This is a genomic window from Actinomadura sp. 1N219, assembly GCF_044326405.1.
Taxonomy (GTDB): Bacteria; Actinomycetota; Actinomycetes; order Streptosporangiales; family Streptosporangiaceae; genus Spirillospora.
The window spans coordinates 451,996-509,666 of record NZ_JBIRAY010000004.1 but is presented as its reverse complement, the minus strand read 5'-3'; the positions used below and the strand labels follow the sequence as shown (position 1 = coordinate 509,666).

The 57,671-nt window shown below is 68.3% G+C and carries 44 protein-coding genes and 1 tRNA gene (2 of these 45 only partly in view); 22 read left to right on the top strand and 23 right to left on the bottom strand.

Annotated elements, in window-relative coordinates:
• The 8 genes from dpdD to dpdE form a co-directional block, all read right to left on the bottom strand.
• Nucleotides 1-511: the 5' end (the start) of a protein DpdD gene (gene dpdD, locus ACH35V_RS17150; RefSeq protein WP_395973366.1), read on the bottom strand. The gene continues 1,532 nt to the left of window position 1, outside the view; 511 of the gene's 2,043 nt are visible here — the first part of the coding sequence; it begins with the start codon at nucleotides 509-511; its stop codon lies off the left edge, out of view.
• On the bottom strand, nucleotides 501-1,028 hold the full coding sequence (gene dpdK, locus ACH35V_RS17145; protein ID WP_395973364.1) for a phospholipase D-like domain-containing protein DpdK: 528 nt from the start codon (nucleotides 1,026-1,028) through the stop codon (nucleotides 501-503). Before dpdK ends, dpdD begins: the two co-directional genes overlap by 11 nt.
• Nucleotides 1,025-5,434 carry a protein DpdJ gene (gene dpdJ / locus ACH35V_RS17140; RefSeq protein ID WP_395973362.1) on the bottom strand — a complete coding sequence of 1,470 codons (4,410 nt, stop codon included), beginning with the start codon at nucleotides 5,432-5,434 and terminating at the stop codon, nucleotides 1,025-1,027. The genes dpdK and dpdJ overlap by 4 nt, the downstream gene beginning before the upstream one ends.
• Before the next feature lie 72 nt (nucleotides 5,435-5,506).
• Nucleotides 5,507-6,190 (bottom strand): hypothetical protein, encoded by a 684-nt coding sequence (locus ACH35V_RS17135; RefSeq protein WP_395973361.1) that lies wholly within the window; start codon nucleotides 6,188-6,190, stop codon nucleotides 5,507-5,509.
• Entirely contained in the window at nucleotides 6,187-9,246 is a 3,060-nt protein-coding gene (gene dpdH, locus ACH35V_RS17130) for a protein DpdH (RefSeq protein ID WP_395973360.1), read from the bottom strand. The genes ACH35V_RS17135 and dpdH overlap by 4 nt, the downstream gene beginning before the upstream one ends.
• On the bottom strand, nucleotides 9,239-10,102 hold the full coding sequence (dpdG, locus tag ACH35V_RS17125) for a protein DpdG (protein WP_395973359.1): 864 nt from the start codon (nucleotides 10,100-10,102) through the stop codon (nucleotides 9,239-9,241). The genes dpdH and dpdG overlap by 8 nt, the downstream gene beginning before the upstream one ends.
• Entirely contained in the window at nucleotides 10,102-12,696 is a 2,595-nt protein-coding gene (gene dpdF, locus ACH35V_RS17120; RefSeq protein ID WP_395973358.1) for a protein DpdF, read from the bottom strand. The genes dpdG and dpdF overlap by 1 nt, the downstream gene beginning before the upstream one ends.
• Complete coding sequence (gene dpdE, locus ACH35V_RS17115; protein ID WP_395973356.1) at nucleotides 12,696-16,031, bottom strand: protein DpdE; 3,336 nt, start codon at nucleotides 16,029-16,031, stop codon at nucleotides 12,696-12,698. Before dpdE ends, dpdF begins: the two co-directional genes overlap by 1 nt.
• 2,546 nt (nucleotides 16,032-18,577) lie before the next feature.
• Here dpdE and ACH35V_RS17110 point away from each other — a divergent pair.
• On the top strand, nucleotides 18,578-19,831 hold the full coding sequence (locus ACH35V_RS17110; RefSeq protein WP_395973355.1) for a hypothetical protein: 1,254 nt from the start codon (nucleotides 18,578-18,580) through the stop codon (nucleotides 19,829-19,831).
• Between the two features lie 54 nt (nucleotides 19,832-19,885).
• Nucleotides 19,886-20,380: a hypothetical protein gene (locus ACH35V_RS17105; protein ID WP_395973353.1), complete on the top strand. Its 495-nt coding sequence runs from the start codon at nucleotides 19,886-19,888 to the stop codon at nucleotides 20,378-20,380.
• Nucleotides 20,381-21,271: 891 nt separating this feature from the next.
• Here ACH35V_RS17105 and ACH35V_RS17100 read toward each other — a convergent pair.
• The gene (locus tag ACH35V_RS17100) at nucleotides 21,272-22,138 is read right to left on the bottom strand and encodes an alpha/beta hydrolase (protein ID WP_395973443.1); all 867 of its coding nucleotides are present in this window, start codon (nucleotides 22,136-22,138) and stop codon (nucleotides 21,272-21,274) included.
• A gap of 67 nt (nucleotides 22,139-22,205) precedes the next feature.
• Here ACH35V_RS17100 and ACH35V_RS17095 point away from each other — a divergent pair, with 67 nt between their 5' ends.
• From ACH35V_RS17095 to ACH35V_RS17065, 7 genes are all read left to right on the top strand, one after another.
• On the top strand, nucleotides 22,206-24,155 hold the full coding sequence (locus ACH35V_RS17095) for a BTAD domain-containing putative transcriptional regulator (RefSeq protein ID WP_395973351.1): 1,950 nt from the start codon (nucleotides 22,206-22,208) through the stop codon (nucleotides 24,153-24,155).
• 710 nt (nucleotides 24,156-24,865) lie between these two features.
• Complete coding sequence (locus ACH35V_RS17090) at nucleotides 24,866-25,138, top strand: hypothetical protein (protein ID WP_395973349.1); 273 nt, start codon at nucleotides 24,866-24,868, stop codon at nucleotides 25,136-25,138.
• 33 nt (nucleotides 25,139-25,171) lie between these two features.
• A complete protein-coding gene (locus tag ACH35V_RS17085; RefSeq protein ID WP_395973348.1) occupies nucleotides 25,172-25,315 on the top strand; it encodes a hypothetical protein in 144 nt (47 codons plus the stop codon).
• A gap of 93 nt (nucleotides 25,316-25,408) precedes the next feature.
• Complete coding sequence (locus tag ACH35V_RS17080) at nucleotides 25,409-25,726, top strand: DUF6191 domain-containing protein (protein WP_395973347.1); 318 nt, start codon at nucleotides 25,409-25,411, stop codon at nucleotides 25,724-25,726.
• A 93-nt stretch (nucleotides 25,727-25,819) separates the two neighbouring features.
• Nucleotides 25,820-26,560: a MerR family transcriptional regulator gene (locus tag ACH35V_RS17075; protein WP_395973441.1), complete on the top strand. Its 741-nt coding sequence runs from the start codon at nucleotides 25,820-25,822 to the stop codon at nucleotides 26,558-26,560.
• 45 nt (nucleotides 26,561-26,605) lie between these two features.
• Entirely contained in the window at nucleotides 26,606-28,384 is a 1,779-nt protein-coding gene (locus ACH35V_RS17070; protein WP_395973346.1) for a prolyl oligopeptidase family serine peptidase, read from the top strand.
• Nucleotides 28,385-28,547: 163 nt separating this feature from the next.
• Nucleotides 28,548-29,345, top strand: coding sequence for a hypothetical protein (locus ACH35V_RS17065; RefSeq protein WP_395973344.1), 798 nt, complete (start codon nucleotides 28,548-28,550; stop codon nucleotides 29,343-29,345).
• A gap of 64 nt (nucleotides 29,346-29,409) precedes the next feature.
• On the opposite strand, the gene ACH35V_RS17060 is transcribed toward ACH35V_RS17065, so the two are convergent.
• The 4 genes from ACH35V_RS17060 to ACH35V_RS17045 all read right to left on the bottom strand — a co-directional run bounded on the left by ACH35V_RS17060 (nucleotide 29,410) and on the right by ACH35V_RS17045 (nucleotide 34,433).
• On the bottom strand, nucleotides 29,410-30,078 hold the full coding sequence (locus ACH35V_RS17060; RefSeq protein ID WP_395973342.1) for a TetR/AcrR family transcriptional regulator: 669 nt from the start codon (nucleotides 30,076-30,078) through the stop codon (nucleotides 29,410-29,412).
• Nucleotides 30,079-30,228: 150 nt separating this feature from the next.
• Nucleotides 30,229-31,293: an aspartate-semialdehyde dehydrogenase gene (locus ACH35V_RS17055; protein WP_395973340.1), complete on the bottom strand. Its 1,065-nt coding sequence runs from the start codon at nucleotides 31,291-31,293 to the stop codon at nucleotides 30,229-30,231.
• Nucleotides 31,294-31,525: 232 nt separating this feature from the next.
• A complete protein-coding gene (locus ACH35V_RS17050) occupies nucleotides 31,526-32,800 on the bottom strand; it encodes an aspartate kinase (RefSeq protein WP_395973338.1) in 1,275 nt (424 codons plus the stop codon).
• A 157-nt stretch (nucleotides 32,801-32,957) separates the two neighbouring features.
• Nucleotides 32,958-34,433 carry an MFS transporter gene (locus tag ACH35V_RS17045; RefSeq protein WP_395973336.1) on the bottom strand — a complete coding sequence of 492 codons (1,476 nt, stop codon included), beginning with the start codon at nucleotides 34,431-34,433 and terminating at the stop codon, nucleotides 32,958-32,960.
• A gap of 93 nt (nucleotides 34,434-34,526) precedes the next feature.
• On the opposite strand from ACH35V_RS17045, the gene ACH35V_RS17040 reads away from it, so the two are divergent.
• A complete protein-coding gene (locus tag ACH35V_RS17040) occupies nucleotides 34,527-35,021 on the top strand; it encodes a winged helix-turn-helix transcriptional regulator (protein ID WP_395973335.1) in 495 nt (164 codons plus the stop codon).
• Nucleotides 35,022-35,248: 227 nt separating this feature from the next.
• Entirely contained in the window at nucleotides 35,249-37,093 is a 1,845-nt protein-coding gene (locus tag ACH35V_RS17035) for a HEAT repeat domain-containing protein (protein WP_395973333.1), read from the top strand.
• Between the two features lie 12 nt (nucleotides 37,094-37,105).
• Here the strand turns inward: ACH35V_RS17035 and ACH35V_RS17030 are convergent, their stop codons facing one another.
• Entirely contained in the window at nucleotides 37,106-37,894 is a 789-nt protein-coding gene (locus tag ACH35V_RS17030) for a helix-turn-helix domain-containing protein (RefSeq protein ID WP_395973331.1), read from the bottom strand.
• 86 nt (nucleotides 37,895-37,980) lie between these two features.
• Here ACH35V_RS17030 and ACH35V_RS17025 point away from each other — a divergent pair, with 86 nt between their 5' ends.
• Complete coding sequence (locus ACH35V_RS17025) at nucleotides 37,981-38,415, top strand: hypothetical protein (protein WP_395973330.1); 435 nt, start codon at nucleotides 37,981-37,983, stop codon at nucleotides 38,413-38,415.
• Nucleotides 38,416-38,518: 103 nt separating this feature from the next.
• Here the strand turns inward: ACH35V_RS17025 and ACH35V_RS17020 are convergent, their stop codons facing one another.
• From ACH35V_RS17020 to ACH35V_RS17010, 3 genes are all read right to left on the bottom strand, one after another.
• The gene (locus ACH35V_RS17020; RefSeq protein ID WP_395973440.1) at nucleotides 38,519-39,541 is read right to left on the bottom strand and encodes a S1 family peptidase; all 1,023 of its coding nucleotides are present in this window, start codon (nucleotides 39,539-39,541) and stop codon (nucleotides 38,519-38,521) included.
• Between the two features lie 341 nt (nucleotides 39,542-39,882).
• The gene (locus ACH35V_RS17015) at nucleotides 39,883-40,458 is read right to left on the bottom strand and encodes a hypothetical protein (protein WP_395973328.1); all 576 of its coding nucleotides are present in this window, start codon (nucleotides 40,456-40,458) and stop codon (nucleotides 39,883-39,885) included.
• A 184-nt stretch (nucleotides 40,459-40,642) separates the two neighbouring features.
• Nucleotides 40,643-41,341: a hypothetical protein gene (locus tag ACH35V_RS17010; protein WP_395973327.1), complete on the bottom strand. Its 699-nt coding sequence runs from the start codon at nucleotides 41,339-41,341 to the stop codon at nucleotides 40,643-40,645.
• Between the two features lie 200 nt (nucleotides 41,342-41,541).
• Between ACH35V_RS17010 and ACH35V_RS17005 the strand changes: the two genes are divergently transcribed.
• On the top strand, nucleotides 41,542-43,665 hold the full coding sequence (locus ACH35V_RS17005) for a sensor histidine kinase (RefSeq protein WP_395973325.1): 2,124 nt from the start codon (nucleotides 41,542-41,544) through the stop codon (nucleotides 43,663-43,665).
• Nucleotides 43,662-44,309: a response regulator gene (locus ACH35V_RS17000; RefSeq protein WP_395973324.1), complete on the top strand. Its 648-nt coding sequence runs from the start codon at nucleotides 43,662-43,664 to the stop codon at nucleotides 44,307-44,309. The genes ACH35V_RS17005 and ACH35V_RS17000 overlap by 4 nt, the downstream gene beginning before the upstream one ends.
• A 53-nt stretch (nucleotides 44,310-44,362) precedes the next feature.
• Here the strand turns inward: ACH35V_RS17000 and ACH35V_RS16995 are convergent, their stop codons facing one another.
• Nucleotides 44,363-44,695: a hypothetical protein gene (locus ACH35V_RS16995; protein WP_395973323.1), complete on the bottom strand. Its 333-nt coding sequence runs from the start codon at nucleotides 44,693-44,695 to the stop codon at nucleotides 44,363-44,365.
• Nucleotides 44,696-44,709: 14 nt separating this feature from the next.
• Nucleotides 44,710-45,639, bottom strand: a complete 930-nt coding sequence (locus ACH35V_RS16990) for an NAD-dependent epimerase/dehydratase family protein (protein WP_395973322.1) — start codon at nucleotides 45,637-45,639, stop codon at nucleotides 44,710-44,712.
• A 143-nt stretch (nucleotides 45,640-45,782) separates the two neighbouring features.
• Here ACH35V_RS16990 and ACH35V_RS16985 point away from each other — a divergent pair, with 143 nt between their 5' ends.
• Both ACH35V_RS16985 and ACH35V_RS16980 read left to right on the top strand, forming a co-directional pair.
• The gene (locus ACH35V_RS16985) at nucleotides 45,783-46,544 is read left to right on the top strand and encodes an ATP-grasp domain-containing protein (RefSeq protein ID WP_395973321.1); all 762 of its coding nucleotides are present in this window, start codon (nucleotides 45,783-45,785) and stop codon (nucleotides 46,542-46,544) included.
• A gap of 90 nt (nucleotides 46,545-46,634) precedes the next feature.
• Nucleotides 46,635-47,177: a hypothetical protein gene (locus ACH35V_RS16980; RefSeq protein WP_395973320.1), complete on the top strand. Its 543-nt coding sequence runs from the start codon at nucleotides 46,635-46,637 to the stop codon at nucleotides 47,175-47,177.
• A gap of 18 nt (nucleotides 47,178-47,195) precedes the next feature.
• On the opposite strand, the gene ACH35V_RS16975 is transcribed toward ACH35V_RS16980, so the two are convergent.
• The 3 genes from ACH35V_RS16975 to ACH35V_RS16965 form a co-directional block, all read right to left on the bottom strand.
• The gene (locus ACH35V_RS16975) at nucleotides 47,196-48,431 is read right to left on the bottom strand and encodes an FAD-binding oxidoreductase (RefSeq protein WP_395973319.1); all 1,236 of its coding nucleotides are present in this window, start codon (nucleotides 48,429-48,431) and stop codon (nucleotides 47,196-47,198) included.
• 227 nt (nucleotides 48,432-48,658) lie between these two features.
• Nucleotides 48,659-49,465 (bottom strand): SDR family NAD(P)-dependent oxidoreductase, encoded by an 807-nt coding sequence (locus ACH35V_RS16970; protein WP_395973318.1) that lies wholly within the window; start codon nucleotides 49,463-49,465, stop codon nucleotides 48,659-48,661.
• Nucleotides 49,466-49,566: 101 nt separating this feature from the next.
• Nucleotides 49,567-50,097, bottom strand: coding sequence for a cupin domain-containing protein (locus ACH35V_RS16965; protein WP_395973316.1), 531 nt, complete (start codon nucleotides 50,095-50,097; stop codon nucleotides 49,567-49,569).
• Nucleotides 50,098-50,192: 95 nt separating this feature from the next.
• Here ACH35V_RS16965 and ACH35V_RS16960 point away from each other — a divergent pair, with 95 nt between their 5' ends.
• The gene (locus tag ACH35V_RS16960) at nucleotides 50,193-51,446 is read left to right on the top strand and encodes an APC family permease (RefSeq protein WP_395973315.1); all 1,254 of its coding nucleotides are present in this window, start codon (nucleotides 50,193-50,195) and stop codon (nucleotides 51,444-51,446) included.
• Between the two features lie 307 nt (nucleotides 51,447-51,753).
• On the opposite strand, the gene ACH35V_RS16955 is transcribed toward ACH35V_RS16960, so the two are convergent.
• Nucleotides 51,754-51,836, bottom strand: a tRNA-Leu gene (locus tag ACH35V_RS16955).
• 128 nt (nucleotides 51,837-51,964) lie between these two features.
• Here ACH35V_RS16955 and ACH35V_RS16950 point away from each other — a divergent pair.
• The 5 genes in view from ACH35V_RS16950 to ACH35V_RS16930 are tightly spaced (at most 11 nt apart) and all read left to right on the top strand, a layout consistent with a single transcriptional unit that may run on beyond the window.
• The gene (locus ACH35V_RS16950; protein WP_328360038.1) at nucleotides 51,965-52,720 is read left to right on the top strand and encodes a DUF3662 and FHA domain-containing protein; all 756 of its coding nucleotides are present in this window, start codon (nucleotides 51,965-51,967) and stop codon (nucleotides 52,718-52,720) included.
• Between the two features lie 11 nt (nucleotides 52,721-52,731).
• Nucleotides 52,732-53,235 (top strand): FHA domain-containing protein, encoded by a 504-nt coding sequence (locus tag ACH35V_RS16945; protein WP_131967072.1) that lies wholly within the window; start codon nucleotides 52,732-52,734, stop codon nucleotides 53,233-53,235.
• Nucleotides 53,232-54,812: a Stp1/IreP family PP2C-type Ser/Thr phosphatase gene (locus ACH35V_RS16940; RefSeq protein ID WP_395973314.1), complete on the top strand. Its 1,581-nt coding sequence runs from the start codon at nucleotides 53,232-53,234 to the stop codon at nucleotides 54,810-54,812. Before ACH35V_RS16945 ends, ACH35V_RS16940 begins: the two co-directional genes overlap by 4 nt.
• Nucleotides 54,813-56,399, top strand: a complete 1,587-nt coding sequence (locus ACH35V_RS16935; protein ID WP_395973313.1) for an FtsW/RodA/SpoVE family cell cycle protein — start codon at nucleotides 54,813-54,815, stop codon at nucleotides 56,397-56,399.
• 10 nt (nucleotides 56,400-56,409) lie between these two features.
• Nucleotides 56,410-57,671, top strand: partial view of a peptidoglycan D,D-transpeptidase FtsI family protein gene (locus ACH35V_RS16930; RefSeq protein ID WP_395973312.1) — the 5' portion only. It continues 226 nt past the right edge of the window; 1,262 of the gene's 1,488 nt are visible here — the first part of the coding sequence; the start codon lies at nucleotides 56,410-56,412; its stop codon lies beyond the right edge, outside the window.

Sequence of the window (57,671 nt, the reverse complement as noted above, 5' to 3'; positions counted from 1 at the left end):
TGAGGAGCGCTGCCTCGAAATCCGCCAGAAGACGCCCCAAGGGCTTGGGGAGGGACCACGACCGCGCGGGACTCCGCTCCACCATCTTCACCATGCGTTCCAGCGCAGTCCTCAGGCGCTTCCTCTCAACAGTGTCGGTGGTCGCCTGGACGACGAAGGTGCTTCCTGTCCCATAGCGCTCAAGGATCGCAGTCTCATGCGGCCTGTCGAGCGCGGCAGGTGTGTCGTAGCCGTACTTCGCAAAGGAGGGGCCAACAAACGCAACTAGAAGGTCACGTACAGAACTCGAGTGTTCGCGCTGGCGGGGAATCACATAGTAGGCCATGCGCTGAGTCTTCTCATTCAGCCAAGGCAGTACCATCGGCGACTTACGGTAATTGATGGCGGCATCCCGAAGCAGCGTGATGCCGCTCGGGTACTTACCAGCGTCGTTGTGATCCGTGTGAAGAAAGTGGTCCACGAACTCCTGTGTACCGTCCGCCCGTTCCGCTACTTCTTCCTCAGACGCCACGTGCCGTCCATTCATGCCGATAGTCCACTATTGCCTGCGCCGCAGTTGTCTCGTCCAACGAATAGGTGATCTTTTCTTTGTTTCGGGCAAGGCCGTTGCGCGTGAAGTTCATGGAGCCCTCGAACATCCACCCCGGGCCTACCAGACTTTTTTCGTGAACCACCTGATCCAGAAACACGCCCAAGTTGGTACTCCCGTCCCGGCCCAAGGTGAGGCGTTCGAGGAAGGGTGCGTTCGCAGGAGTGTCCTGTGTCACCACGCGAACGGCGGTGCCACTGTTCGCCAGCATTAGCAGCAACTCGGACAGTCGGCACTGCAGTGGAGGATCTTCGCCCAGAAGGTAGTCGAAGGCGCCGTCAGCGTTGTCGAGCAGGTCCACATCACTGACCCATGCAGACACCAGCCAGACTTCACCGCCGGGCACCGACAGTTGAGCCAGCAGTGCCGTCCGAATTAGTGAGTCCGCACGCAGGGCGCTGCGCGCATTGGTGCGGAGTGTACGAGCCGGGACAGTCACTGCTCGGCCTCCCTGATAATGGCCTTCACGACGACATCACGACTGTCCCTGTACACCTGGGTCACCTCGCCGAACAATGTGAGATTTCCGCGGTCCACACGCATGGCGGGGATGTTCAGCAGCACACGGCGCAGCAGATCAGGCTGGTCCAGGGGAACGACCACTTCAGCTGCAGGATGCGACGACAGTGCCCGGGCATACCTGGTTTGCCATTCCGACGATGTGGCATCCAGGCGCGGCCATGCCGGCGTGTGCACGGCGGCTGCCAGAAGCCGATCCAAGATCTGCGGGCTATCTATCGCACGGTATGGCTGGTAGGAGTCCAGATGGTAGTTCCGTGCCTGGTCCCCCCGAGGCCACAGGATGCTGAAGGCCTGGTCCGGGCTGATCTTGCGAGGCAATTGGATCTTGGACGCGCCCACGGCGTAAGCAATGACCCGGGAGTCGACCTCGATCCCGGTTGTTTCTTCCAGCTGATCCCAAGCCTGCACCAGGGCGAGGGCCGTCGCATCGGTCAGGCTGTCGGAGCCGCGGCGAAGCAAGCGCATCGCGAGGGAGGCGACATCACCGCGCCGCGGCGCACCATCCAGTTCGTTCCAGGCGGAACGTATGCGCTGCAGTGCAGCCTGGCTGTCCTGAGCCGACGTAGCAGCCCGCATGCCACTCATCGCCTGGGCCAACTCGCCGTTCGGTGCCGCCTCCACCACATGACGGAGCAGATTCGTGAGCCGTATGTCGGTCTGCTCGAAGCTGTTGGGACGCAGAGCCGCGCTCACCAAGCTCCAGAAGCGGGCAGGATCGCGCCCGTAGGTCTCCGCCAACTTCTCGACCACGCCGAGCCCGCCCTCGGACGTCTCGCTGATCCATATGTGATCTGGCGTCGAGCCGGAACCCGGTACTACGTCGAGCATCAGGTCCTGGTCGCGTGCGTCGGGACAGGCTCGGGTCACCGCCTCTAGGATCGCGGCGGCCAAGGTGTCCCGGTAGGCCCGACGGGCGAGGCCAGCCGTGCGGTCCTGGAGGTTCTCGCCGAACAGCAGTGAGCCAGCGTCGTCCAGTGCGGCTACGACATCGGGGTTTGTGCTGAGTTCCTGCAGATTGCTGATGACGCGGTCGGTAGGACTGCCGGCGTCCGTAGGCGAGGCAGAGGGATCCTGCCTGTACAGCAGCGGGATGACCTCCGTGATGCTAGCCCGCCATGCGCCCTGCGACAGCCGCGCGTGAATCGTCTCAGGCTTGGTGCCCTCCAATCCCCTGAGCGCGAATGCGGAGAGGTAAACCAAGGACAACCATCCGCGCTGGAATGAGTTAGTTGCCTCAGCGATCCGCTGGTCCTCCAAAACGGTGTTCATAAAGGCTTTCGAACGCCATGGGGGAGAGTTCAGATGCTCCACCACGCTCGGCGCAGAGGTATCCAGGGCCTTGACCTGAAGCCGGACAGCGTCGACGGATGACGTGAAGCCCATGGCTGCCCTCGCGCCTTCGAAGGCGTAACCGACTTGCACTTTGTGCCGCTTACCCGGCTTGCCCCTTATCACTTCAGCTACAGCGCCATAGGTCATCCGGCGCACCTCGATGGGGTTGCCTGAAGCGTGAGCGGCGAACCCGACGGACAGCACCCGATCACGCCACTCGGGCACCTTGGGTACGTCCGCTGCAACCGGAGGACCCGCAGGGTTGTCCACGAATTGGGTTGCCCACAAGGGGATGCCTTGCGAGGAAGTCGCGATCTCCGGGCCTGGCTGAGCGAGGTTGATGCGTCGCGGGCGAGTGACCTCGACCGTCCTCACGTCCGCGCGGCCGGTGTCCCAACGGCCCTGCCGCTCCGCCGCGTCGAGAATCTTCCCCAAATCGATCACTGCATCATCGACCCCGATGGGAACCTCCAGCCATGTCCGGTGGCGATCATCGCGATACCCGAAGCGGCGGCTGACACGGCCAGGCACAGCTTCACGCAGTGCGCGACCGACGGGAAGCTTCTCCTCGTCATCGGACGTAGCGAAGGGAAGGACAAAGCTCACCTCCGGAAGATTCAGCGGAGCAAAGAGCGAGGTCGTGACGAACTCAGGCAGAAAAGCCCGTCGGTCGTCCGTGCCGGGATCCTGATGGATTGGCGATGCGCCGACGCTCAGACGTCGCAAGAGGGTCGGAGCGACTGCCAACAGCAAAGACCGGGGTTGCTCCCACAGCAGGGCCTGCACTTCGTCGGGGCTCAGGCGCAGCGCCCCTCGTAGATGTTCGGCAAGAGAACGCAGGAGGGTGTCGTCACCGTCAAGCAACTTCTCCAGATCCTCGATGATCGCGCGCCGGGCGGTGGGCAGTTGCTCACCGCCATAGTCGGGGCAGGTGTTTCCTGTCGCCAGTGCTCGGGCGCTGACCCAAAGGCGCCGGTAACGCAGACGGCTGCCGAGCCAATCAATGAAGGCTTGGGCGCCCTGGATCTTGATGATGTGGCGGTTGTGCACAGGCAGCGTGCGGGGAGTTACCTCGGGAGCGAAGAGGCTTACGTAGCCCTGGTAGGCCAGCCGGTCTCGCCCGAAGTCGGACAGTGCAACGATCGTGAGCGGGCGGGTGCCCCTCTCACGTCCGGCCCGGCCCCGGCGCTGCAGGAAGGAAGCTGGATCACGAGGCGCCTTGTGCTGGACTACCAGCCCGACGTCGGGGTCGTTGAAACCGACTTCGAGAGAGGCCGTCGCGACGACGAGGTCGGCGTCTGCGTCGACGCCTGCATCCTGGGAGGAGGTCCGGCCGATCGTCAAGGGGTGCTGGCTCAGGTCGGGACTGAGGTTGTGCCCGATCAACTCCGGGAGGTTCCAGGACTGGCCCGCGAGGTAACGCTCCTCTTCCGCCGGTAGGTCCATGGAACGCAGTGCCGCCAGCACCGCGGCACCCCGCTTTCTACGGTTCTTTCCGTACTGCCCACCCTCCGCGTCTCGCAGGTCGTCATACAGGCGGTTGGTGACGTCCAGGTCGTCGGTGAAGAGGAATCCCTTGGTGCCGTGCAGCGTCGTTCCCGCCGGCCGGTTCCTATCGAGCAGGCGTCCGTGGAGCATCGCCGTCTGGATTGTGGTGGACAAAAGGCTCGTGCCCGACAAAGGATCACCGCGCAACGCGAGGTGATACTCGCGTCCCTCCGATTCCACGTCCCTGCTGTGCGGCTCGATGAGGGTGACGCTTTCCGCGGGAAGTCCGACGAGTTCCGCCATGAAGCGGTCGGCCTGACGCAGGGTGGCGCTGAGCCCGACGAAGGCGACGGGGTCACGGCGTGCGTGACGCCAGCGGCGCAGAAGCAGGGCTGTTTGGGCACCTGTGGAATCGGAGTACGTGTGCACCTCGTCGAGCAGGACGACGCGGGGCCCGTAGCCCGTCCAGCCGAGAGTCCTGCTCAACTTCGACCCAGTGCTGTTGCGGTTGAGCATCTCCGTTGTAGTGAAAAGCAACTTGGGCGGATGCGTATTGATCGACTCTCGAGTGAGAGCCATGACATCCTCAGGTATCTTCACCTGACACACAGTGCACAGCAGCGTCTCAACGTTGCGAGCCCTGTCGCTCTCCAACCAGAGCATGGCACCGCCATCCCCAGTCGGACAGGTCAGATAGGGGCAGACACGGGCCCCTTCCTGTACAGCCCACTCATAGAGTCCGTGCGTTACATCATCGCCTCGGTGCGGTGTCCGCCCGTAGAGCACGCCGATCCGGAGACTGGGCAGGCCTCGCCGCCGTAGTTCAAGGGCGTTCTTGATCGCTTCACGCAACTGGTCGCGCAGCAGTTCGATGCGCGGATACAGCGCGAGAGTATGCACCCCCGAGCCCTTGTGGTTGGCCATCGCGGCGAAAGCCGGAAGGTAAAACGCGAGGGTCTTGCCGCTACCCGTGCCGGCACCGACCACGACGCCACGCGAATCCCGGTTAGCCAAGGAACTGGTGACTGCCTTGGTGGCGTCGACCTGGAAGCGTGAGAGTGCGTATGAACCGATCAGCACCCCGGCCACCGTGGAATGTTTCTCAGTCCATCCCGGTGTCGCTTCTATCTCGGCAATCGCCTGTGCAGCTGAGATGCTACGCGTCGGATAGCGGCGCTCGGACACATGCAGGCGGTAGTCGGCGACCAGAGGTCTGCCTTTCTCCCACCAGTCGGCCTGCAGTGCCATCCCAGGCCAAGGGGCGAAGATCTGCCGCAGGGAGGCAGTCAGACGAACCCCCTCGGCGAACCTCGTCCGGTATCGTCCGGCTCCACCGAAGGGAACGTAGAAGAGAAGTTGCTGGTTGAGCAGCACCGCCTTCAACTGGTCGGCGTCAGAGAACAAAGAGGCCGCGTCCTCATCATCGAGGACCGGCCACAGAGCGTCAGCAACTTCTTCTTCGGAGAGTGCACCGTCGGTGACGCCCCACTCAAGAAGGGGCAACTCCCGCTCCTCCAGGGCAGTAAGTGCCTTACCCAAAATAGCGCGGTGCGGTGTTGTTGGTGCCACAGGTAGTCAGTTCGCCTTCCGAGTGACGGTGTACCAATTGTCCTGGTCGTACGCTCGCAGCGACGCGATGTCCGCGTCCGTGAGTTCTCGGAGAGTGACTCCGCCTGCATCAAGCCGGTTGATGAGTTCGAGGAGACCTTCCGGTGTATCGGTCGGCACATGCTGAAGGAGTGCCAAAAGCGTATCGCGATCGCTGCAAAACGCCAGGATGCTGGCACTGTCGACCTTGGGGCGGTTCGCCTTGGCCTTCATCGACTCATAGAGTCCACTCGCCTCCCGCCGCTCATCGGGGTTGAGGGTGGCGAAGCGAGCAGGAGAGACCTCCTGAATCCGTGCGGTGGCCCACGTCTTCCAAAGCTGCCTGAGGGAGGAGCTCAACTCGCTGGTGAACGCCTCCAAGGCGCGCCTGGCATCAACGAAAGCCCGGTCTCCCGGCAGACCACCGCGCGACTTCGATGCGAGTTTGGCCCGTGCAGTGTCGAACCCGGACACATCCAGAGCCTGGCCGGTGCGCTCGTGCAGCAGCACCGCGGTCCGCAGCTGCACCATCGCTGCCTGCACCGCAGTCCGCACCTCATCGATACGGCGCAGCACCCGTTCCTGGTCGTCTCGCTCCTTTTGGCTTTCAGCAATGCTGCGGGCCGTGTTCTGCAACTCCTGGGACTTCTCCAGAACCGTCACGTTGCTCATATGCCTGCCTCCGCCTGGGGTGTGGCGTCATCTACGGCCTGTTGCCACTCCACGAGCAGTCCTGCCAACTGGTCCGCGGCATCGCTGACCGCGTTCTGGATCTGCATCCGCGCTGCCGCGAGGGCCGTGTCAAGCAGGGCGTCGGCAGTCTTCAGATAGTTGTGTATCTCCCGCAGATGCGTTGACCGTGGTGCGGCAGCCACAGCCAGAAGGCTCTCGGTCGACTGATCTTGGAGGTTGTCGGTGACGCGGGACAGTTCTTTCTCAAGCACGGACACCGAATTCCAGTCGGCTTCTTCGACGGCTGCAGCCCGCAACTCCAACTCAGGCCCCTGTGGTCCTGTGAGGCCTTGAGCGTTGGCCATCTGCAGAGCCGTGGACACCTGTAGGACGAGACGGTCACCTGGACCACTCGACTTGGGGAAGTGTTCTCGGATCTCGTGGATGATAGTGGTCAACTCCTGCAATTGACCGCGTACCACAGAATCCAATCCGGAGCGAAACGGAAGTGCGGCCTCCTTGGCCCAAATCGGCAGGTCGACGCTCGACAGGTCCCACTCCTGCGCGGCCTTCCTCACGAGGGCAACGGCACGTGCCGCGTCAAGGACGTGGACGGCACCCGCGCCCTGGCCCAGCCCCAGAGAACTCAGCAGAGCCTCCACAAGCCCAGCGCGATGCTGCAAGTGCGCCTCAAGCCGCTTCACCCATGTCTCGGTGCGCGACGAGTTATCCGGACGCGCCCACGCCTGCCCCTTGTCGAAGGCGGCGATGTAGAGGGCATCGATCGGCATACCTGGGACAACCTGCCCGGCAAAGGCAGCCCCGAGGAGAGATAGGCGCAGTCCAACTACCAGGTCCTCATCGGAATGTTCAGCGTTGAGTGCGACCCGTTCACGCAAGGCTGCCCGGTGCGTCTCGGCCGTGCTGGCGAGTCTGACCACGTCTTGGGGTCGCATCCCGTCGGCATCCTGGGCGTTAACCCGGATCAGGCTCTTGAAGAACTCTCCGTTGGAGGGATTGCGCTTCAGGATGATTGCTGCGCTCTTGTTGAGCGCCTCGGCGCTGGCGTCCTCGATCGAGACGGTGTTGGCTTTGACGGTCCAGCCAGCGCCTTCCGCATCGCCGACTCCGATCGGCCTGATGGGAGGCGTGAGCCAGTCCTCCCTGTAAAGAACCGATCGGGAGATCACGGTGCGGGCGATGCTTGCCACCTCGGTGGTGAGGCGGGAACCGCTAGCCGCCCAGTCTTCCACCACTTGGATTTTACGTTGGATTGCGGGGGGAACTGGCAGTGTCCGTGGTGAATCGACGAAAGTGATTGCAGGCTTGGACGTCTCTCCCGCAGCCAGGGCGTCGGCGGGGCTGGCATCTCGCCCGTCTACGTCCAACTCCGGCAGAGAGAATGCCTCGCCGATACCCTGCGGCAGGTTCACCAACTGGGCGGGGGCATCAGCCCAGAATTCCAGCGCCTTGCGCCGGCGCTTGGCGTTCAGGGGGTCACGTGCATCGACGTCTTCGCTAACGCTGTTAGGCAATGCCGTGTCGACCCCCCTGACGGTCTTATAGTTCTCCTGGAAAAAGGCGCTCGGGAAGTCGCCTTTCCCGATCGACCTGTAAGCGTCGTTGAGGATCGGTATGACTCCGCTGCCCAGAACTGTGCGCGGGACGAATGCGTAGGGGTTGTCCTGCGGAGCCACGTTGTGAACGACACGGGTCAGAGCCGCCCGATTGAAGGGGTAGAGACCGAACCCGTCAGCGGATGCGCCGAAAGAACCGTGGCACAGGCTCTTTACGGTACAGTCTTCGCACTTGTTGGGGACCAAGTCGCCGTTGCCACGCTCCAGTGCTTCACGCCCCACTCGTGCGGCGTTGAGGTACTTCCCGACGAATGTGGCGACCTCCTCTGTCCCTGCCTTACCTTGCCCCAGAACGATATCCAGGTTGTAAACGAATCCTCCGGTGGACGTGCTGATCCTGGTGGCTGCGGTATCTGGAAGGTCATGGAAGTATCCGCTCGTGATCGCCATGAGGGTCCGCATGGGCGCAAGAGCCGTCTTCCCCTCCCGCTCCGACGTCTCGGTGATCGCGTCGAGCAGGTCTCCCTGGACACCTTGGATAAGGGCGAAGTCCTCTACCAGGAGGACGATCTCCTTGCCTCGGCGGGCGTAGATCTCGCGCACTTTTCGCATCGCTCCCAGGAGGCGTCCGCCTCCCAGTGACGACAGTTCCTGAACAGCCTTGTCCCAGTGCGCATTGAGCAACTCAACAGCCAGCACCTGGAGTTCAGGTCTAGACATCAGCATGCCGAAGATTTGGCGCGTAGGAGCTGCCATGTCGCCGGTGATGACGTCCGGGCTCAAGGGAAGGTCATCCAGAGAAAAACGTGGAGGGCGTTCCTCATCGGACTCCCGGTCGCTGAGGAAGTGCTCGGCGAATCGGGGAATGAAGTTTTCGGGCTCGAGCATCTGCTCCTGCAGAAGCGGATCCTGCAGGAGCAGGGAGATGCCTCTTGGCCCGACGAGTTGCCGTTTCTTCCCGGAGACCGCGTCCTTGCCGAGGTCGGCAAGAGTGACACTCAACTGGGTAATGAGACGGCGCGCCAACGAGGCCGTGGTGAAGGTCCCCGTAACCTGCCGGATGTCCTTGCGGATCTGCTCGATCTCTTCGTCCTCAACTCCGTCAAGGAGGGACTCGATCACATGTCGCAGACTCGTTTTAGACTTCTCGAGATAGATGATCTTTCGGTCATCGGAGTGCTTGATTTTCTCTTTGACCCAGCGCACCAGATGAGATTTCCCCGATCCTGATTCACCGACCACCGGCAGCAGCAACGTCCCGGTATTCGTGCGTCGGTTTAGGAAGTCGTCTCGGACATCCTCTTCTGTGACGCTTTCACCCGTGCTACTGAACGACCGACCATTGATACGGCAACGCTGAATTCCCAGCCGCGTGTGCGTGGACAGGAAGACGGCAGGCGAGGCGACAACCGCCTCAGTCTGGATCGCGGAAATGACGTTCTCCACGTCCCAGCAGACGTAACGATGGAAGTCAGACATGGGCGGCCTCTTGTCGAGCGATAGAGGAGCAAAGGCGCATGGACGACTGCTCGGGGTCCTGTACCTTAATCGGTTGCTTCGCGTCCGAGTCGCTGCTCAAGACGAGCCACTTCTCATTCTTGCCTCGCATCAGAGCGAAGGAGAGTGCTGCGCTGGCAGTCCGTTCGTCTGCAAGCCCATAGCCCAAATTGTTGGAGATGGCTCCACCTGGAAGGACGGGAAGGTGTTCGCGCAACAGGCGCAGGACGTCTAGGGCATCAGCAGGAGCCACTGGCGGCAGATGCTCTTCCAGAACCTGTTGCACGGCCCGCGTGCAGTCCGGAATGTAGCGTTGGGCGATGTGCGGTGCCGGGGCTCCCAAGCCGAGGGAGGTCGCCCACGCCATGAACGGTGGCCACCGAGTGTCGTTCACAAAGATCAACTCTCCGTCAGGCGCGTCCCTTTGGTGCCGACTGTCCACCACAGTCCAATTGAAGGACTCCGAGAAAGGATCGCGAGTCAGGCTCCACACCAGAGCCCGCCGCAGGTCATCGGCGGTCTCGGCCGGTTGGTGCCCGCGCAGGCCCAATACGGCGGACCGCAGGGCGCGCTGGAAGGCGGCATAGTCGTCCCAAGAAAGTACCGCTAGTTCACCCGCCAAGATCCAGCCTTGACCGCCGTTTTCCTCGGCGAGCCCCAGTGACCGCAGGGCAGCGAGGGCGTAGTGAACTGTGGTGGGCTTCTTCGATTCGCGGCTATGCGGCTCGAGGAAGGTACGGAGCGTGTCGTAGGCCACGGGCCCGGACCGCGAGGCCAGGAAACGCACGACGGCCCAGATTTCTCCCGGATACGGTACGGGCGTGTTGAGCAATGCCATTACCTGAACTCGCTTCTCACGTGCTGGATGTTCAACGACGGATGAGTGGTCGCAAAGGGGACCCCGGGCCTGGTCGGGTCCTCCACCTGCCGGGGGATCAGGAGATAGACAGGGTCCCCGTCGTCTAGCCGGTATCGGAGTTCTTCTTCGAGGAGCGATGTCGCCTCATCGGCAACCCAGGCGATGGTGGCCGGCGTGCCACCGCTCACCAGGCTGCTGTCGTGATCGACGAGCACCGGATGACCTGGTGCCTGTTCCTGGAGCTGACGGGCCAGTTCCGCGCCAAGGCCGGGTCCGGCGAAATGAGAAACGCCCGACCGTGCCAGTTTCACCAGCACAGGTAGCAAGTTCTCTGCGCGCTGCGCAGGGTCCTGCCAATAGAGGCTGAGGTGCGAGGTCTGAGGATGCAGGTGGGCCAGAGGGCTGTCGGACAGGGCCCACTCGACAGCGGCCGGATCCGGCGAGAACGGCCTGCGATAGTGAGACGCCGCTCCTTCAGGCGGAAGTCCTTGACACCTACACGCAGGACAGCCACGACAGGCTGCCATGGTGTAGTGGCGCCCACCGTTGTTTCCCGCGATCGAGTAATACTCGGCCAGGGTGTCAGCAATGCACCGCTCGTGATCCAAGACCGTCAACATCACGCGCAGAGAGTTGCGCTGGGCATTCTTGACACTCGACCGGATGCGCTCGTAGGCGACGCGGAAATACTGTGGATTGTTGGTCTGCCCCTCCACCAACTCGATTTCGATCCGATCCCGGGCGGTGTTGTAGAACTCTGTGATCCGCGCCTGCCAGTCCACGGCATCTTCGCCGGCTTCACGCATCGGAGGTGGTGGAGGGAAGATCCGGATCATCCCGATGCGATCCATCATGTTGAGCAGGCGAACGTTCCAGTCCTTGTGCGTGGCGTAACCAACGGACATTCGCGGTGGGCGCACGGTCAAGTCGAGCAAGTAGCGGTTCCCGTCCAGGTGATTTCCCTTGGTGAACATCGCCCGCCACCGTCCCCACGCAGTGTCCGCCATGAGGATCTTCTGCTCGTTCAGGGACTGGGCTGTGGTCTGGTCACCAGGGGCCGACGCGAGGTAGGCGATCGAGGGACTGCCGTCGCGGCCGCCGCGTCCGACCTCCTGGTAGTAGCGGTCGACCGTCTCGGGCACGCAGGCGTGCACAACACTGCGGACGTCCTCGAGGTCGACGCCCAGCCCGAAGGCGGAGGTGCCGACGACGACGTCGTACTCGGTCGTGACAGCACCATGGCTCGTGCGGCCCGACCAGCCCTCAAGCGCGCGACGGCGCCCCGCATCGTTGATGTCTCCGTGCACTACGGCGACGCGCTGCATCCCTGCGGCGCGCAGAGCATTGACCCACTCGGTGGCGTGCTTCTTCTGGGTCGCATACAGCACCATCGGTTTAGGGAGGCGTGCAACAGCTTGGAGCACTCCTTGAGAACGCGCCTCTTCCGAGTCGAAGGCGTCCATGAAGTAGGCAGGTTCGCTGCGCAGTTCGGAGGACCAGACCACGCGGGTACCTTCGCCGGAACCGAACAGGCCACGCAGCGTTGTCACCTGTTGCTCGGTAAGCGTGGCACTCATCGCGACCGTCCTGGGGGCATGCCCCTGGGGTGCAACCTTGCGCCAAGCCCGGTGCGGGGCGGCGAGACTCTGGAACCCTGAACGGAACTCGTTGCCCCACTGCTCGATGAGGTGCGCCTCGTCCAGGATGACGTAGTTCAGGTGCCCGTCCTGGGCGGCGTCACGCAGGGCTTTGCTCAGGCCGGCGACCACGGCTTCCGGCGAAGCGATCACCAGTGCCTGCCGCCCCACTGAGATGTCCGATCGCATTTGCTCCTTGTCGGCCTCGCTCAACTCCCCGAAGTAGGCGTATCGCTTGTGCAGAGCACCGGGATCACGCCTGCTCAGCAACTCACGGACACGCCGCTCCATGTCGATAGCCAGGACCACGGTGGGCACAACCATCACGGACACGCCGCTGCGTCGGTTTGCCAGCATGACCCCGGCGAGCGCCACCGGTGTCTTGCCGTGGCCAGTAGGTAGGCAGACGAGGAGGGTTTCACCCGGCGGCATCAGGGCAACCGCGCGAGCTGCTTGACGCTGCCCCTTGGACAAGTAGTGCTCGTAGCCGAGGACGTCCGTCCAAAATGGATCGGCCGGCGCAGCTTGCAGAACTCGGACCAGACCGGAGTCCTTGCCCAGGACCGCCTCACGGACCTGGGCAAGACCTGCCTCCTGCGCAGGTTTGTCACCCTCGCCCGGAGCCCACTCCTGGCCCCGCACTAGTGCGCGGCTACCGTCGACCACCACGTCGCAACCACCTGCTCGCCACTGATCGAAGGTGGGCAGCCCCTCTCGCAAGGGCACCGACAACCGGCCTGTCCGTCCCAGTGCTTGGTGGTGCAGCAGCAGCTGTCGAGTCAGCGAGACGATGTCAAGCCAGCCAGTACTGCCTTTGTCTATCCCAGCCAGGGCATCTCCCAGACGGCGCAGAGCACCTTTGGCCAGTATGTCTGGTTTCACCTCTGGCCACTGGTTGAGAAGGTGCTGAGCGCTTACCCATGCGTCGTCAGACATCAGTAGGCCAGTTCCAAGCCGCGGCGGACCAGGCAAGCAGCCGCCACGACCCGGACAACCGGCTGCGACAGCCCCTCGGCGAGAGAAGTCAGCACCTTCGCATCGGTGACCAGGCTTTCAGTGTCGCGCAGCAGCCGGCCAGCTGCCTGCCGAGCATGGGCCTGCGAGTGCAAAACAGCGGAAACCTCCAGCGCTTTCTGCTGGGCGTCCTCGCAAACTGCCGCTAGATCCGTGTGTTGGTGCAGGAACTCAAGCGCTGCCTGCTGTGCGTCACGGACGTACGTGGCCGCATGCTCCTGGCCTCCGAACACCTCAAACAACTCCGAGACGCGCTTGCTGTTGTAGTTTTGGTCACCCTTGCTCTTGTCGTAGCGACGATTCAAGAAGGCCAACTGGTTCTTGACGGTCACGGGCTCGTTTGTGCCCGCCTCGATCCAGACGCGCCTGATGACAGGAGGGAAGATCCGATCCGCCTGGCAGCGCAGAGCCCTTGCCGCGTCCACTCTGTCTTGGACATGCTTCAGCGCGGCAGAGGTGTCCGCCTGGATGAGGAAATCGAACCCGAAGTACGGCTGCGGTTCGTGCCCCGGTGACATCCCCCGGTCGATCCGCCGGAAGGAGGCACTCTGCCCGAGACTGTCATGGAGGATGGCATCGGACAGCATGTCCACCAGGGGGTTGCCGATGCGGAACAGCCGTGCGTCCCGACTGCGCAGCGCTCGCGACCGGTTGAACATCGCATGAGCGATCTCATCGTTCGGGATTCGATCCTTGACCCGCTCCCAGTGGCGGGGAGCAAGAAGCGGACGGCTCGAAGCGTTGTTGATCAGAAAGCGCCGCGCCGGAGATCCTTCGATGGAACGAACGAGGGAAGTCAGGTTGATCCCCCCTCCAGCGGCGTCCGTGTAGGCCAGGAGCGCCTCTTCTGTCTCAGACCAGTCACGCTCGATATCAGTCAGCGCGGCCGGAACGCTGCGCAAACGCTGCGACGACACGTGGATGGATTCCAAGAGGTCCATCTTGCGGATCTCGTCGTGTTCCTTGCCGAGTTGGGCAAGGACGTCCTGCTGCCGCGTCATCAGCCCTTCCGGCCCGTCCTCAACTGCCCCGGCCCATACACTCATGAGCGACTGGGCTATAGCGTTCTGGAGGGTGGAGACGGAACCGTCGAAGACCTTGTAGGCATCCCCGAGCAGGGTGGCCCATGCCTCAGCGAAAGAGCCGTCGGGGCCCTGTTCCTCGGCCAGCCGGAACTGGGGCGCGGGACCAACGGCCCCGAGCAGCGGGCCCGGATAACGGTCGACGCGGCCCAGACGCTGTTCCAGTTGGTTGGGCGACCAGGGAAGCCTCAGATGGACGACGCAGTCGGCTGCCTGCAAGTTCAGGCCATCTTCGGCCATGTCGTCGGCCAGGAGCACCGCCTGCCCGGGCGTGGGGGCGGCCCACCGAGAGATCTCCGTTGCTGCCTTGGCCGCGTCCAGCGTACGCGTGTGCTGGGCGGTCATTACCTTCGGGAAGTCACGGCGCAACCCGCCTGCGAGCGCGTCAGCTAGTCGGCCGGGGCCACAGAAGACGACGGCACGCTTTGCCTCGCGCAGCGTGGGAAGAAGTGCCCTGATGACGTGCTTCAGGTTCTCCTCGCTCGGCTTGGCGCCCGCAGGCCAGTCTTTCTCCACCTCAGCCAGCACGGTCTTCTCACATGCAATCACCGGCGCGCCGCGGAGCAGTTCTTTCTCCTGCGGTGAGAGCCCAGCACGTTCGCCAGCATCGGCGTCGCCCTGCACTCGCCACCGGAGGACATCGATGGTGTCGTAGGGAAGCGCGGGTGCCCGCGAGGTGAGAACCGCCAAGGGCATGGCGAACTGCGAGAGTTGAGTGCTCATCCTCTCGTTATCCAGGTGCTCGCGCACCGCGCTCCACCAGCGCATCACGAATGCATCCCCGGCCGCTACGACCGCCGAGGGCGAGTGGATGAGTTCAGGTCGGCGGCGGCCGCGCACCTCATAGGGGAGTGCCTCGGCGTCCGGGCCGCTGTCCTCTCGTAGCACCGCCTCACGCCGGTTGCGAATCACTCGGCGGTGGATCCGGTACGTCTCACTGATGTGAGCACGCAGCGCAATGACTCGACGAGCGAACTCATCTTGCGCATCGGGATTGATCAGCTCGTCCTCCTCATCGAGCATGCTGAGGACCTCGTTCGCGAGTTTGGCCAGGCGGACATCACTGGAGGGGACCTGTGCTCGGATCTCCTCGATGGAGTCCCGGATGATATACGTGTACTCCGGATTCAGGGAGTAGACCGAGTCGGCCAGAGCCTCGCGCATGCGGTAGCGGTCCTCGAAGTCCTGGCGCCGCTCCCACGAGTAGAGTTCTTTGTCGAGCAGATGAAGCAGCCCGAGGTTCGTCAGGTATCCGGACGTCACAGGGGTGGCGGACAGCAGCAGCAGCCGATGGGCTGAGTGCGCGAGTTCGCGCAACTCCTTGTAAGGCGTCGCATCCGGCCCTACCTGCACCAGGGCGTGAGCCTCGTCCACGACGACGAGGTCAGCCTGCCTGTAGCCAGCCCACTTCTCGGGATTCTCGTGACTGCTGACGACGATCGTCGCATCAGGGAAGTCCTCAGTGTGGAACTTGTCCTTGAGTTCGGACACCCACTGCCGGCGAAGAGCAGCCGGGGAGACCACCACCACACACGCTTCGGGATTGTCGATGAGGATCTGGCGTACGACATACCCTGCCTCGATCGTCTTTCCGAGGCCGACCTCATCGGCCAGAAGGTACCGCTGGACCGGGTCGGAGAGGACCGTGAGCGCGGCGTTTACCTGGTGCGGAAAAATCTCCACTGTCGACGACAGGAACGTGCTCATGCCGGCGCAGGCGCCACGCTGCCGGACGAGGTTTCTAAGGATCGGGAGCCTCGCGTCCCGGTACGGCGCCGTACTGCCGCCGCGGACTGTCAGATCCGCTGCGGGGTCCAACACAGGGCGATCCCACCGCACGTGGAGATCTTCCTCACGAACAGGCAGGTCGTAGTCCACATTGGGGAACCGCACAAAGTAAGAACGCCGGGCGGGATCTTCCTGTATCACTCGACCTGCATTCCAGAGGCCATCCGGGCTTTTCCACCAGATGCGCTCCTCGCGATTCAGGAGGACCCGGTGGACCAGGTGGTCCGCCACCCACTGCGACTGTGCGGTCGGCGCGGCCGGCGATTCGAAGTAGTCGACGCGGACGCGTCCCGCATCCACCTCCCCGACCTTGCCGATCCCCGGGCCACCCGGTAGCCGGACAAAGGCGCCAAGTTGCCTCACGCTGCTCGCGTGGCCCTGCTTCACGATCTTGCCCCCACCCGTTGTGCAGGTCGCCCTCCCCAGGGCGCAGCGCCGCCCCGGCGCCACAGCAGCACATCTTCTACCATTTGACCACATGTTCTCTAGGTTGTGGCACCCTTGAGGATGCACCGTCTGTAAGAGCGGATGCAGTGGCACCCCAGGATGTGTCCAGTTAACGGCTCTGTCGCTTTTTCGGTTGGTGAGTCGCACCGGGTTTGGTGAGGTCCGTATTACCGGACGTCGATTGGCGCTGGGGTGGTGATGGGGCGCTAGTGGTTGGCTTCGTGTTCGGCGGGTGGTACGGCGCAGAAAAGCGGGGGCCGACGGTGGTGGCTGTACCTGCCGATCCATTCGGCAACGGAGTATTCGACCTGGTCACGAGTGCGCTATGTCTGCCAGCGGATCAGTTCGGCATTGACACCACCGTTCAGGGCTTCGGCCAGGCGATGTCATCGGAGTCGGCGACCGAACCGATCGATGCCATGACGCCGACGTCGGCTAGGACTCCAGCGGTAAGTCGTGATCTTCAGCGTCTTCAGTTCTGTTGTCGCTGGTAGTGGCTTGGGCTTGATGGCGATGGACTGCCGGGCGGCCGGACCATCAGGCGTTGGGCTTCGGCATGGGTGAGTGGCATCAACTCGGGTTCGTCGTCCGGCGAGTCTGCTCGGACACCGTCGCAGCGTTGGGGAAGACGTGGGCGAGCGGACCAGGATGGTCCACCGGTACCACGATCTCCAGGTGCGGACCTGGTGTGCTGGTACAGGCCGCACAGGCCATTGCCGGTCTGGATCGAAGGGTGGAAGCGTTCCCCTGCCCTGGCTGCACCTGTGCGTCAACCGGCCACCCCCGTGTCCGCGACCGCGTATCTAGCGCACTTCGATAGCGTAGACGGATAAGATTTCTGCAGCCAGGTCGGTGAGTTAGTGGTCTTCTTAGACGTAGGACACTCACCTGGCTCGTATGACTGTCTCAACCGCGATTGCTCAGAGAGGGAGGAGTTGGTGGCTCATGACTTTCCCCTTGAAGAAACGGGACCGCGTGCTTTCGAGCAGTTGACAGTAGCGCTGGCGTTGAAGGTGCTAGGGCCCGGGGTGGAGGCATTCGGGGCTGGCCCCGACGGCGGGCGTGAGGCAACCTACCGCGGGACCGTGAACTGGTCGGCTGCGATTGCCGGTGCTCCGCGATGGCTTCTATCAGGGCAACGAGCTGCACGATCAGGTGGGAGAGGCCACCGGCGAGGCCCAGGCGATAACCGTGCGACCTTCCGATCTGGGACAAAGCCAGAACTCGCACAACCGTACGGAGGTTCGTGCCGTAAGGCGTGGCGGGTGACTGGCGCCCGTAGGGTTTGCGAGCTGGTCGGTCATAGAAGTCGGCCGCGCGGGCGAGTTCCTGGTTGCCGGTGATGGCCGCGGTTACGTGTAGGACGTCGGAGGCCGCGGCGGCTAGGTCGCCGCGGGCGGTGGGGTCATGGATGTGGCGCATCTGCCAGGTAGCCGTCGCGGCAGCTCTTGCGGCCTGCTGGTAGGCAGCATCTCGCTCCTGACGAGTCAGTTTCGCTCGGCCCAATGAGCGCGGGGCGAAGTGCCTGCCTTCCTCGGGAGCCAACCAGCGGCAGCGGAGTTTGGGAAGAGTGAGGTCGGCGGCGAACTTGCCGCCGGAGAACCAGACGGGCCGGCCCTCGTGGTTGGTATGGCCGGGAAGCGCGACCGCGGAGCCCGTCCTCCTCAACCCCCGCGTTGTCGAAGGGTCGCCCGAAACTGAGGAGTAGTGCGAGGGCTGCTTGAGCTTCTTCGACGCGCGAAGCCCGGTGTCCCGGCCGCAGCGGCTGGACGTTGCCCATGCCAGCTTTGAGGGCGGCCGGTGGCCGCGGTCCGAATACCGCACTCGTCTACTTCACGTTGAATCTGCTGCCAGGTCGAGGGGCTTGGCACGGGTCGTGGGTCGGGTGTGAAGACGCGGAGGGTTGGGGACGGCGAAAGCGACCTTGCCGACGGGCGGGCGGGCGCTCTGGCATCGGGTGAACTGCTCCACGGCGAACAAGCCCTGGCCCGACTTGCCGTTGACGTCCGCGCTCACGATGCGCGGCATGACGCAGACGGAGTCCTGAGCCTCCGCCCACACCATGCCCCGGTCGGTCCGCCGATGCGGAAGATCACCTCGTCGCCCCGCGGACCGGAACATCGGCCTGGAGGCACCGCTGTCAGCGGTTTCGTCCTCGATATGGCGCGGGCCTTCGAGGACTTCGTCACGGTCGCGTTGCGTGACGGGCTCAGGGAGAAGGGCGGGTATTGCGTCCTCCAGGCGTCCCACCACTTGGACGAAGGGTGGCCGAGGTCGGCGTTCTGGGTCAAGCCTTGTTGCCGACGACGTGCGACGCTCCGTAGTTGCGACTACGCGTTCCGGTGAGCGGACCGTGGATTTGGTTCACCTCTGTGTGACTGTTGGACTACGCTTTGCTATCTATGGCCACAGCTCATGGGATTCGTGATGACCTGGTTAGGCATGCCATGGAACGGCAGCATCCAGGTCGGCTCCAACGGACGGGCATGCCGGACGAACCCGAGTACCTCCCAGCGGTGCGGCTGCCGTCCCCCGCGGAGTTGCTCACCGCGGTCCAGGAGTCCTACCTGCACACGGTCGTTAGGGCACAGATCGACTGGGTGCGCGCCGGGCGTGAGGTCGACACGGACGGACGTCCCGCCGATCTCCCAGCCTTCATCGAGACCATGGGCGAGCACTTGACCCCGGGCTTTGCGGTGACTCCGGAGGCGACCGATGGCGCACTGCGGTTCTGGGACGTGATGGTCCGGACGGACGTCCTGCATGTGGACGCGGCCCGGTCGCTGGCGTGGCCTGGGCCAGGAGCACTCGCGCTCAAGGCCTGCGATGCCCAAGCCGCTGTGGACACCTGGCGTGACTTCCTCATCGAGTATCTGGTCGCCTGCAGCGGCAGAGCAGAGGACGACCCGGACCAATGCCTCGGCATCACCTTCATCGTCAGTTTGTACGCCCATGGCGGGCTGGTGTCCCTGGACCGTCTCACGTCGAACCTGGACGCCGGCGCGCCGGCCATCGTCGAACTCCATGTCAACGCGCTCACCCATGCCGGGCTTGTGGAACGGCGCGGGCCGCTGATGGGGGTCACCCCGCTGGGCAAGTTCATCTGCCACAACCTCCTGCAAAAGGCGACGGGGATGACGATCCCCGTCCTCGGCTGCTACGCCGGTGCTGATGCGGTGACCCTTTTGAACGCCCTCGCCGCCTACCGGATGGAGCACATCGGCGACGAGGCGAGCGGCTGGGTCCGCACGCGTTCGGTGGAGACCGGCGTCGTGGAGATCCTCGTGGCGCTGCAGGAGGTCGGCCCCTTCGCACGCCGTGCCGGGCTCGACCTGCTCGCGGGGACGTTCGGCGCGCATCTCGGCCGGGAGGGCCGCCGCGCCCTCGTCTCGCTCGCCGCGGACCCGAAACTCGGGGCGCTGGCGCACGGGCTTCTGTCCCCAGACGAGAAGCAGCAGGTGGACGAGCCGTCCCGCGCCGCCACAATGTGGGCGCTCGTTGATCTCGCCGAGATGAGCGCCGCCGCACGGCCTTTCCCGGACATGCTCCAAGAGTGCGGCTACGTCGGCCAACCTGCGGACAAGATGCCCAAGCTCGTAGACGGTCTTGCCGACACCGGACACCCGTGGGCCGTCCATCTCCTGGACGCGATGATCGCTCACCATCCCGAAGCCGTCGTGGTCGAAGCCGCCCGCGAGGCCCGGCGTCGCCTTCCCGGACCCGAGCACGAACCCGCCTGACCGCACCATTCATTGGTGCGTTTCGTGGGTTGTGGGCCTGTACGCTGGCGCGCCATGTATGAGATCGCCGGGATGGCCGGGTTTTTCAGTGCTCACGGTGTCTGGAGCGTGTCCGATGGGGAGACGCTGATTCCCCTGCTCGGCCATGAGGACGCGGACGGTCGGCAAGGCATGGATCGGCTGGTGCATGACGACCTCGGTGACGCTGCCAAAGCGGGTCAGGCGGCGTTGGAGGCGGGACGGCCTGGCCGGGTACGTGCCGTGCTCGTCGTCGACGCCTATCTTCACCTTGAGGCAGGACGGGTCGATGCGCTGATCGTGAATGCCGTCGAGTACGTTCCGAGCCGGCGGTCTTTGCAGATGGCCATCCCTTACCGTCCGCAGTCGTCGCCGGAAGGCTTCGCTGTGTATCGGCCCAAATTCATCGATGTGATGGGCATGGATGAGCCGGACTATGCGGCATTGGCGGACGCCTTCTTCGCCGGTGTCGATTCCCACGAGCAGGCCGCAGCCACCTGGAACGCACATCTCATCGACAGGTCGCTCTGACGCCCGAGCTGGGGGCGACTGACATTCGTGCAGAAGTGTCGGCTGGACGTGCGGGTCACTCAGGCTAGGACGGCGGCCAGAACTACCTGGATGACTCCTGCGATCGTGGCAATGACCGTGAGTACGGTCATGAGCTTCTGCCTCGTTTCGACGGTGGGCTGCTCAGGCGGGGGCTCGCTGTAATGAGCTTCCGCCTCGTTGTGAGGGCGTGGAGCAGGGGCGCTCACCTGCCGGGGAGGGCGGCGAATACCGAGCAGCCTCAGTAGGGCATCGGTCTTGTACACCGCGTGGGACGGCTCGCGGGTGCAGGCCATGAGGCGTCCACTGGCGGGATGTTTGCAGGGCCAACCTCTGCTCGTCTCTACGCCGCAAAGGGTCGGGACCGCGCACAGTTCGTAGTACGCCCAGCTGAGAATCGGCAAGATCCAGAGTTCCGAGTACCCGGACCGCCAGGCCAGCACCACGAGGAGGGCGACCGCGCCCCACCAGATCAGGACCGTGTTTCGTCGCTTCTCAGCTTGAGTCTGTCTCCGCGCCGCCATGACTCCCTGCCCGCATCGTCGCCGGTCAACGGAGGAGCCTAGGCATGACAGTCCGATTCGTATATGTACTTTGACTCACTTAACGACAGGGGAGTCATGCACAATGAAACGATCTTTGTTGTGCTGCGATTTTGCCGGTTGATGGGGTTGGCCCGAGGGTTTCCGGCTACGCGAGGAGACAACGGGAAGGTCGGACGAACGGGGATGCTCATGGTTCACAGGGGAGGACCAAGCAAGCCGCTCAACTGGGAGATGCCGCTGGGGTTGGTAGTGGCGGGTTTCCTTATCTTTCTGTGGGTGTGGGCGGCCACGCAGGGCGGGCCTCCCTGGTAGTGGGTGGTGCGTCCGCTTAGCGGGTTAGCAGGTTTCGGAGGGTCTTGGTGATTTCGGCCGGAGCCTCTTCGGCCATGTAGTGGCCGTAGGGGACGGTTTCGTGGTGGAGGTTCTTGGTCCAGGCTTGCCAGAGGGACTTGGCGTTGAAGCCTAGGGCGGCGCCCCAGTCTTGTTGGAGGACGGTTACTGGCATGTCCAGTTGGTTGCCTGCGTCGCGGTCGGTCTGGTCGTGTTCGAGGTCTATGCCGGCGGACGCGCGGTAGTCGGCGACGATCGACGGGATCGCGTTGCGGCAGGCGTCCAGGTAGGCGGTGCGGATGTCGGGCGGGATAGCGGACTGGTCGTTCGCCCAAAGGTCGAGGAAGTGGCCGAAGAACGCGTCCGGGGCTGCGGTGATCAGCTGTTCGGGGAGGCCGGGCGGCTGGGCCATCAGGTAAAGGTGGAAGCCTACGGCGGCGGTGACGCCGTGCATCGCGTCCCACATGTCGAGGGTCGGCAGGACGTCTAGGCAGGCGAGGTACGTGATCGTCGAAGGGTGGTCCAGGCCCGCGCGGAAGGCGACCAGGGCGCCCCGGTCGTGGCCGGCTAGGGCGAACCGGTCGTGGCCGAGGGCGTGGGCCAGGGCGACGATGTCGGCGGCCATGGTGCGTTTGGAGTAGCCGTCGGCGGGCTTGTCGCTGGCGCCGTATCCGCGCAGGTCAGGGCAGATCACGGTGTGGTCGGACGCGAGGTCGGCGGCGACGTGGCGCCACATCAGGTGGGTCTGCGGGAAGCCGTGCAGGAGGATGATCGGCGTGCCGGAGCCCGCGATGGCGGTGTTGAGGGAGACCCCGTCGGCGACGGGGACGCGGTGGTAGTCGAAGCCGGGGATGGTCGGCGTGATTTCGTCCATGTCCCCAGGTTGGCGGGTGTGGATGAGCATCCGATGAGCGCGCTATACCGTGGCTGGCGTGGGGGTCGTGTTCGGGGTGCTGGGGCCGGTGACGGCCTGGGACTCCGCCGGCGACGTGATCGCCTTGAAGGGGCCGAAGCATCGGGCTGTGCTCGCGCGGCTCATCGTGGCGCGCGGGCGGGTCGTGCCGGTGGGGCGGCTGGTCGACGATCTTTGGGTTGATCCGCCGGGCGATGGGGTTGGTGCGGTCCGTACTTTTGTGGCGGCTTTGCGGCGGGCGGTGGAGCCTGAACGTCCGCCGCGGGCGCCGTCCCGGGTGCTGGTCACCGAGGGGCCGGGGTATGCGCTGCGGGCGGGGTCGGATGAGGTCGATGCTTGGCGGTTCGAGGAGGTCGTGGGCGCGTCGCGTCCGGCCGGGGAGCTGGTCGCGAGTCTGGACGAGGCGTTGGGGTGGTGGCGTGGCCCCGCCTACGCCGAGTTCGCGGACGAGGGGTGGGCGCGTGCGGAGCGATCCCGTCTCGCGGAACTGCGGTTGCGGGCCGTCGAGCGGAGGGCCGAGGCGAAGCTGGTTCTGGGACGGCCGGCCGAGGCGGTGCCGGACCTCGACGCCCACGTCACCGAGCATCCCTGGCGTGAGGACGGCTGGCGGCTGCTGGCTCTAGCCCTGTACCGCACCGGCCGACAGCGGGACGCGCTCGCGGTGCTGCGGCGGGCTCGGGCGTTGCTGGCCGAGCAGCTCGGGCTCGATCCCAGCCCTGCGTTGCGCCGGTTGGAGGAGGACATCCTCCGCCAGGCCGATCAGGCGGAGCCCGGTCAGGACGCGACGGCACGTGTGTGGGCGGAGGCGACCGCAGCCTACGACCGGGCGGTGGCGTCCGGGGCGCGGGCGCGGCTGGAGTCGACCGTGGGCATTCTGCGCAACCTCGCCGTGACGGGCGGCGGCGGGCTGGAGGCGGCGCGGGAGCAGCGGACTGCGGCGATCGCGGCGGCCGAAGAGCTGGGCGATGCCGAGCTGACCGCGCGGGTGATCGGCGCGTACGACGTCCCAGCGATCTGGACGCGGTCGGACGATCCGCGCCAAGCCGCCGAGGTCGTGGCTGCGGCCGAGCGCACCCTCGGTGTCCTTCCCGCCGGAAACGACGTGTTACGAGCGCGGCTGCTGGCCACGGTTGCGCTGGAGTCGCGCGGCGACCGTTCGGGGCGCGGGCGCGAGGCGGCACTGGAGGCGGAGCGGATCGCCCGTGGGCTGGACGATCCCGGACTGCTGGCGTTCGTCCTCAACGGCGTCTACATGCAGACATTCCAGCGGGCGGGCCTGGCGCCGGAGCGGGACGAGATCGGGGCCGAGCTGGTCGGTTTGTCTGGACGGCACGGGTTGGTCACGTTCGAGGTGCTCGGGCATCTCATCCGCGTCCAGGCGCGGAGCGCGCTCGGCGACTTCCCCGGAGCCGACCTGCACGCGCTGGCCGCCGATGAGCTGGCCGCACGTCACGAGTTGCCGCTGGTCAGCGTCTTCACCCAGTGGTACCGGGCGTTGCGGCTGGCCGCGTCCAGCGAGACTGCCGAGGCGGCGTCCGCCTACCGCAACGCCATCGCACAGCTGGACGGCACCGGAATGCCCGGCCTTGAGACCGGATTGCCAGCGCTCGCTCAGCTATGCCTGCGCGTACAGCAGGGGCTCCCAGCCCAAACCGACGAACACACCGATTGGGGACCTTACGAACCGTGGGCCCGCCCCTTGGTGTCCCTAGCCCGCGGGCGGACGTCTGAAGCGGCGGCGGCCCTTCGGGAGACACCAGAGCCGCCGCGCGATCTGCTCTTCGAGGCCATGTGGTGCCTGACCGCCCGAGCCGCCATAACCGTGGACGACCGCGAGCTGATGAGACGCGCACACAGCGAACTGACCCCCGCTGCAGCAGAATTGGCAGGAGCAGGCAGCGGCCTGATAACCCTGGGCCCCGTCTCGCAGTACCTCCACGACCTCAACGTCGCACTCGACCAGCCCTGAACAAGCAACAGCACACCCGACCCGCAACCCGCGCAACCCAGCTGGAACTTCCGGCGGCGAGAGACTGGATCACCGTGTAGCGGCTCAGGCCCCGGCGAGCCGATACGTCCCGGCCTTGGGAGCTGGCGAAATCTGAAGACAGCGGAACGCGGCTGGATTCCGTCCTCGCCTCGCTCATCAGGGCGTGCCGAGCGGTCGCCAGGCTTCTGGAGCCGTTCCTGCCCGACGCCGCCGCCCGCATCACCGCCCCAGGTCACGCCCAACAGCTCCGACGGTGGGCGGCTTCCGCACGCGCCGCCGGTGTTCGAGCGGCTCGGGTGACGGTGGGTGTACCTGGGGCGGACGTTGTTTTTCTCCGGTTGCGAGCCAGGACCTCACGGACGAGGAGGCGAGGACGCGAGGGACCGGCCGGACGACCGTGAACCCTAGGGGCGTGCACTGAGGGTCGGTCAGGGTCATCCGGCGGAGTGCGGCGAGCGAACTTCCTTCAGAGCCGCAGGTCGGAGCCATGAGCACACCCGCCCACTATGGAACGAATCGTTCCGTTCTGCTAGAATGAAGGTTGTGCAAAGGATCCGGGCTACGGGTCTACCGGGGGATTACTCCACCGTGAATGGGGGTTTTCCCCTATGGCGATGAGTTTGCCGTACCGGCAGAGTCATATTCAGCAGCAGGGGGACGAGGCCCCCTCCGCAGGAAGAAGGCACACGATGTCGAACACGCCGACCCTCACCTCGCTGAGCACCGCCGACCTGGCCGAGATCCTGTTCAGCTGCAGGCTGCAGGAATCCGACCACCCCTCCGCCGAGCAGGTCCGCAAGGCCATCGACGACCGCTTCGGCGCCTGCGGCGGCGACCGCAACGCCTGCGTCGCCGTCGTCGCCCAGGAGGCCGGCGACCACCCCGAGACCTACATCACGCGGATGCGCTGGGCCCTGTCCACCGTGTCCGAGGCGTTCCGCGATCTCACCGCGGCCGCCTGAACCCCCATCGCCCCCGACAAAGGAGAACATCTGATGCGTTCACCGTTCACCGACCGGCGCGAGGACATCGTTCCGCGCACGCTCCGCGACCTGCTCGCCGCCGAGGCGTCCCAGGGCACGAATGAAAGGCGCACCCGCCGACAACGAAAGACCTTGACGATCCGGCGCGTCACATAGCCGCCCCCTCCCCGGGACGCCCCACCGCGCGCGCGAACGCAAACTGGTCGCTAACGCGCGCAACCAGCGATGAGGCGCGTTCGTTGGACGAACGTGGCATTGATCGCCTTCATGACCATCCCCGGCCTTGTGATCGCACTGGTCGGCTTCGCCGTCCTCGACCGTGCCGGCCTGTGGGCGAACCGCAGGTTCCGGCTGCCTTGGCGGCGGGACGAGACGGGCCGTCCGATATCGGCGGTCGCGGTCGGTGAACTGGACGCGTTCTTCCATGGCACGCACCGCCACCAGCAAGAGCAGCGCCGCACCTCGCTGATCCTGCGGGACGAGAAGAACGACGGCGCGCCCGCGCGCGCTCGCCTCGATCTCGACGCCGGGACCGCCACCGTGCGCCTCCAGGGCGACTCCACATGACGACCAAAGCGACTCCACATGACGACCAGGGCGACTCCACTTGACGGCCATGCGTACTGGGTGTGACCGCCTATGCTTGCGGCCGTGACCGAAATGCCGACGGAGGAGCACGACGACCCCGGCCGTGGGCGCGAATACCGCATCGGCGAACTCGCGGAAGCCGCCGACATCCCGGTCCGGACGCTGCGCTACTACCAGGAGCGCAAGCTGCTGCCGCCACCCCGCCGCGCCGGACGGATCGGCCTCTACTCCGAAGACCATCTGGCCCGCCTCCGCATGATCGCGAATCTGCTTGAGCGCGGCCACACCCTTGAAGGCATCCGGGAACTGCTGGCGGCGTGGGAGCAGGGCCAGGACATCCGGACCGTCCTCGGTGTCGAGAACGCGGTCACCACGCCGTGGTCGAACGAGGTTCCGGTGACCATGACGCTGGACGAGCTGACGACGCTGTTCGGCCCGGAGTCCTTGGAGCGTGCCATCGCCCACGGCCACATCGAGGTGGACGGCGACCGCGTGACCCACTGGAGCCGCCGCCAGCTGGACGCGACCGTCACGCTCGTCCGCGCCGGGCTGCCGTTGGAGGACGTGCTGTCGGCCGGCCGGGAGCTCCAGCGCAGCATGGACGACCTGGCCGCGATGTTCGTCCGCCTGATCGCCGCGCACGCCGTCGGACGCATCGACAACCAGGGCCAGAACGGCCTCGGGGAACTCACCGAGGCCCTCGCCCGGCTGCGTCCCGCCGCCCAGGTCACCGTCGAGGCGGGCTTCGCCCGCGCCATGGACCGCCAGGTCCGCGCCGCGATCGACCAAGCCCTCAGCCACCTCGCGAGCTGAGCACCTCCGGCATTCGGACGGGTGATCGGCCGGGATACTGGGGGCATGGTCGACGATGAGCGTTGGAAGGCACGGTTCCGGGCTGCCCGGATCAGTTTCCCCAGGTGGGCGCGTGACGCCCCGGACCACAGCATCTACCGGTCGAACGTCACCGGGACGTGGGAGATCTACACGTGGAACCGGGGCACCGGCGCGCAACGCCAGGTGACCGAACGGCCCAACGGCACCTGGACCGGCACCATCGATCCGTCCGGCGAATGGGTGTGGTGGTTCGCGGACACGGACGGCGACGAGTTCGGCATATGGAAACGCGTCCCGTTCAACGCGGGCGAGGGCGCGGAGAGCGTTCCGGCCGTTCCCGGGTTGGAGCCGTCGTATCCGTCTGGGCTGTCCCTAGGCCGCAGTGGTCTCGCCGTCATCGGACGGACGACCGACGCAGGGAACACCATCCATTTGTGCCGTCCTGACGCGTCGCCAGAGGTGCTCTACCACCACGCGGAGGACGCGCACATCGCCGGCCTGTCCCGTGACGAGTCCCTGATGGCGATCGGGCATAGCGAGCACGGAGACAGCCGCCATATGGCGTTGCGCGTGCTGCGTCCTGACGGTTCCACGGTCGCCGACCTGTGGGACGGGCCGGGCAAGGGCGTCTACGGGGCCGGATTCGCCCCGGTCGACGGTGATTCACGGCTTCTCGTCAACCATGAGCGGCGCGGCCGCGACGAGATCCTGATCTGGGACCCGGCCGCCGGGACCGAACGCGAGATCGTCCTCGACCTGCCCGGCGAGATCGGCGCCGGCTGGTACCCGGACGGCACGGCCCTGCTGATCGCCCACTCGTACGAGGCGCGCGACGAGCTGTACCGGTACGACCTCGCCGCCGCCGGCGGGTCGCTGACCAGGATCGACACGCCGCGCGGGGTGATCGGCGGCGCGGACGTCCGGCCGGACGGGTCGGTCGAGTTCTCCTGGTCGTCCGCCGCCGACCCGCCGGTGATCAGGTCGACCTCCGGAGCGGTGGTGCTGACGCCGCCTGGGGCGGTCGCGCCGCCGTCCGTCCCGGTCGAGGACGTGTGGGTGGACGGTCCCGCAGGCCGCATCCACGCGCTGGTCAGCAAACCGGACGGCGACCGCCCCTATCCGACCGTGTTCGACGTCCACGGCGGGCCAACGGCGCAGGACGACGACTCGTTCGTCGCGTCCGCCGCCGCCTGGGTGGATCACGGGTTCGCCGTCGTCCGCGTCAACTACCGGGGCTCGACGGGCTACGGGTCGGAGTGGCGCGACGCCATCGAGGGACGGGTCGGGCTCACCGAACTGGAGGACATCAAGGCCGTCCGCGACTGGACGGTGTCGAGCGGGCTCGCCGACCCGTCGAGGCTCGTCCTGACCGGCGGCTCGTGGGGCGGGTTCCTCACCCTCCTCGGCATCGGCACGCAACCGGACGACTGGAGCGTCGCGGTCGCGGCCGTGCCGGTCGCCGACTACGTCGCCGCGTACGAGGACGAGATGGAGGGTCTGCAGGCGTTCGACCGGTCGCTGTTCGGCGGGTCGCCGGACGAGGTCCCGGACCGGTACCGCGAGTCGTCCCCGATCACCTACGTCTCGCGGGTGAAGGCGCCGGTGCTGATCCTCGCGGGCGAGAACGACCCGCGCTGCCCCATCCGGCAGATCGACAACTACCTCGCCCGGCTCGCCGAGCTGGACCGTCCGCACGAGGTGTACCGCTACGACGCCGGTCACGGGTCGCTCGTCGTCGAGGAGCGGATCACCCAGATGGCCGCCGAGATGGACTTCGCCCGCAAGCATCTCGGTATGTCCTGATCTTCCCGGGGGACGGGCGGACGCCCCGCCCGTCCCCGCCGACCGGCCGTGTTTACAAGATCAAAGGCTCGGGCACTCCTCTGATCGGCCGCTAGTGAGCAATGAGCCGTGCCGGTCACGGCTCGCCCCCCGGCGCTCGTTCGTCGTTGATCGGGGGGATCACATGACACGGCTTCACCACGTCCATGCGCTCGTCAGGCACGCCGCCCGCCATCGAATACCCGCGGCTCACGGGCCCGCGTACCGGCTGATGGCGCTGGCGGCCTGCGCGGCGACGGCGACCACGGTCCTCGCCGCCGCGACGCCGAAGGCGTCCGCCGGCGAACGGGCTCCGCGGGAGCCGCTCGCTGCGGCCAGGCCGGCGCCGCCCTCGCGTCCAGCACCGATCGGCGAGTTCGCGTCGCCCCGCCGTCCCATCGCCGCGACGCGTCCGGGCCTGCCCGCCGCCGAACCCAACGAAGACACCGCTGGACGGCCCGAGGCGCCCGCACCGCGACCGGCCTACGTCCTGGCGCCCGGGGAATCAGCGAAGAAGCACAAGTCCGCGGCGCTGCCGGACAGGCCCGAGTCGGTGCGCCTCCGGCATCATCTGGCCGAGGACGTGCTGCGCGGCAACGGCATCAGGTGGCGCTCGACGGGCCGCTGCTCCGACCGGACGATCACGTCCTGCACGTCGTTCGAGAACGTCCGGTGGGGGACGATCAAGGGCCTGGTCGGCTTCGCGGAGTCGAGCGGCTGCGAGATCACCGTCACCGGCGGCACCGAACGCGGCCACGCGAGCGGCCCCTTCAGCCACTGGAAGGGCTACAAGCTCGACATCGCGCCGAGCGCGTGCGTCGACCGCGCGATCCAGCGCTACCCGTCGGCCGGCGTCCGCGGCGACGGCGCGCGGCTCTACCGCTCACCGGGTGGCACCCTGTTCGCCCGCGAAAAAGACCACTGGGACATCACCTTCCGCTGAACCCGACGATGTCCGTTGGGCGCAGGCTCCGCGATGTCCGTCAGGCGTGGACACCGCGCTGCCGTCAGGCGCGGACCTCGCGGATGATGCCGACCAGTTCCCGGGTCACCGACTTGAAGCCCGGCATCCGCGACATCGCCACCATGCGGTTGACCAGCGGGACCGTCCGCTCCACGAGCAGGTACGTCTTGCGGCAGCCCGGGGAGCTGTCGTGCACCCAGTACAGGACGATGCCCATCGAGTAGATCCACAGCAGCTCCGGCAGCTCCGCCCGGAACTCCTTGTCGATCTTCAGGTCGGAGCCGTCCACGACCTCGCGGTAGATCGCGACCGCCGAGTCGCGGGCCGGGCCGGACTCGGCGCTGAACGGGTTGAGCGGGCTCGTCGGCTCGGCGGCGAACTTGAAGAACTTCCCGGCGAACTCGTGGTACGGGACCATCGTGTCGACCCGGGCCTTCAGCACGCCGAGGAGGCGGGGCGCGAACGCGGTCTCCGCGTCCAGGACGGCGCGGCAGGCGGCGACGTGCTCGTCCTGCAGCTCGTCGTAGTAGGCCTGGATCAGCTCTTCCTTGGACCCGAAGTAGTAGTAGGCGTTGCCGACCGAGACGCCCGCCTCCTTGGCGATCGCGCGCATCGTCGTCGCCTCGTATCCGCGGTCCCTGAACAGCTTCAGCGCAGTCTCGACGATCAGGGACCGTGTCTGCTCGGACTTCACGGCCTTCGTCTCGGTCACGCCTGCCAGCCTACGGCCCCGCCCCGCCGCCGCGGCGTCCGTGCGGCCGTCGGGCCGTCCTGTGCGGCCGCCGGGCCGTCCGTGCTGCCGTCGCAGCGTCCGTGCTGGCGTTGCGGCGTCCCCGCGGCCGCCGCGCCGTCCCCGCGGTGCTCACACCGTGAGTTCGGCGGCGACGAGCTCGGCGATCTGAGCGCTGTTCAGCGCGGAGCCCTTGCGCAGGTTGTCGCCGCAGAGGAACAGGTCGAGCGCCTGCGGGTCGTCGAGCGAGCGCCGGACGCGTCCGGCCCATGTCGGGTCGGTGCCGACGACATCGGACGGCGTCGGGAACTCGCGCGTCTCCGGGCTGTCGCACAGCACCACGCCGGGGGACCTCGCGAGGATCTCCTGGGCCTCGCGCTGGTCGGTCCGCTCCTCGAACACCGCGTGGACGGCCACCGAATGCCCGGTCACCACCGGGACGCGGACGCACGTCGCCGACACCTTCAGCTCCGGCAGCCCGAGGACCTTGCGCGTCTCGTCCCTGACGGACATCTCGTCGGACGTCCAGCCGCCGTCCTCGGGCGTCCCCGACCACGGCACGACGTTCATCGCGAGCGGCGCCGGGAACGGTCCGAAGTCGCCGACCACGCCGCGGATGTCGCCCGCGCGGTGGCCGAGCGCGCGGTCCCCGCCGATCTTCTCCAGCTGCGCGTACAGCGTGTCGATCCCGTGCCGTCCCGCCGTGGACGCCGCCTGGTAGGACGCGACGACCAGCTCCCGCAGCCCGTACCGCTGATGCAGCGCCCCGAGCGCCACGATCATCGACAGCGTCGTGCAGCCGGGACCGGCGACGATGCCGCGCGGACGTTCCCGCACCCGATCCGGATTCACCTCCGGGACGACGAGCGGGACGTTCCGTCTCATCCGGTACGCGCCCGACCCGTCGACGGCCACGGCGCCGCGTCCCACCGCGATCGGGATCCATTCCGCGGCCACCGGCGCCGGGACGGCGAATGTCGCTATGTCGACGCCGTCGAAGACCTCGGGTGCGAGCGCCACGGACTCCGTCACCCGGCCGCGCACCCTCAGCGCGCGCCCGGCGGACCGTTCCGAGCCGACGAGCCGGATCTCCCCGTACACGTCCTGGCGGGTGGACAGCAGGTCGAGCATCACCGTCCCGACCGCCCCGGTCGCGCCGACGACCGCGAGAGTCGGCAGCACGGAAGCCGAGTCCATCGTCGCACTCACATCCTCTGAACTACCGTCGTCCCCGACCGGTTCCCGGAGGATGGTGCCACCGTCCGCCGCACCCGACTGCGTCACGTGACGCGCCGCGCGCAAACGACTCAGCCCGCACACCCGGACGCGCCCGGACGCGGCCAGGGCGCCAGGCCAGCGGCCAGGGCGCCAGGTCAGCGGCCGGACGCCAGGTCAGTGGCCGGGCCCAGGTCAGCAGCCGGACGCCAGGTCAGCGGCCGGTGCCGCCGTAGACGACGGCTTCGACCTGCTCGGCGTCGAGGTCGAAGGCGTGGTGGGCGGCGGCGACGGCGGTGTCGATGTCGTCCTGCGCGACGACGACGGAGATCCGAATCTCCGACGTGGAGATCATCTCGATGTTCACGCCGGCGTCGGCGATCGCGCCGAACAGGGTGGCGGTGACGCCCGGGTGCGAGCGCATCCCGGCGCCGATCAGCGACACCTTGCCGATGCGGTCGTCGTAGCGGAGCGACTCGAACCCGATCCGCTCCTTCAGCTTGTTGAGGGCGGTCAGCGCGCTCTGCCCGTCCGTGGACGGCAGCGTGAACGAGATGTCGGTGCGGCCGGTGGACGCCGCCGACACGTTCTGCACGATCATGTCGATGTTGATCTCGGCCTCGGACAGCACCGTGAAGAGCGCGGCGGCCTCACCGGGCTTGTCGGGCACGCCGACCACGGTGATCTTCGCCTCGCTCCGGTCGTGCGCGACGCCGGAGATGATCGCCTGCTCCATGTCCTGTCCTCCGATCTCGCTGCTGTCGACGACCCATGTGCCCTCCTTCTGGCTGAACGAGGAGCGCACGTGGATCGGGATGTTGTAGCGGCGCGCGTACTCCACGCAGCGCAGATGCAGGATCTTCGCACCGCTCGCCGCCATCTCCAGCATCTCCTCGTAGGAGATCTTCGGGATCTTACGGGCGGCGGGCACGATGCGCGGGTCGGCGGTGAAGACTCCGTCCACGTCGGAGTAGATCTCGCAGACGTCGGCGTCCAGCGCGGCGGCCAGCGCGACCGCGGTGGTGTCGGAGCCGCCGCGGCCGAGGGTCGTGATGTCCTTGGTGCCCTGCGAGACGCCCTGGAACCCGGCCACGATGCAGATCGAGCCCTCGTCCAGCGCGGTGCGGATCCGTCCCGGCGTCACGTCGATGATCTTGGCTTTGCCGTGCGAGCCGTCGGTGATCACGCCGGCCTGGGAGCCGGTGAACGAGCGGGCCTCATGGCCCAGGTTCGCGATGGCCATGGCGAGCAGGGCCATCGAGATGCGCTCGCCGGCGGTGAGCAGCATGTCCAGCTCGCGGCCCGGGGGCAGCGGGCTGACCTGCTTGGCCATATCGATGAGATCATCCGTCGTGTCGCCCATCGCGGACACCACGACGACGACGTCGTTGCCCGCCTTCTTCGTCGCGACGATGCGCTGGGCGACCCGCTTGACGCCGTCGGCGTCGGCGACGGAGGAGCCACCGTACTTCTGCACGACTAGGGCCACGAGTGGCGCTCCTCGGATCGGGGTCAGGCGTACCGGACGACGAGTCTACCCAGCCGAATCCAATGAATTACGACCAGGTAACTATCGCTGCGTGCCTGCCCCGCAGAGTGCTAGGCAAACTGCCGGGCAGGCGCGAGACCGGCCGCCCCCGTCCGTCCTAGGCGACGGTCTCGGCGGTCTCGGCGGGCTCTTGCGCCGGGTCGGCGGGGCGGGCGGCGGTGTGGGCGGCGGCGGCGCGGGCGCGGAGGCCGAACGCGGTGATCACGGCCGCCAGCAGGGCCGCGGCGAACGGGACGGCGAGCGCGGTGCGGAGGGCGTCGAGGCCCGCGTCCGGGGACGTCCCGCCGCCGAGCGCCGCGACCTGGACGGCGGTCACGGTGGACAGGCCGAGCGCGGTGCCGAACTGGATCGCCGTGTAGAAGAGGCCGCCCGCCAGGCCGTGCTCGCTCTCGTCCACACCGTCGGTGGCGGCCATCGTCAGCGGGCCGTAGGCGAGCGCGAACGCCATGCTCAGCAGTGCCATGATCGGGAACATGATCGTGTAGGCCCAGTCGAGCCCGACCGGCACGAACAGCCCGTACGCCACGGCCGCGAGGACGAGGCCGCCGAGCAGGACGCGGAGGTTGCCGAAGCGGTCCACCAGGCGCGGGGTCAGCGTGGGCGCGAGGACGGTGTCGACGCCGAGGACCAGCATGGCGAGGCCGGTCTCCCAGGTCGTCCAGCCGCGGAGTTCTTGCAGGTAGAGCGTCATGAGGAACTGGAATCCGGCGAAGGCGCCGATGAACAGCGCGGCGCTGAGACTCGTCCGGACGAGCGCGGCGGAGCGGAGGATGCCGAGCCGCAGGAGCGGGCTCGCGGCCCGCCGCTCGATCGCGACGAACGCGGCGAGCAGCACCAGCCCGCCGGCGAAGGCGCAGGCTGTGAGCGCGGCGCCGTGGGACGGCCGCTCCAGCCGGACGACCCCGTACGCGAGCAGCAGCATCGCACCCGTGACGCTGAACGCCCCCACGAGATCGAACCCGCCGCGCGGGCGTCCGGCCCCGGCCTCGGGGGCGTCCGGCTCCTTGATCAGCGGGACGGCCGCGATCAGGATCAGCGCCGCCATGATGACCGGGGCGAAGAACACCCAGCGCCAGCCGATCGAGGTCAGCAGCCCGCCGGCGACGAGGCCGAGCGTGAAGCCGCCCGCAGCCGTCCCCGCGTAGACGCCGAGGGCCTTCGTGCGCGCGGGCCCGGCCGGGAACGTGGCGGTGACCAGCGCGAGCCCCGCCGGCATCATGAACGCCGACGCGACGCCGGTGACGAAGCGGGCGAGCAGCAGCATCCAGCCCTCGGTGGCGAGCCCGCCGAGCCCGGAGAACGCCAGGAAGACCACCAGCCAGAAGAGGAAGACGCGGCGGCGTCCCAGCAGGTCGGCGGCCCGCCCGCCGAGCAGCATGAACCCGCCGTAGCCGAGGACGTAGGCGCTGATGACGCCGCTGAGCATCCCGGTCGACAGCCCAAGGTCCGCCCGGATCGACGGGAGCGCGACGTTCAGCATCGCGACGTCGATTCCCTCCAGGAAGACCGCCCCGCACAGGACGAGCAGGGACGCCCAGGCGCGTCCGTCCATGCGGGCCGCGGGTGTTGACATGAGCAGGCTCCTCTCTCGGCGAGATACCGGTTCCCGAACGGGATGCCGGTTCCCTCTTGTTACTGGGAGCATCCTCAGTCACCATCGGGACTCATGGAAGACGGAACTTTCGAGCCCCTCGGTTACTGCGGGGATACCGCCGCCGACGAGGACGTCCTGCAGTGGGACACCCGCAACGACTGCGAGGTCCGGCAGATCCTCGACCGCATCGCGGACAAATGGTCGCTGCTCGTAATCGCGCTCCTGGACCAGCGAACGCTCCGGTTCACCGAACTCCGCCGCCGGATCGACGGCATCAGCCAGCGGATGCTCGCCAGGACGCTGCGGCACCTGGAGCGGGACGGGCTCGTCAGCCGCACCGTCCATCCGACCGTCCCGCCGCGCGTGGACTACGCCCTCACCCCGATGGGCTCGACCCTGCACGAGACGATCCGCTCGCTCGTGACCTGGACGGAGGCGCACCAGAACGCGATCGCCGCCGCCCGCGCCGCCTACGACGCCCGCATCGAGGCGGAGCGAAAGGCGGCGGACGAGGAGGCCGCCGAACGCGCCGCCGTCGCCCACGAAGCCCTAAACGCCCACCGCTGACCGCCATTCCCGCACTGCCGCTTGCACCGCCGCCCGCGCTACAGCCCGCGCTACCGCTTGCCCCGCCGCCCGCGCTACCGCTTGCGCTACCGCCCGCGCCGCCCCGCGCTGCCACCCGCGCCGCCCGCCGTCCGGCCGATGTCACATCGGGCCGGGCTCGTGCGTCTAGTGGCTGATGCCATGGTCAACAGCGGACAGCGGGAGCGGTCCCGCCGGAGGAGTCGAGCGTGTTCGGACGCAGAGCCAGGCGTGAGGCGGAGGTCTCCGATGTCCTCGACCGGATCCGCGCGCATCCGGCGGGTTCGGCGCAACGCGTCGCGGCGCTGAACGAGATCGTCCATCTCGACGCCGCGGTGGTCGTCGAGCAGGCGCTCGCCTTCTGCCGCAGCGGACGGCCGGACGACGCGGTGATCGGCCTCCAGGCGTTGCAGAACCTGCCGACGCCGCTCGTCCCTCGGAACCTGTGGCCGGAGATCGGGCAGGTCACCGGCGTCCTGTGCCGTCCCGAGCAGCGGGACGCCGAGATACTCGCCGCCGCGATACCCGTCCATGCGAGTGCGGTCACCCAGGAACGGGACCCCGCGGATTTTCTGCGGACGATGTTCCGCCACGAGGACGGCCGGGTCAGGGCGGCGGCCGCCGCGTCCGCGTCGGCGGCGCACGACCCCGTCTCGATGATCAGACCGCTCCTCGCACTTCTGGACGAGGATCCGCTGCCGGACGTCGCGAACGACGCGGCGATCGGGCTCGCGCGCACCATCTGCCGCGATCCGGAAGCCGCGGAGGTGTTCACCGCACTGTTCTTCGCGAATCTGGACGACCCTGGCCAGGCCGTTCACGCATGGAATCGCGCGAGAGCGCTCTTGCTCGGCGCCCCCGATCCCGGCGACGGCCCCGGCCCCGCCCACTCGGACGATCTTCGCGACGAGCTCCGGGAACGGCTCGCGAACCTGCACGGCCTGGACTGGGGCGACCACGAGATCCGTCCGCTGGTCATCAGCATGTTCATCGACACGGTCAACGGGGCGACGCGCCGATACGCGCCCGCTCCGGGTTGGGACGAGCAGCGCCACCGCGCCGCCGTCCGCGACCTGCTCCGCCGCACCCGCGCCCTCCCCGCAGGCGGCGTCGAGCGCGACGAACTCCTCCTCCGACTGATCCCGGACGTGTCGACACCAGCCTGGACCGACCGCCACGCCGTCAACATAGCCGTCGACGAGGCACTCACACTGACCACCGAGGCGCGGGGTGCCGCGGCGCCGGGTGCCGGAGCAATGGGTGCCGGAGCAATGGGTGCCGGAGCAACGGGTGCCGGGGTGCCAGGGGCCGGGGCGGTGGGGGTCGAGGCGCTGGCGGTTCTGGTGACCTTTGGCAGCTCCGGACGGTCGCGCCAGATCCGGGCCGTCCTGGCGGACCTGCGTGCGGGTCGTCCGGACGATCCGGTTGTTCTGGCCGCGATGCTGCGTACCTATTCCGGGCTCGCCGCGCGCGGCCTGCTCGACCCGGCCGCCGACCGCGTGGGCGAGTTCGTGCTGGAGCTGCTCGAACACGAGAACGCCAACGTCAGGGCCACGGCGGCGATGTCGAGCGACCTCCCGGGCGCCGTCGTCGACAGTCGGTTCGCGGAGCGGCTGATCAGCCTCGTCGACCAGGACCCGGATCCCGCCGTCCGCGCGGACGCCGCACTCGGGCTGGCGAGCATGGCCGCAGCCGAAGCCGACGACGCCATCACCGACGCCCTCGTCCGGCTTCTCGACAATCCCGATCCGGTCATCCGCGCGCACGCGCTGGCGTGGGCCGTCAAAACGGGCCGTCCTGACGCCCTCGAACGGCTGCTGGACGAACTCGCCGAGCCCGACGTCCGGTGGGAGGTCCTCTTCATCGTCCAGAACCTGGAGGACCACATCGACAGCCTGCCGCGCCACCTCCACAAGGAATTCACGGCCGCCCTGGCCCGCCTGGACGAAACCGGCTGGACGGACCGCACCAGCCCCGACGCCGACGCCGACGACCGCACCCAGATCCTCGCGGAGGCAGCCGCAACCCTGCAGCTCCTAGCCCCCATCCGCTGATCCGAGGTCGAGTCAATTCCGCTCGGCAAGGATCATCGCCGTTTTCTCATCAGCGGGCAGGAACGCTTCAAGCCGCAATTCGGAAAGTGTGACGTCCACGGCCGTCGCGAACGACGTCAGCGTCGTGATGAGACGTATTTCCCCCTCCCCGTCCCGCGATCGCAACCGCAGCGGCACGGCGAAACCCAGATGATCGGCGGACGGTTCGACATCTGGCACATAGCCGTCCAGTTCGGAGATGAATTCGTCCAGCGCCGGGTCGGGGCTCCGCCGGGCCCGGTCGCGCAGGCTGCCGGTGATGTGGCGGCCCCACTCGGCCAGGTTGACGACCCTGCGGGCCATCCCGTCCGGGTGGAGGGCGAGGCGCAGCACGTTGACCGTCGGCTCCAGCAGCGCGGGCGCCGCGCCCTCGGTGAGGACGCCGAACGCCGCGTTCGCCGCGACCAGCTCCCCGTACGGCCGGACGACGACCGCCGGGTACGGCAGATGCCCGTCGAGGATGCGGTCCAGCGCCTCGCGCACCGGCCCGAGTTCGGAGGCGTCGAGGCTCGTCTCGGCGTAGACCGGCGCGTAACCACCGGCGAGCAGCAGCTCGTTCCGCTCCCGCAGGGACAGCCCGAGCGCCTCGGCGAGCCGCACCACCATCCCCCGTCCGGGACGTGAGCGACCCCGTTCGAGGAAGCTCAGGTGACGCTGGGTCGTGTCGGCCCTGATCGCCAGGTCGAGCTGGCTGACGCGGCGACGCGTCCGCCATCGCCGCAGCTCACGGCCGAACTGGCCGGGTCCCGCCAGCACCGTCATGCCTCCATTCATCCAGGCGTCCGCACCGCCCGCGATACCCCGCAGGGAATCGCGGACGGACCGTCCGCCGCTCGACACTGCTCCGCATGAGCAACCCACTCGATGCGAAGCGTCTGGTCGACGGTTTCGTCGCCCAGTGGAACGAGCCCGACCCGGCGGCGCGGAGCGCGCTCGTCCGCCGGCTGTGGGCGCACGACGGAGTCCACGTCCTGGTCGACCCGCCGCAGGAGATGCGCGAGGCCGCCGCGTCGCTCGCGTTCCCCGTCCCGCCACTCGAAGCCCGCGGCCACGATGCGCTGGACGCCAGAGTGTCACGCGCCTACGACATGTTCATCGCGTCCGGCGACCACGTCTTCGAGGCCGCGGGCGACCCGTCCGTCCTGCAGCCCAATGTGGTGGCCCTCCGCTGGACGATGCTGTCCACCCGCACCCGCGAGCCCCTCGGCGGCGGCCTCGACGTCCTTTCCCTGGACGGCGACGGCCGCATCCGCACCGACCACCAGTTCATCGCCCCGAGCTGACCCCTGGGACGTACCGTCACGGACGCGCCGTGACGGATGCGGCCGTGAAAGCGAAATGGGGCTCCCGGCGAACCGGGAGCCCCATCCGAGCGGAACGCTCAGATCACTTCAGGGTGGCGTTCTGGGCCTGCAACGCCTCGTCCAGCGGCTGGAAGAACGACTGGAAGTTGGCTCCGCAGCCGCCCGTCGTCCCGCCGGAGGTGATCCCGACCGCGATGTTGCCGGCCTGCAGCGAGCCGCCGCTGTCACCCGGCTGGCTGCACGCGGTGGTCTCGATCATCTGTCGGACGGCGCCCTCCTGGTAGTTCACCGTCCGGTCGTAGCCCACGAGCCGCCCGGAGGTCGTGCCGGTCGTGGAGCCCTTCTTCTGCACCTGGGTGCCGACCGCCGGACGTCCGACCTCGGTGAGCTGGGCGTTGTCCATCTGGACCTGGCCGGCGCTGCGGATCGTGCCGTAGTCGTCGCCCGGGAACCTGCTGATCTCGCGGGTGCCGACGGTCTGGCCGCCCGCCGACCACGTCGCGCCGATGTTGGTGCAGTGCCCGGCGGTCATGACGTAGTCGGTGCCGCCGGCGACGCCGATCGCCGACACCGAGCAGCGCGAGCCGCCGGTGGTGATGGCGTCGCCGGGGCCGAGGTGCAGCCGCGGCGCCGCCGGGACGCGCTTGATCCGGACGGTCTGGCCGAGCGCGCGTGCGCGCTTCACGAACGCCTTGGTGGCGGCGTCGTCGTCGTTCTTCGGCACGCTGACGACCACGGCGTTCGACATGACGTCGACGCCCCAGGACAGGCCGGTCGTGCCGGCGGTGCCGGCGAACCGGTCGAGCTCGGTCTTGGCGGCGGTCAGCGGCTTGATGCCGTGCCTCACGACGCGGGCCTGGACGCCCGCGGCGCGGACCTGCTCGGCGGCGGCCGCGCTCGTGACGTTGACGACGAGGTTTCCGGCGCCGTCGACGAAGGAGCCCGCGTGCCGGGAGCCGAGCCGGCCGGTCAGCTGGTCGGCCAGCGCCTGCTGGGGGATGTGAGCGAGCCGGACGGTGCCGGCGGCGTGGGTCTGGGCCGTTGCGGGAACGGTCCCGAGCGCGGGGAGCGTGATCAGCGCCGCGGCGCCGACCAGTGGGGTCATCACGCGTCTGACGTGCGATCCACGGTTCACTCTGGTTCCACCTCTCACCGCCGACCACCTTGTCGGCGGCTTCTCTCGGGGGTTGGCGGGGGACCACGAGCCTGGTGGTAAAGGCGTCGTGTGGCAGCAACGTACTTCGATGCGGTGTTGACAACCAGATTTCACCCCTGAATTGAAATTTCAGGACGCACCGATTGAAGGGCCGCATGGGATTCGACGCCGGCCGTTGTTGCCGCACCATCGACTAGAAGAATTCCGCTTCGTCTGTCGGTTCGACGGGGTCCCGAAGATCGGCGGCAATTCCCGTCCGACCGAGCCGCCCGGCCCGACCGTCATCAGCGCTACTGGACGTCGTACTGCTGTGCCCTGGTGCTGGGGGGCAGGCCGAACGCGCGGGCGGCCTCGGCGTCCGGGTCGTTCACGCCCTCGCTCAAGCGCTGGCGCCTGTCGAACTCGGCGAGCCCGCGCGCGGAGAACATTCGCTCCAGGGACGGACGGAACCCCGCACCGTCGACCGGCTCCGCCACCTCCCGAACGACTAGAGCAGAACCGTTGCGATCCAGCGTCACCAGAAGTGGGAGCCGCGTCCCGGCGTGGGTCAGCAGGCGTCCGCCGTCGCGCGCGTAGTCGTTGCACGCGGCCTCCAGCGACACGCGCACCTGGGCACCACGCTGGACGATCTCGATCGGCTCCTCAGCGCAGAACCAGCGTGGACGCATCCGCGCAGGCATCGAGCTGGGCCAGACCACCGCGCGTCCAGCCTCCAGGTAGCGGTCGATCACCGGCAATGCGGCGTCAGAGACGTGAGCGTCAACCTCTGGCGCGGGCGGCCACACGCGCCACGACTCCCGCCATGCCGCACCGCCGACCGCGAGAACCACGACGGCCAGGAGGGCCGCCCACGTCCGAACTTTCATGACACGACCCATCAGGCCACCCTAGGAGCATCACGATGCCGAAGATCACCGCGAAGGGCGCCGATCGCCGGTGGGTTCGGGGCCCCCGCTCCCGTCGAAGGCCCGTCCAGGGACGGGCTTCGAGGCAACCCACCGGCGGGTCCAACGGTCGTGGACGTCGTCCGCCGCGGTGATGACCGGCCGGTCAGGCCGCGGGCGCCGCAGGCGCGGCCGATGCGGCCGATGCGGCCGATGCGGGCGGGGCGGGCGGGGCGGGCGGGGCCGTGGGCAGGACGATGCGGGGCGTCACGACGAGGCGAAGGCCGAGGAGGCCGTAGGAGAGCCCGAGCCAGACCATGCCCGGGTAGGTGCCGGCCTCGTCGCCGAGCACGCCCTCCCCCACGCCGGCGACGAACAGCCACAGCCCGCAGAGGAGGACCTGCCAGCGCAGCAGGCCCCGGAAGCGGCCGACCCTGGCGACGGCGATCCCCACGACGAGCATGCCGAGCATCGACAGCGGCCAGCACATGTCGAAGGGGATCATCCAGCCCGGAGTGTCGTCGGGGTAGGCGATGACGAGGGGGCACCACACCATCGCCGGGACGAGCAGGACCATCTCCACGATGGCGATGTACCGGCCCTTGCGCGACCCCGTCGCGTTCGTGGACAGCACGAGCACGACCAGCGACATGACGCCCACCAGGAACGCCATGCTGCCCCAGATCTCGGCCGGGACGACCTCGTCCCGGACGCGGACCCCGCCCTCCAGCAGGCCGGCGATCCACGCGGTGGTGCCGACGACGAGGGCGGCGCCGGCGATGCGGGCGCGGAGCAGCAGCCCGCCAGGGCCCGGGGCGGACGCGTCGTGCGAGTAGACGGAACTGGGCCGGATGTGCATGGTCATCGGTTTCTCTCCCCGTGACTGGGCGGCGCAGTGGCGCGCCGCCGGCGACCATGAAGCTCCGTCCCCGATGTCCCGGGCGGCCAGTGACAGGGGCGGCGCGAGCGCCCGGGTCCGCGCCTCTTCCGACGGTGACCAGGGTCCCGACCTGCTAGGACGCCGGCCCCAGGCAGGCGGGACGGCGCGCGGGTCAAGCTGGCCTGATGAGGAGCGCCGACCCGGCGCCTCGGGGCGAGCGGTTCCTGAGGCCGCCCGCCATCGCGATCGCCGTGCTGTGCACGGCGGCGACCGCCGCGACCGTCTGGCTGGACATCCTGCTGGCCGACGCGGGCAGGGCGCCGGAGCCGCTGGACTGGGCGCACTGGGGTTCGGCGGGGTCGGGGCTGCCGGTGGCGGTCGCGGGCGGCGTCCTCGCGACGCGGCTGCCGCGGCATCCGCTGACGTGGCTGATGCTGGCGGGCGGGTCCGTCGCGGTCCTGGACGGGATCACCGCGGCGTACGCGTCGCTGTCGGTGCTGGAGCACGGCGGGGACCTGCCGCTGACGGCGTTCGCCGTGTACGCGGGCGCCAGGTTCGGCCCGATGATCAACATGATCGTGCCGCTGACGCTGATGTTCTTCCCGGACGGGCGGCTGCCCTCGCGGCGGTGGCGCTGGCCGGTGGCGGCGGCGATCGCCGCGCAGGCCACCGGGGTCATGGCGCTGCTGATGGTGCCGTGGGAGGTGTTCTCGCGGGGCGAGCCGATCGCGCCGGGCCTGCGGGACGTCCCGCTGGACCCGCTGACGCCGCCGCTGCCCGATGCGATCTGGCCGGTGTCCGGGTGGATGTTCTGGGCGGGCTTCCTCGCCTCCTTCGCGGTGTCGATCGCGGCGTTCACGGTGCGGTTCCGCCGGTCGGACCCGGCGCGGCGGACGCAGCTGCGGTGGATGCTGCTGGCGCTGGCCGCCAACGTCGTCCTCATCGCCGCGGGCGTCGTGGCGGCCGAGGTGGCGCCGCCGTCGGTGGACTGGTGGATCGGCGACATCTCCCTCGTCCTCATGCACGCGGCGATCGCGGTCGCGGTGCTGGTCGCGGTCGCCCGGTACCGGCTCTACGACGTGGACCTGCTGCTCGGCTGGACGCTGCTTTACGCGGCGCTGGCGGCCGCCGTGGTCGGCATCGACGTGGCGGTGTTCGTGCTCGCGGGATCGTTCATCGACGAGCCGCTCGCCGCCGTGACGGGCGCGGGAGTGGTCGCCGTCCTGTACGCGCCGCTGCGCCTGCGGTTGCAGCGGTGGGTGAACCGCGTGCTGATGGGACGCGCGGAACCCTACGACGTCGTGTCGGAGCTGGCCCACCGGCTGGAGCGTTCGCTGGGCCCGGACGAGCTGCTGCTGGAGGTGGCGCGGGTGGTGGCGGAGTCGTTCCGGTCCCCGTACGTGCGGGTGGAGCTTGACCGCGCCGACGGCCGGACGGTCGTGGTCGAACACGGGACGCCCCGGGACGACGTCGTCGTGCTGCCGTTCGGATACCGAGGCGCGGCGATCGGACGGCTCGCCCTGGTGCCACGCACAGGATCGCGGCTCCCCCCAGCAGACCAGCGCCTCCTCGCCGACGTGGTGCGGCAGGCGGCCGCCGCCGCACGCGCCACGGCGCTGACCGAGGAACTGCAGCGCAGCCGGGAGCAGCTCGTGACGGGGATCGCCGAGGAGCGCCGCAGGCTGCGGCGTGACCTGCACGACGGGCTGGGCCCGTCCCTGGCGGCGGCCGCGCTGAAGATCGAAGCGGCCCGCAACCTCGCGCCGCGGGACGGGGCCGCCGCCGACGCGACCCTCGAATCGGTGCGCACGGACCTGTCGGTAGTGCTGTCGGACGTCCGGCGGCTGGTGCACGACCTGCGTCCCCCGTCCCTGGACCAGTTCGGGCTGGCCGGGGCGGTGGAACAGCTCACGGAGCGGTTCCAGGGCCGGTCGCTACGGGTGGGCCTGCGCTGCTCGGGCGAACTCGCCGCCCTGCCGGCGGCGGCCGAGGAGGCCGCGTACCGGATCGTGGCCGAGGCGCTGGCGAACGTCTCGCGGCACGCGGAGGCGACGCGCTGCGACGTGCTCCTGACGGCGTCCGAGGACGCGCTGGAGGTGGTGGTCGCCGACGACGGGCGCGGCGTCCCGCCGGGCGCGCTCGTCGGCGTCGGGCTGGTCGGGATGCGGGAGCGGGCCGAGGAACTCGGCGGGCGGTGCGCGGTGTCGGCGCGGCCGGGGGGCGGGACGCGCGTCCACGCCGTCCTGCCGTTCGGGCCCCGCCCGGCCGCCGAAGCGGAGCCGCTGCCGCTCACGAGAAGCGCGCCGTGACGCCGCGGGTGCTGCTCGCCGACGACCATCCGGTGTACCGGGACGGCCTGCGGCTGATGCTGGACTCCACCGGCGAGGTCGAGATCGTCGGCACCGCGCCGGACGGGATGGTCGCGGTCGAGATGGCGGGACGCCTCCGTCCGGACGTCGTCGTCATGGACCTGCAGATGCCGAGGCTGGGCGGCGTCGACGCGACCCGCCGAATCCTCGCCGCACGCCCGGAGACCGGGGTCCTGGTGCTGACCATGCACGAGGACGACGAGAGCGTGTTCGCCGCGATGCGCGCCGGAGCCCGCGGATACCTGGTGAAGGGCGCCGACCAGGACGAGATCCTGCGCGCGGTGTCGGCGGTCGCGCGCGGCGAGGTGATCTTCGGCCCGGCGCTGGCGGGCCGCGTCTCCGACTACTTCGCGCGGATCGCGGCGGCCCCTCCCGCCGGCGAGCCGTTCCCGGAGCTCACCGCCCGCGAACGGGACGTGCTCGAACTGATAGCGCTGGGCCTATCGAACCCGGCGATCGCCGAACGGATCGGGCTGTCGCCCAAGACCGTCCGCAACAACGTCTCGAACGTCTTCGCCAAACTCCAGGTAGCCGACCGCGCCGAGGCGATCCTCCGCGCCCGCGACGCCGGCCTAGGCCGCTAGCACGCGCCACACCGAGATCAACCGCTAGGGGCTTCGTCGTGGCCGGATGAAGTTCAGCCGGGGACCGGCGCCGGCTCGGGCAGCGGGAAAAAGTCGAGGAACCGGCGGACGGCGGCCATGTCGCCGTCGATGCGCAGCAGGCCGTCGCGCACGGCCTCGTCGAGGTCGCGGCCGGACCAGATGATCTCGTTGAGGATGTTCCCGTCGGCGGTGACCGTGGCGTCGGCCAGCGCGACCGCCGCTCCGCGCTCCTCGTGGAAGCGGCCGCGCTCGATCTGAAAGCGGCTCGGACCGGACCGGGGGCATCGGCGGGCGGGGGACGTCGACCGGCGCCGGCAGCCGGTCCCCCTCGTACGTCTCCCGCCGCACCCGCGCGTCGCACTCAATTGCATTTCCCGGCCTATTGGCCGGTCCAGGCATGGAAACCCTCGCGCCAGCTCGCGTATCGCGGCTCCCAGTCGAGGTCCTTTCGCGCCTTTTCATTGGACGACCCGCGCCATTCGGTCATCTGCGCCACGATGAACCCTCCGGCGAGCAGACGTCCGAGCCAGGCGGGGACGCGCAGCGGCGGCTTCGCGCCCAGGAGGTCCGCCAGGTACGGCAGCCATTCCGAGACCGGCGCCGGGTCGCTGTCCACGACGTTGTAGACGCCGGGCGCGCCGCGCTCGACCGCGGCGAACGTCGCGGCCGCGGCGTCGGTGGTCTCGATGAACGACCAGATCCCGGTCCCGCCGCCGACCACCGGCACCTGCCGCTTCCGCACCGCCTCCAGCAGCATTTCCGAGGCGCCCGGCCCGTAGAAGTTGCCGTAGCGCAGCACGATCCCCTCCGGCGCCCGCGCCGTGACGGCCTCCTCCACGTACTTGATCGCCGCCATCGACCGCGTCGACGTGCGGGACGGGGCGTCCGGGGCGAGCGGATCGTCCTCGGTCTTCACCAGGCCGCCGGACCGCGCGGTCGCGCCGATGTGGCCCTGCGCGACGACCCGGCGGGTGCCCGCGCGCTCGGCCGCCGCCAGCAGGTTGTCGGTGCCGCGGGTCCGCAGCTCGTTGGTGGCGGCGAACGTCTTGTCCATGTTGCGGAGGCTCTTCATGTCCGCCAGCGCGGTCATCTGGTGGACGATGACGTCCGGCTGGGCGGCGAGCACGGCCTCGATCACGCCCTCGCGGTCGAGCCCGTCGACGATCACCGGCTCGGCGCCCGCGGCGCGCAGCTGCCCGGTCTTGCCGGACGACCTCGTGGTGGCGGTGACGTCGTGCCCCGCCTCGACGAGCATGGGCACGAGGTGCCGTCCCAGCGCTCCGGTCGCTCCCGTGACGAAGATTCGCATGATCTTTCCTTCCGTAAGTCTTCCGCACTAAAGACAAAGGCACCGCCCGAATTTGTGACATTCCTGCTGCCCGACCTTCGGGCCTCTACTCTTGGCCGATGCCGCTTCTTGTGCTTTCGCCCCGTTACACGTCGGATTCGAAGGTGCTGCGCGCCGCGTCCGGGCGGGTGGGGTGGAAGGCCGAGCGGCTGGGCGGATGGCGTGCGCCCGAGCGGCTCCGAGGACAGGACGTCGTCCTCTACGGCGAGCCGACGTTCGTCGAAGTCATCGCGGCACAGGTGGGGGTCGCGCTGCTCGATGTGCCGTTCGACTGGCTGCCTGGGCTTTCCCAACGGCATCTGCGACGGACCATTGGCGTGTCGGCGTTGGGGGACGTCCGCCAGACCCTCGCCGACCCCACGTTCGTCAAGCCGGCCGACGGACGGAAGGCGTTCGAGGGGAAGGTCTACGCCGCCCCCGACGACCTCCCCGGCCAGGACGTCCTCCCCGACGACACGCCAGTGTTCGTCTGCGAGCCCGTCCGATGGGACGTGGAGTTCAGGTGCCACGTCCTGGACGGCGAAGTCCTCACCATGTCCCCGTACCTCCTGGACGGAGAACTCGCCCTAACCGAAGACGGACATTGGCAAGCCCCGGACGACGACGTCCAACAGGCCAAGCAGTACGTGACCGAGATACTCAGCGACGTACCCGTCCCACCGGCGACCGTGCTCGACATCGGACGAATCCGCGACCGTGGCTGGGCGGTAGTCGAAGCGAACGCCGCCTGGGGCGCAGGCCTGTATGGGTGCGACCCAGAGCAGGTACTCAGAGTGCTGGCCCGCTCCTGCGTCCGCCAAGGCGAGGTGACGGAAACCGATCGCGCCTGGGTCACCGCCAAAGTCGAGTTGGACATGAACAGGTAGGCACCCCAGTCACCTGACAGATGAGCAGTCCTCGGCCGTCTTCGTAGCTTCGTGGGCATCGGAAAGCCGCGAGCACGAGAAGAGGGACCGATGACCGAGACAGCACTCGGGTCGGGGACGGCGATGCAGGTCGCGGGCCGGATCATCGACCGGGTGCCGCCCGGCCGCCTCGTCCCGGTGTCGGTCGCGGCGGCGGTCGCCGGGTTCGGGCTGTTCACCGTCCAGCTCAGCGCGGACGCCTCGTACTGGGGGCTGTGCGCGACGATGCTGCTGATGGGCGCGGGCGGCGGCGCGACGATGATGCCCGCGATGACCGCCGCGACGCGCGGCCTGTCGCACGACGAGGCGCCCGCGGCGAGCACCACCGTCAACCTGATCACGACGACGTCGGGGGCGGCCGGGCTGGCGGGGGCGTCGGTCGTGCTGTCCGCGCTGATGAACGGCCTGGTGCCGGACGGAGCGGACAGCGAGGGCGGTGCGCTGCAGGCCGTCCACGGGATGAGCCCGCAGGACCACGCCGCGATCGCCGGGCCGCTGGCGGGCGCGTTCCGGCACACCTACCTGTTCGCACTCGCCCTGCTGGCCCTGGCACTGATCCCGGCCCTGCTCCTCCCGCGCCACGACACCAAATGACGCGGGCCTCTCGCGGCCTCAGTCGGCGGGCGGAATGTTGTGGTTCAACCGGAACAGGTTGGACGGGTCGTACTCGGCCTTCAACGCCGCCAGCCGCCGGTACACCTCCGGCTCGTAGGAGGCGCGCACCTGCTCGGGCGTCGCGTTCGCGCCGAAGAGGAAGTTGAGTAGCCGGCCTGACGACCTCTTCTCCAGCGCGTCCGCGACCCGCCCGTGCAGGACGGCGACGCCCTCCGCCGCCCCCGGCCCCAGCCTCGACAGCACACCCACCGAATACTCCGCATCCCGGTTCCCGACCGCGTTGGGAACGGACGGCCGACGCCCCATGGCCCCGCCCAACTGCCGAATCTCAACGATCGCCGCGTCGGGCGCACCAGGCCCGACCAGGTCGAGCAGATCCCGGACGGTCTCCCCACCAAGCTCCCCGAACGCGAAGTTCGTCGCGTGATAAGCCATCGGAACCGGCGGTTCGTTGTGAATCGTCCCGGAGTCGGTGTACGGCATCTCGCCCACGGTGTCGATCAGCCGCGGGGCAACGGCGCGCAGCGGCTCGACGAGCCGCTCCCCGTCGTCCCCCAGATACGCGATACGGACATGCGCGGCATGACGTCCGCGCAACGCCTCCGGAAAGACCGGCACATCAGGCACGGGCATCAGCGCGATCGACGAGGTCATCTCGTCCGGGACGGTCGCCGACCAGGTCCGCCACGCCTCCAGGACGTCCGCGACGTGCTCGGTGTCGAAGTACAGCCCACCCCCGTACAGGCGCGTGACCGGCACCAGCCCGATCTCCAGGCCCGTCACGACGCCGAAATTGGCGCGCCCGCCGAGCAGCGCCCAGAACAACTCCGACCCGGGCGTGACGCGGCGGGCCCGGCCGTCCGCCGTGACGACGTCGACCGCCCGGACGTGATCGGCCGCGTACCCGTACCGCCGCGTCATCAGCCCGACCCCGCCACCGAGAACATACGAGACGGCACCGACACCGGGCGACGACCCGGACAGCGGCGCCAGCCCATGCTCCGCCGCCTCCGGAATCACCTGCCCCCAGCGCACGCCCGCCTCGATCCACGCCGTCCGCGCCTCGGGGTCGATGCGCACCCCGGTCATCCGCCGGGTGCTGATCAGCAGCCCGCCGTCCGCGGCGAGCGGCAGCCCGTGACCGGTGTTCTGCACGGCCACGGGCAACCCGCGCCCCGCCGCGAACTCGACGGCGACGCGCACGTCCTCGGCCCCCGCCGCACCGACGATCACGCCGGGACGGTGCGGATCAGCGGTCTGAAACCCAGTCCGCTCATCGTCATAGCCCTCGTCACCAGGCTCAAATACGGGCCCGTCGACCTGACCCGCCAGCACCTCATACGCACCCACCAGACAACCCCCTCTTGGACGTTCCCCCTGCTCACCTCCCATCCTGAGACAGAAGGTGAGCAGAAGTCCAAGAGATACTTCTTCTACTACCAATCACTACCGCTTATGACTCAGATCTCCTTCAGAAAGCCCGAGTCGACGGCGAAGTCCGCGCCCGTGGTGCTGGCAGAACGAGGCGAGGCCAGCAGCGCGACCACGTCCGCGACCTCCTGCGGCGTGGCGAGGCGGCCGGTCGTGAGGTTCATCATCTCGGCGGCGACCCCGTCCAGCACCGCGTCCCGGTCGGACCCGGTGGCCCCGGCGATGATGTCGGCCGCGCCGCCCTCGTCCGTCCACCACGCCGTCCGGACCGGGCCCGGCGACACCGTGTTCACCCGGACGCCCTGCGGCCCGTACTCCTCCGACAACCCCTTAGCCAGGTTGGTCAGTGCCGCCTTCGCCGCGTTGTAGTCGTAGTTCATCGGCCCGGGACGGCGCGCGTTCCCCGACGACACGTTCACCACGGACGCCGCGTCGCTCTTCAGCAGATGCGGAAGGGCGGCCCGCAGCGTCCGGACGACGGCGTACACGTTGAACTCGACCATGTCGCGCCAGTCGTCGTCCGTCAGCGTCATGAACCCGAACCGCGGCAGGTTCGCGCCGGGCGGCGGCCCGCCCGCGTTGTTGACCAGGACGTCGAGCCCGCCGAACGCCTCCACCGCCCGCTCCACCACCTGCGCCGGAGCGTCCGGATCCATGAGGTCGACCGGAACGTGCAGCAGATCCGGCCCGGCGAGCGCGTCCAGCTCGGGCCCCGACTTCCGGGAGACCGCCACCATCCGGGCCCCCTCGCCGATCAGCGTCCGCGTGACGGCCAGCCCGATCCCCTTCGACGCTCCGGTGACGACCGCGACACGTCCGGCAAGCTGCAGGTCCATGAAATCCCCTCACATAGGCGAGCGCGTCCACCCCGGACGCGCCTCGCCCCCATGAACCCCGCCCCACCCCACCCGGTTGCACTCACCCCGGCCCGGGACCCTCAGTCGACTTTGGGCCCCTTCCTCGCATCGATGAAGTAGCTGTCGTGCTCGACGAAGAACCGGTTCCGCTCCTCCTCGCTGAGCCCGGCGACCGCGCCGATCCCCTCGAAGTAGCCCTCCCGGGGCGCGCCGGGCGTGAACAGCATCAGGAACGACGCCGGTTCGTCCGACCGGTTGTAGAACGAGTGCAGCCCGCCCGGCGGGACGTAGAGGAAGTCGCCCTTGGTCCCCTCCACCCAGCGCTCCCCGTCGAACAGCGACACCGCCCCATCGGTCACGAAGAACGATTCGGACATCGTCTTGTGGAAGTGGGTGCCCGTACCGGCCCCCGGCGGCAGCCCGACCACGTTGTAGAGGCCGAACTCCCCGTCCGTGGCCGCGCCGTGCTGGCGTCCCGTCGGCCGTCCGGTCGCCAGGTAGTACGTCTTCATCCCGGACGGCGCCGCGAGCTCCGGCTCCGCGTCCGCCGGCCTGAACACGGCGCTGATCTCACCGTCGTCCCCGAAGTACCGGGGCTCGGGATATGACATGTTCATCTCCTCGATAGGCGTCGTGAAGATCAAAACACGCCTCCCCTGACGAACACCGGGCACACCCCTGCACAAGGGCCGACGAGGAGTGCGCCATGAGCGACCGGTTACAGCGCCGCCTGGGCGTGTTCGACGCGGTCGTCATCGGCCTGGGGTCGATGATCGGCGCGGGCATCTTCGCGGCCCTGCCTCCCGCGTCACGTGCGGCCGGATCAGGGCTCCTCCTCGGGCTGGGCGTGGCGGCCATCGTCGCCTACTGCAACGCGACGTCCTCGGCCCGGCTGGCCGCCCGCTACCCCGAGTCCGGCGGAACCTACGTCTACGGCCGCGAACGCCTGGGCGACTTCTGGGGCTACCTGGCCGGATGGGGGTTCATCGTCGGAAAGACGGCGTCCTGCGCAGCCATGGCGCTGACCGTCGGCTCCTACGTCTGGCCCACGCACCCCCACGCAGTCGCAGTAGGAGCCGTACTACTCCTCACAGGCGTCAACTACGCAGGCGTACAAAAATCCGCCTGGCTGACTCGCGTCATAGTCGCCATCGTCCTGACGACACTCACAGCAGTCGTCGTCGCTTGCCTGACCTCCACCACATCCACTCCAACCCACCTGAACCCGACCTCAGACACAACCCCCGCCGGCGTCCTGGAAGCAGCGGGCCTCCTGTTCTTCGCTTTCGCCGGATACGCACGCATCGCCACCCTCGGCGAGGAGGTCCGCGACCCGGCACGCACCATCCCCCGCGCCATCCCGATCGCCCTGGGCATCACCCTCACGATTTACGCGGCAGTCGCAGTAGCCGTCCTAACAGTCCTGGACTCCACCGCCCTGGACACAGCTACGGCACCACTGGCCGACGCCGTCGACAAGGCGGGCCTCCCCGGCCTGGCCCCCGTCGTCCGCACAACAGCAGCCATAGCCGCATTGGGGTCACTGCTTGCCCTGATCCTGGGCGTCTCGCGCACCACGCTCGCGATGGCCCGCGACCGGCACCTCCCGCACGCGCTGGCCGCCGTCCACCCCCGCCGCAAGGTGCCGCACCGCGCCGAACTCGCGATCGGCGCCATCGTCGCGATCATGGCCGCCACGCTGGACGTCCGCGGCGCGATCGGCTTCTCGTCCTTCGGCGTCCTGGCCTACTACGCCATCGCGAACGCGTCCGCCTGGACCCTCACCGCGGACGAGGGCCGGCCACCCCGCATCGTGCCCATCGTGGGCCTGCTCGGCTGCCTGGCCCTGGCCTTCGCGCTCCCCTTGTCGTCCGTGATCTCCGGAGCCGCCGTCCTGGCCGCCGGCGCCGCCCTCTACGCCCTACGCCGCACCGAGCATGGGCCACGACCTACCGGGTAGGGGACCCCGCACACCCCCACCCCAGCACCGGACCGCCAACGAGGCACAACAATCGCCCCATGCCTGGTCACAGCTCCGCCAGCAAGGAAAACTAGAGACATGCCCCGCCCACCGTCCCCCACAAGAGACGCGCCCCCCAGCCCGACCCGCACGCACAGGACGCACCCCGCCAACCTCAACAGGGAGGGGGGAGTGGGGGGCGGAGCCCCCCACATCGGGGGTCCGGGGGTCGCCCCCCGGGCAAACATGACGAAGGAGTGGCAGGGAAGGAGCCAAAAGCTCCGACCACACCACTCCCAACTCCGAGTGGGCGAGGAGGGATTTGAACCCTCACATCCTTTCGGACACACGGACCTGAACCGTGCGCGTCTGCCGTTCCGCCACCCGCCCTAGGGTGTGCACCCGATCCCGGGTGCCTGAAAAGGCTAGCACGGGGGTGGCAGTGGTTAGGTATCCAGATACGCCAGGCGAACCTTCGCACCGATACGATCGTCTACCAGTGGGGAAGGGAGGTGCCCGTGGGCGTCATTCAGCGCTTCGAGCGACGGCTCGAGGGCATGGTCGAAGGGGCCTTCGCCCGTGCCTTCAAGTCTGAGCTGCAGCCGGTCGAGGTGGCCAGTGCTGTGCAGCGCGAGATGGACGATCGGGCGGCGATCGTGGCGCAGGGCCGCACGCTCGTTCCGAACGACTTCGTCGTCGAGATCTCTCAGCAGGACGGGCAGCGGCTCCAGGTGTACGCCGACAGCCTGAGCCAGGAGCTGGCGAACCTCGCGCGCGAGTACGCGAAGGAGCAGGGGTACTCCTTCGTGGGGCCGGTGCGCGTGCGGTTCGAGAACGCGGGCGATCTCGCCACGGGCATGTTCCGCATCAGGTCCGGGGTGATCCGGGGGTCGACGGTGGAGGGCGGTGAGATCCGCCAGCCGGTGAGCGACGTCCCGCAGGGGGCGCGCGGGGGGGTGTTCGGGGGGCATCCGCGGCTGCTGGTGACGACGGCCGTCGAGGGGTCGGACACGACCCAGCGCACCTATGAGATCAATACGCCGGTGACCCTGCTGGGTCGCGGCACGGACTGCGACCTGCGCCTTGTCGATCCGGGAGTGTCCCGGCACCATGCCGAGATACGCGTAGAAGGTCCCGAAATCGCTCTCGTGGATCTAGGGTCGACCAACGGCTCGTTCGTGAACGGGCAGCCGATCCGGCGGGTCACGCTGGTCGACGGCTCCCGGGTCACGATGGGCCGGACCACTCTTGTGTTCCGCCGCGATAGGGAGTAACCCCGACTCCGATGTCCCCATTCACCCTCACGCTGATCAAGCTGGCGTTCCTCGCGGTCCTCTGGCTGTTCGTCATCGCGGCCGTCGGCGTGATCCGGGCCGACCTGTTCGGCTCGAAGGCCGCGACGAAGGCGGCCCAGCGCGCGTCCCAGCCGCGGCCTCCGCGGGAGCGGCCGGCCCGGCAGCCGAAGCCGCCGCGGCAGCCGCGCAGCGCCCAGCAGGGCGCCCCGACGAAGCTTGTGGTCGTGCAGGGCGAACGGGCCGGCACGGTCATCGACCTCACCGGGGTGCCCATCACCATTGGTCGGGCGAATGACGCCACGCTGGTCGTGACCGACGACTACGCTTCGAGCCGGCATGCCCGACTTTATGCGCAGGACGGTCAGTGGATCGTGGAAGATCTCGGCTCGACCAATGGCACATATCTAGGACGCACGAAGGTGAGCCGGCCCATGCCGGTCCCGCCGGGCGTACCGGTCCGTATCGGCAAGACCGTGATCGAGCTGCGCAAATGACTCTGGGAATCCGCTACGCCGCGCGCTCCGACGTCGGCATGCTGCGCGAGGGCAACGAGGACTCGGCGTACGCGGGCGCACATCTGCTCGCCGTCGCCGACGGTATGGGCGGGCACGTCGGCGGCGAGATCGCCAGCGCGGCGGCGATCGAGGCGCTGCGGGCGCTCGACAAGGACCTGCCCGCGACGGAGCTGCTGGCAGCGCTTGAGCACACGGTCAAGGCGGCCAACGACAACCTGCACCGCATCGTGGAGTCCGATCCGGCGCTGCAGGGCATGGGCACGACGCTGACGGCGATGCTGTGGGCGGGCAACCAGGTCGCGCTGGTGCACATCGGCGACTCCCGCGCCTACCTGCTGCGGGACGGCAGCCTCTTCCAGATCACGCACGACCACACGCTGGTGCAGTCGCTCGTGGACGAGGGCCGCATCAGCCCCGACGAGGCCGCGTCCCACCCGCAGCGTTCGCTGCTGCTGCGTGCGCTGGACGGACGAGGCGAGGTCGACCCCGACCTGTCCCTCCGGGAAGCCCAGGTCGGCGACCGGTACCTGCTGTGCTCGGACGGCCTCTCCGGCGTCGTCACAGCGGAGACGATCTTCCAGGTGCTGACGGACGTGGACGATCCGGAGCAGGCCGTCCGGCAGCTCGTCGACCTGGCGAACCGCGGCGGCGGCCCCGACAACATCACCTGCGTGGTCGCGGACGTCATCGACCTGGAGCGCCAGCCGCCGACGGGCGGGCCGGGGCACGCGGTGGGCGCGGCGGCCAACGCGGCGCCGCCGGAGCCGCCGGGCGGGGGGCCCGGCGCGAACACGACCGCGGCCGACACGCCGGCGGGACGGGCCGCGCAGCTCCGCGACACCAGGCCGCAGCCGCCGGTCGCCGTGGACGAGATGCCCCCACCGCCCGCGCCCGCGCCGATGAGCGACCCGATGGGCGGCCCGCCGATGGCGGGCGGGGCGATGCAGCAGGCGCCGATGCGGGCGCGGCGGGGCGGCGCCCGGCGGTGGACGTGGCTGGTCGTCGTCGCGGGCGTGGTCGTCGTGGGTGTCGTGGCGGGCGGGTTCGTGCTGATGCAGAACGTCCGGAACGGCTATTACATCGGCGCGGAGAAGGGCCAGGCCGTCCTGTTCCGGGGGACGCCGCAGACGGTTCTGGGCTTCGACATGTCCCGCAAGGCGAACACGAAGAACCTGCAGCCGATCATGGTCGAGGACCTCCCCCAGGACCTCCAGCAGCAGGTGAACGACACCTACACGGTGGACGGCCCCGGCGAGTGGAAGATGCTGGTCGACCGCGTCTGCAAGTACAGCATCGTCAACCAGGCCGGGAAGGTCTCCGTCGTGCGCGGCAGGGCCCAGCAGGACTGCAAGGAAGACCTCAAGCCGACCGACGTCCGGTTCTCCGAGCTGACCGTGTCCGACGCGGGCGCGATCGCGAAGGGCACCGTCAAGGACATCATCGGCCGGGACGGCGCGCAGGCCAGGCTGAAGCAGATGACGGACCGCCGCGACAAGTGCAACCAGCGCGCACCCGACAAGCCCGCGGACTGTCCCTCCAACGGAGGGAAATCGTAGATGCAGTCGATCGGGGAGCAGATCAGGGCGCGCCTGCCGTACCAGCGGCGCAACGCGGCCTCGTTCGCCCTGCTGATCTTCGCGATGGTGCTGACGCTGTCGGCGTTCGCGGAGGTCGGGCTGGCCCGTGACGGCTACATCCCCGCCGGCCTGTTCGTGTACGGCGGCGGCCTCGCCGTGCTGGCGCTCGCCGCGTACTTCGTCCAGATGAAGTTCACCCCGTACGCCGACCCGCTGCTGCTGCCGCTGTCGGTGGCGCTGAACGGCATCGGGCTCGCGATGATCTACCGGCTGGACCTGGACACCAGCGACGACCGCAAGGCCGCCGCGCTCGCGGGCAAGAAGGTGGTGGCGGACGCCGCCGACGCGCCCAGCCAGCTGATGTGGACGTTCGTCGGCATCGTCCTGTTCGTCGCCGCGGTGCTGATCATGCGGGACACCGACAAGTCCGACGCCCCGCTGTCGTTCACCCCGAAGACCGCGCAGCGCTACACGTACCTGATCGGCCTCTCCGCCGTCTTCTTCCTGCTGCTGCCGATCGTCCCCGGCATCGGCGCGGAGATCAACGGCGCGCGGGTGTGGATCCAGCTCGGCCCGTTCTCCGTCCAGCCGGGCGAGTTCGCCAAGCTGCTGCTCGTCGTGTTCTTCGCCGGGTACCTGGTGAACAAGCGGCAGGCCATGTCGCTGATCGGCAAGAAGATCGGGCCGCTCAGCGTGCCCCGGGCCCGCGACCTCGGCCCGATCATGGTGCTCTGGTTCTTCTCGCTCGGCGTCCTGTTCGTCCAGAAGGACCTCGGCACCGCGCTGCTGTTCTTCGGCCTGTTCATCTCGATGCTGTACATCGCGACGCAGCGGGTGTCGTGGGTCGTGATCGGCGTCGGGCTGCTGGCGGCGGGCGTGTTCATCGCGACGCTGCTGCCGTTCATGGGGCACGTCAACCAGCGCATCGACATCTGGCAGAACCCGAAGCCCTACTTCGACGGCGGCTGCCTGCTGGAGAGCGGCAAGGTCGTCCCCGTCAACCCCAACACCGAGATCTACAAGCGGTTCGACGCGCAGGGCTCGCTGTCGCCCGGCTTCTCGGCCTGCGCCGAGCTCGGCGGGTCGTACGCCGACAGCGCGCAGCTGATGAAGGGCCTGTTCGCGCTCGCGCAGGGCGGCGTCCTCGGCACCGGGCTCGGGCAGGGCGAGCCGTGGCGGACGCCGCTGTCGTTCAGCGACTTCATCTTCGACTCGATCGGCGAGGAGCTCGGGCTGACCGGGCTGATGGTGCTGCTGCTGATCTACGCGCTGATCGTCCAGCGCGGGATGAAGACCGCCGTGGCGGCGCGCGACCCGTTCCTGAAGCTGTTCGCGGGAGGTGTCTCGTTCGTCCTGGCGCTCCAGGTCTTCGTGATCGTCGGGGGCGTGACCCGGCTCATCCCGCTCACCGGCCTGACGACGCCGTTCCTGTCCCAGGGCGGCTCGTCGCTGATGGCCAACTGGATCCTGATCGCGATCCTGGTGCGGATGAGCCATGACGCGCGCAAGCCGGCCCCGCAGGCGATCCAGGACGAAGGCATGACCCAGATCGTGAGCACGAGGTGATTTCCGTCCCATGAACATGGACAAGCCGGTTCGACGGGTGGCGATCTTCGCGTTGCTGCTGTTCTTCGGGCTGATGGCGCAGGTCAACTACGTCCAGGGGAGCCAGGCGGAGGACCTGCGCAGCGACAGCAACAACGCCCGGCAGTACGCGGACGTGTTCAACTCGCCGCGCGGCCAGATCTCCGCAGGCGGTGAGGTCCTCGTGGTGTCGAGGAAGACCGGCAAGGACAACCCGAAGTACGGCCGGACGTACCAGGACGGCCCGATCTTCGCGCCGGTCACCGGGTACTTCAACGGGAACGCGACGCAGGTCGAGCGGGCGTACAACTCGCTGCTGGGCGGCAAGGACAAGCGGATCACGCAGCAGCGCTGGTTCGACACGTTCATCGGCAAGAAGGCGGAGGGCGCGAACGTCGAGCTGACGATCGACCCGGACGCGCAGCGGACGGCGTACGAGCAGCTGAAGGCGAAGACGCAGCAGGGCCGCCGCGGCGGCGCCGTGGTGATGGACGTGAAGACGGGCGCGCTCAAGGTGGCGGCGTCGTGGCCGTCCTTCGACCCGAACGAGGTGGCGCCGCAGACGGGCGAGAAGGGCGCGAAGCGGCTGGAGCAGCTGAACAAGGGCAACGGCGTGATCCGGCCGCTGGTCGACAACGCGCTGAGCCAGACGTTCCCGCCGGGCTCGTCGTTCAAGACGGTGACGTCGGCGGTGGCGATGGAGCGGCTCAACCTCGACATCGGGTCCAACGTCCTCACCGGGCAGCTGATCCTTCCGGAGTCGGGACGTCCGCTGCCGAACTCGCACGACAGCGGCAGCTGCGCCGGGTCCGCCCCGCTGAAGGGCGCGTTCGCCGAGTCCTGCAACACCTCGTTCGCGAAGATGGCGCTCGACATGGGCATCCAGCAGCTCCACGACGGCTCGGCGAAGTTCGGGTTCGGGGAGCGCGTCAAGATGGAGCCGGACATGTTCGCGGCGGAGAGCGCGGTCCCGACGTCGGTCACGGACGCGAAGGGCCAGACGGTCGAGACCGGCAAGGACGGGACGGCCCGCTCCGGCATCGGCCAGGAGAACGTGCGGTCCACGCCGCTGCAGATGGCGATGGTCGCGTGCGCGGTCGCCGGCGGCGGCAAGATCATGAACCCGTACGTGGTGCAGAAGGTGCGGGCCAAGGACCAGAGCGAGCTGTACAACGCGTCCCCGAAGGAGTTCGGGGAGGCGATGAGCGGCAAGCACGCCGACCAGCTCGCGGAGATGATGCGGGCCGTGATCAC

Coding starts and splice junctions, on each gene's coding strand:
- dpdH (WP_395973360.1), bottom strand. CDS start 9,246: ATGTCTGACTTCCATCGTTACGTCTGCTGGGACGTGGAGAACGTCATT.
- ACH35V_RS16990 (WP_395973322.1), bottom strand. CDS start 45,639: ATGCGAATCTTCGTCACGGGAGCGACCGGAGCGCTGGGACGGCACCTC.
- ACH35V_RS16940 (WP_395973314.1), top strand. CDS start 53,232: ATGACTCTGGGAATCCGCTACGCCGCGCGCTCCGACGTCGGCATGCTG.
- ACH35V_RS16980 (WP_395973320.1), top strand. CDS start 46,635: ATGACCGAGACAGCACTCGGGTCGGGGACGGCGATGCAGGTCGCGGGC.
- ACH35V_RS17030 (WP_395973331.1), bottom strand. CDS start 37,894: ATGACGGTGCTGGCGGGACCCGGCCAGTTCGGCCGTGAGCTGCGGCGA.
- ACH35V_RS17090 (WP_395973349.1), top strand. CDS start 24,866: ATGTCGAACACGCCGACCCTCACCTCGCTGAGCACCGCCGACCTGGCC.
- ACH35V_RS17110 (WP_395973355.1), top strand. CDS start 18,578: ATGCCGGACGAACCCGAGTACCTCCCAGCGGTGCGGCTGCCGTCCCCC.
- ACH35V_RS17005 (WP_395973325.1), top strand. CDS start 41,542: ATGAGGAGCGCCGACCCGGCGCCTCGGGGCGAGCGGTTCCTGAGGCCG.
- ACH35V_RS17135 (WP_395973361.1), bottom strand. CDS start 6,190: ATGAGCAACGTGACGGTTCTGGAGAAGTCCCAGGAGTTGCAGAACACG.
- ACH35V_RS16945 (WP_131967072.1), top strand. CDS start 52,732: ATGTCCCCATTCACCCTCACGCTGATCAAGCTGGCGTTCCTCGCGGTC.
- ACH35V_RS17085 (WP_395973348.1), top strand. CDS start 25,172: ATGCGTTCACCGTTCACCGACCGGCGCGAGGACATCGTTCCGCGCACG.
- ACH35V_RS16970 (WP_395973318.1), bottom strand. CDS start 49,465: ATGGACCTGCAGCTTGCCGGACGTGTCGCGGTCGTCACCGGAGCGTCG.
- ACH35V_RS17010 (WP_395973327.1), bottom strand. CDS start 41,341: ATGACCATGCACATCCGGCCCAGTTCCGTCTACTCGCACGACGCGTCC.
- ACH35V_RS17055 (WP_395973340.1), bottom strand. CDS start 31,293: ATGGACTCGGCTTCCGTGCTGCCGACTCTCGCGGTCGTCGGCGCGACC.
- ACH35V_RS16965 (WP_395973316.1), bottom strand. CDS start 50,097: ATGTCATATCCCGAGCCCCGGTACTTCGGGGACGACGGTGAGATCAGC.
- ACH35V_RS17020 (WP_395973440.1), bottom strand. CDS start 39,541: ATGACCCCACTGGTCGGCGCCGCGGCGCTGATCACGCTCCCCGCGCTC.
- ACH35V_RS17015 (WP_395973328.1), bottom strand. CDS start 40,458: ATGAAAGTTCGGACGTGGGCGGCCCTCCTGGCCGTCGTGGTTCTCGCG.
- dpdG (WP_395973359.1), bottom strand. CDS start 10,102: ATGGCATTGCTCAACACGCCCGTACCGTATCCGGGAGAAATCTGGGCC.
- ACH35V_RS17025 (WP_395973330.1), top strand. CDS start 37,981: ATGAGCAACCCACTCGATGCGAAGCGTCTGGTCGACGGTTTCGTCGCC.
- ACH35V_RS17045 (WP_395973336.1), bottom strand. CDS start 34,433: ATGTCAACACCCGCGGCCCGCATGGACGGACGCGCCTGGGCGTCCCTG.
- ACH35V_RS16960 (WP_395973315.1), top strand. CDS start 50,193: ATGAGCGACCGGTTACAGCGCCGCCTGGGCGTGTTCGACGCGGTCGTC.
- dpdF (WP_395973358.1), bottom strand. CDS start 12,696: ATGTCTGACGACGCATGGGTAAGCGCTCAGCACCTTCTCAACCAGTGG.
- ACH35V_RS17075 (WP_395973441.1), top strand. CDS start 25,820: ATGCCGACGGAGGAGCACGACGACCCCGGCCGTGGGCGCGAATACCGC.
- ACH35V_RS16935 (WP_395973313.1), top strand. CDS start 54,813: ATGCAGTCGATCGGGGAGCAGATCAGGGCGCGCCTGCCGTACCAGCGG.
- ACH35V_RS17065 (WP_395973344.1), top strand. CDS start 28,548: ATGACACGGCTTCACCACGTCCATGCGCTCGTCAGGCACGCCGCCCGC.
- ACH35V_RS17070 (WP_395973346.1), top strand. CDS start 26,606: ATGGTCGACGATGAGCGTTGGAAGGCACGGTTCCGGGCTGCCCGGATC.
- ACH35V_RS17105 (WP_395973353.1), top strand. CDS start 19,886: ATGTATGAGATCGCCGGGATGGCCGGGTTTTTCAGTGCTCACGGTGTC.
- ACH35V_RS17040 (WP_395973335.1), top strand. CDS start 34,527: ATGGAAGACGGAACTTTCGAGCCCCTCGGTTACTGCGGGGATACCGCC.